The organism is Chelatococcus reniformis (genome assembly GCF_014640075.1).
GTDB classification, from domain to species: Bacteria; Pseudomonadota; Alphaproteobacteria; order Rhizobiales; family Beijerinckiaceae; genus Camelimonas; species Camelimonas reniformis.
Window position 1 is genome coordinate 283,922 of sequence record NZ_BMGG01000009.1, and the last position, 57,039, is coordinate 340,960.

51 protein-coding genes (2 of these 51 only partly in view) are annotated in these 57,039 nt (G+C 68.7%); 37 read left to right on the forward strand and 14 right to left on the reverse strand.

Annotated features, from left to right (window positions below):
- The 9 genes from IEW34_RS24015 to IEW34_RS24055 all read left to right on the forward strand — a co-directional run.
- Positions 1-872: the 3' portion of an ABC transporter substrate-binding protein gene (locus IEW34_RS24015; protein WP_188611760.1), read on the forward strand. 475 nt of this gene lie to the left of the window's left edge; only the last 872 of its 1,347 coding nucleotides appear in the window; the start codon falls outside the window, past its left edge; its stop codon occupies positions 870-872.
- Between the two features lie 153 nt (positions 873-1,025).
- Positions 1,026-1,901: an ABC transporter permease gene (locus IEW34_RS24020; RefSeq protein ID WP_188611761.1), complete on the forward strand. Its 876-nt coding sequence runs from the start codon at positions 1,026-1,028 to the stop codon at positions 1,899-1,901.
- Positions 1,898-2,785 carry an ABC transporter permease gene (locus IEW34_RS24025; RefSeq protein WP_188611762.1) on the forward strand — a complete coding sequence of 296 codons (888 nt, stop codon included), beginning with the start codon at positions 1,898-1,900 and terminating at the stop codon, positions 2,783-2,785. The genes IEW34_RS24020 and IEW34_RS24025 overlap by 4 nt, the downstream gene beginning before the upstream one ends.
- Positions 2,785-3,885 (forward strand): ABC transporter ATP-binding protein, encoded by a 1,101-nt coding sequence (locus IEW34_RS24030; RefSeq protein WP_188611763.1) that lies wholly within the window; start codon positions 2,785-2,787, stop codon positions 3,883-3,885. The genes IEW34_RS24025 and IEW34_RS24030 overlap by 1 nt, the downstream gene beginning before the upstream one ends.
- 119 nt (positions 3,886-4,004) lie before the next feature.
- Positions 4,005-4,487 carry a (2Fe-2S)-binding protein gene (locus IEW34_RS24035; protein WP_188611764.1) on the forward strand — a complete coding sequence of 161 codons (483 nt, stop codon included), beginning with the start codon at positions 4,005-4,007 and terminating at the stop codon, positions 4,485-4,487.
- Between the two features lie 19 nt (positions 4,488-4,506).
- Positions 4,507-6,894, forward strand: a complete 2,388-nt coding sequence (locus IEW34_RS24040) for a xanthine dehydrogenase family protein molybdopterin-binding subunit (protein WP_188611765.1) — start codon at positions 4,507-4,509, stop codon at positions 6,892-6,894.
- A gap of 8 nt (positions 6,895-6,902) precedes the next feature.
- Positions 6,903-7,715, forward strand: coding sequence for an FAD binding domain-containing protein (locus IEW34_RS24045; RefSeq protein WP_188611766.1), 813 nt, complete (start codon positions 6,903-6,905; stop codon positions 7,713-7,715).
- Between the two features lie 259 nt (positions 7,716-7,974).
- Entirely contained in the window at positions 7,975-9,429 is a 1,455-nt protein-coding gene (locus IEW34_RS24050; protein ID WP_244642168.1) for an amidase, read from the forward strand.
- Between the two features lie 34 nt (positions 9,430-9,463).
- Positions 9,464-10,369, forward strand: a complete 906-nt coding sequence (locus IEW34_RS24055) for a LysR substrate-binding domain-containing protein (protein ID WP_188611767.1) — start codon at positions 9,464-9,466, stop codon at positions 10,367-10,369.
- A 140-nt stretch (positions 10,370-10,509) separates the two neighbouring features.
- Here the strand turns inward: IEW34_RS24055 and IEW34_RS24060 are convergent, their stop codons facing one another.
- Together IEW34_RS24060 and IEW34_RS24065 are read right to left on the reverse strand one after the other, a co-directional pair.
- Complete coding sequence (locus IEW34_RS24060; protein WP_188611768.1) at positions 10,510-12,417, reverse strand: acyl-CoA synthetase; 1,908 nt, start codon at positions 12,415-12,417, stop codon at positions 10,510-10,512.
- A 225-nt stretch (positions 12,418-12,642) separates the two neighbouring features.
- A complete protein-coding gene (locus IEW34_RS24065; RefSeq protein WP_188611769.1) occupies positions 12,643-13,443 on the reverse strand; it encodes an HAD-IIA family hydrolase in 801 nt (266 codons plus the stop codon).
- Positions 13,444-13,780: 337 nt separating this feature from the next.
- On the opposite strand from IEW34_RS24065, the gene IEW34_RS24070 reads away from it, so the two are divergent.
- From IEW34_RS24070 to IEW34_RS24110, 9 genes are all read left to right on the forward strand, one after another.
- Positions 13,781-15,364, forward strand: a complete 1,584-nt coding sequence (locus IEW34_RS24070) for an ABC transporter substrate-binding protein (RefSeq protein WP_188611770.1) — start codon at positions 13,781-13,783, stop codon at positions 15,362-15,364.
- Positions 15,365-15,506: 142 nt separating this feature from the next.
- On the forward strand, positions 15,507-16,487 hold the full coding sequence (locus tag IEW34_RS24075; protein WP_188611771.1) for an ABC transporter permease: 981 nt from the start codon (positions 15,507-15,509) through the stop codon (positions 16,485-16,487).
- Entirely contained in the window at positions 16,487-17,413 is a 927-nt protein-coding gene (locus IEW34_RS24080) for an ABC transporter permease (protein WP_188611772.1), read from the forward strand. Before IEW34_RS24075 ends, IEW34_RS24080 begins: the two co-directional genes overlap by 1 nt.
- The gene (locus IEW34_RS24085) at positions 17,413-19,236 is read left to right on the forward strand and encodes a dipeptide ABC transporter ATP-binding protein (protein ID WP_188611773.1); all 1,824 of its coding nucleotides are present in this window, start codon (positions 17,413-17,415) and stop codon (positions 19,234-19,236) included. Before IEW34_RS24080 ends, IEW34_RS24085 begins: the two co-directional genes overlap by 1 nt.
- A gap of 136 nt (positions 19,237-19,372) precedes the next feature.
- Entirely contained in the window at positions 19,373-20,653 is a 1,281-nt protein-coding gene (locus IEW34_RS24090; protein ID WP_188611774.1) for a Zn-dependent hydrolase, read from the forward strand.
- A gap of 60 nt (positions 20,654-20,713) precedes the next feature.
- Positions 20,714-22,084, forward strand: a complete 1,371-nt coding sequence (locus IEW34_RS24095) for an amidase (protein ID WP_188611775.1) — start codon at positions 20,714-20,716, stop codon at positions 22,082-22,084.
- 137 nt (positions 22,085-22,221) lie between these two features.
- The gene (locus IEW34_RS24100; RefSeq protein ID WP_188611776.1) at positions 22,222-23,205 is read left to right on the forward strand and encodes a phosphotransferase family protein; all 984 of its coding nucleotides are present in this window, start codon (positions 22,222-22,224) and stop codon (positions 23,203-23,205) included.
- A 29-nt stretch (positions 23,206-23,234) separates the two neighbouring features.
- Positions 23,235-24,146 carry a choline kinase family protein gene (locus tag IEW34_RS24105; RefSeq protein WP_188611777.1) on the forward strand — a complete coding sequence of 304 codons (912 nt, stop codon included), beginning with the start codon at positions 23,235-23,237 and terminating at the stop codon, positions 24,144-24,146.
- A 507-nt stretch (positions 24,147-24,653) separates the two neighbouring features.
- The gene (locus tag IEW34_RS24110) at positions 24,654-26,471 is read left to right on the forward strand and encodes an ABC transporter ATP-binding protein (protein WP_188611778.1); all 1,818 of its coding nucleotides are present in this window, start codon (positions 24,654-24,656) and stop codon (positions 26,469-26,471) included.
- Between the two features lie 153 nt (positions 26,472-26,624).
- Here IEW34_RS24110 and IEW34_RS24115 read toward each other — a convergent pair whose 3' ends face one another.
- The gene (locus IEW34_RS24115) at positions 26,625-28,025 is read right to left on the reverse strand and encodes an amidase (RefSeq protein WP_188611779.1); all 1,401 of its coding nucleotides are present in this window, start codon (positions 28,023-28,025) and stop codon (positions 26,625-26,627) included.
- Between the two features lie 198 nt (positions 28,026-28,223).
- On the opposite strand from IEW34_RS24115, the gene IEW34_RS24120 reads away from it, so the two are divergent.
- Positions 28,224-29,180 carry a phosphotransferase gene (locus IEW34_RS24120; RefSeq protein ID WP_188611780.1) on the forward strand — a complete coding sequence of 319 codons (957 nt, stop codon included), beginning with the start codon at positions 28,224-28,226 and terminating at the stop codon, positions 29,178-29,180.
- Positions 29,177-30,130, forward strand: coding sequence for a choline/ethanolamine kinase family protein (locus IEW34_RS24125; protein ID WP_188611781.1), 954 nt, complete (start codon positions 29,177-29,179; stop codon positions 30,128-30,130). The genes IEW34_RS24120 and IEW34_RS24125 overlap by 4 nt, the downstream gene beginning before the upstream one ends.
- A gap of 270 nt (positions 30,131-30,400) precedes the next feature.
- On the opposite strand, the gene IEW34_RS24130 is transcribed toward IEW34_RS24125, so the two are convergent.
- The 3 genes from IEW34_RS24130 to IEW34_RS24140 all read right to left on the reverse strand — a co-directional run bounded on the left by IEW34_RS24130 (position 30,401) and on the right by IEW34_RS24140 (position 33,164).
- The gene (locus tag IEW34_RS24130; RefSeq protein WP_244642169.1) at positions 30,401-31,189 is read right to left on the reverse strand and encodes an inositol monophosphatase family protein; all 789 of its coding nucleotides are present in this window, start codon (positions 31,187-31,189) and stop codon (positions 30,401-30,403) included.
- Between the two features lie 116 nt (positions 31,190-31,305).
- Positions 31,306-32,310, reverse strand: coding sequence for a helix-turn-helix domain-containing protein (locus IEW34_RS24135; protein WP_188611783.1), 1,005 nt, complete (start codon positions 32,308-32,310; stop codon positions 31,306-31,308).
- A 14-nt stretch (positions 32,311-32,324) separates the two neighbouring features.
- Positions 32,325-33,164 carry a DeoR/GlpR family DNA-binding transcription regulator gene (locus tag IEW34_RS24140; RefSeq protein ID WP_188611784.1) on the reverse strand — a complete coding sequence of 280 codons (840 nt, stop codon included), beginning with the start codon at positions 33,162-33,164 and terminating at the stop codon, positions 32,325-32,327.
- Positions 33,165-33,501: 337 nt separating this feature from the next.
- Here IEW34_RS24140 and IEW34_RS24145 point away from each other — a divergent pair, with 337 nt between their 5' ends.
- The 4 genes from IEW34_RS24145 to IEW34_RS24160 all read left to right on the forward strand — a co-directional run bounded on the left by IEW34_RS24145 (position 33,502) and on the right by IEW34_RS24160 (position 36,999).
- Positions 33,502-34,845, forward strand: coding sequence for an aspartate aminotransferase family protein (locus tag IEW34_RS24145; protein ID WP_188611785.1), 1,344 nt, complete (start codon positions 33,502-33,504; stop codon positions 34,843-34,845).
- A 104-nt stretch (positions 34,846-34,949) separates the two neighbouring features.
- A complete protein-coding gene (locus tag IEW34_RS24150) occupies positions 34,950-35,792 on the forward strand; it encodes a type 1 glutamine amidotransferase (protein WP_188611786.1) in 843 nt (280 codons plus the stop codon).
- Positions 35,793-35,918: 126 nt separating this feature from the next.
- Positions 35,919-36,128: a hypothetical protein gene (locus tag IEW34_RS24155; RefSeq protein ID WP_188611787.1), complete on the forward strand. Its 210-nt coding sequence runs from the start codon at positions 35,919-35,921 to the stop codon at positions 36,126-36,128.
- A gap of 88 nt (positions 36,129-36,216) precedes the next feature.
- On the forward strand, positions 36,217-36,999 hold the full coding sequence (locus tag IEW34_RS24160) for a M15 family metallopeptidase (protein ID WP_244642170.1): 783 nt from the start codon (positions 36,217-36,219) through the stop codon (positions 36,997-36,999).
- Positions 37,000-37,018: 19 nt separating this feature from the next.
- On the opposite strand, the gene IEW34_RS24165 is transcribed toward IEW34_RS24160, so the two are convergent.
- Together IEW34_RS24165 and IEW34_RS24170 are read right to left on the reverse strand one after the other, a co-directional pair.
- Positions 37,019-37,351, reverse strand: a complete 333-nt coding sequence (locus IEW34_RS24165; protein ID WP_188611788.1) for a four-helix bundle copper-binding protein — start codon at positions 37,349-37,351, stop codon at positions 37,019-37,021.
- A gap of 96 nt (positions 37,352-37,447) precedes the next feature.
- The gene (locus IEW34_RS24170) at positions 37,448-38,413 is read right to left on the reverse strand and encodes a hypothetical protein (protein WP_188611789.1); all 966 of its coding nucleotides are present in this window, start codon (positions 38,411-38,413) and stop codon (positions 37,448-37,450) included.
- 148 nt (positions 38,414-38,561) lie between these two features.
- On the opposite strand from IEW34_RS24170, the gene IEW34_RS24175 reads away from it, so the two are divergent.
- Genes IEW34_RS24175 through IEW34_RS24185 form a run of 3 tightly spaced genes read left to right on the forward strand, consistent with a single transcriptional unit; the run spans position 38,562 to position 42,469 of the window.
- Entirely contained in the window at positions 38,562-39,653 is a 1,092-nt protein-coding gene (locus IEW34_RS24175; RefSeq protein WP_188611790.1) for an ABC transporter ATP-binding protein, read from the forward strand.
- A 42-nt stretch (positions 39,654-39,695) separates the two neighbouring features.
- Positions 39,696-40,721, forward strand: a complete 1,026-nt coding sequence (locus IEW34_RS24180; protein ID WP_188611791.1) for a Fe(3+) ABC transporter substrate-binding protein — start codon at positions 39,696-39,698, stop codon at positions 40,719-40,721.
- Between the two features lie 47 nt (positions 40,722-40,768).
- A complete protein-coding gene (locus IEW34_RS24185; RefSeq protein ID WP_188611792.1) occupies positions 40,769-42,469 on the forward strand; it encodes an ABC transporter permease in 1,701 nt (566 codons plus the stop codon).
- 49 nt (positions 42,470-42,518) lie between these two features.
- On the opposite strand, the gene IEW34_RS24190 is transcribed toward IEW34_RS24185, so the two are convergent.
- The gene (locus tag IEW34_RS24190; protein WP_188611878.1) at positions 42,519-43,118 is read right to left on the reverse strand and encodes a YceI family protein; all 600 of its coding nucleotides are present in this window, start codon (positions 43,116-43,118) and stop codon (positions 42,519-42,521) included.
- A gap of 505 nt (positions 43,119-43,623) precedes the next feature.
- The gene (locus tag IEW34_RS24200) at positions 43,624-44,322 is read right to left on the reverse strand and encodes a TetR/AcrR family transcriptional regulator (RefSeq protein WP_244642172.1); all 699 of its coding nucleotides are present in this window, start codon (positions 44,320-44,322) and stop codon (positions 43,624-43,626) included.
- Between the two features lie 184 nt (positions 44,323-44,506).
- Between IEW34_RS24200 and IEW34_RS24205 the strand changes: the two genes are divergently transcribed.
- The 5 genes from IEW34_RS24205 (at position 44,507) to IEW34_RS24225 (ending at position 50,850) form a co-directional block, all read left to right on the forward strand.
- Positions 44,507-45,334 carry an SDR family NAD(P)-dependent oxidoreductase gene (locus IEW34_RS24205; RefSeq protein ID WP_188611795.1) on the forward strand — a complete coding sequence of 276 codons (828 nt, stop codon included), beginning with the start codon at positions 44,507-44,509 and terminating at the stop codon, positions 45,332-45,334.
- A complete protein-coding gene (locus IEW34_RS24210) occupies positions 45,331-47,487 on the forward strand; it encodes an acetate--CoA ligase family protein (protein WP_188611796.1) in 2,157 nt (718 codons plus the stop codon). Before IEW34_RS24205 ends, IEW34_RS24210 begins: the two co-directional genes overlap by 4 nt.
- Entirely contained in the window at positions 47,484-48,626 is a 1,143-nt protein-coding gene (locus IEW34_RS24215; RefSeq protein WP_188611797.1) for an acyl-CoA dehydrogenase family protein, read from the forward strand. The genes IEW34_RS24210 and IEW34_RS24215 overlap by 4 nt, the downstream gene beginning before the upstream one ends.
- A 9-nt stretch (positions 48,627-48,635) precedes the next feature.
- Positions 48,636-49,547, forward strand: a complete 912-nt coding sequence (locus IEW34_RS24220; RefSeq protein WP_188611798.1) for an acyl-CoA dehydrogenase family protein — start codon at positions 48,636-48,638, stop codon at positions 49,545-49,547.
- A 97-nt stretch (positions 49,548-49,644) separates the two neighbouring features.
- The gene (locus tag IEW34_RS24225) at positions 49,645-50,850 is read left to right on the forward strand and encodes an ABC transporter substrate-binding protein (protein ID WP_188611799.1); all 1,206 of its coding nucleotides are present in this window, start codon (positions 49,645-49,647) and stop codon (positions 50,848-50,850) included.
- Positions 50,851-51,004: 154 nt separating this feature from the next.
- On the opposite strand, the gene IEW34_RS24230 is transcribed toward IEW34_RS24225, so the two are convergent.
- The 4 genes from IEW34_RS24230 to arsH all read right to left on the reverse strand — a co-directional run bounded on the left by IEW34_RS24230 (position 51,005) and on the right by arsH (position 53,858).
- Positions 51,005-51,619, reverse strand: coding sequence for a BRCT domain-containing protein (locus IEW34_RS24230; RefSeq protein ID WP_188611800.1), 615 nt, complete (start codon positions 51,617-51,619; stop codon positions 51,005-51,007).
- 263 nt (positions 51,620-51,882) lie between these two features.
- The gene (locus tag IEW34_RS24235) at positions 51,883-52,491 is read right to left on the reverse strand and encodes a DUF2147 domain-containing protein (protein ID WP_188611801.1); all 609 of its coding nucleotides are present in this window, start codon (positions 52,489-52,491) and stop codon (positions 51,883-51,885) included.
- A 180-nt stretch (positions 52,492-52,671) separates the two neighbouring features.
- Complete coding sequence (locus IEW34_RS24240) at positions 52,672-53,007, reverse strand: hypothetical protein (protein ID WP_188611802.1); 336 nt, start codon at positions 53,005-53,007, stop codon at positions 52,672-52,674.
- Positions 53,008-53,048: 41 nt separating this feature from the next.
- The gene (arsH, locus tag IEW34_RS24245) at positions 53,049-53,858 is read right to left on the reverse strand and encodes an arsenical resistance protein ArsH (RefSeq protein ID WP_188611879.1); all 810 of its coding nucleotides are present in this window, start codon (positions 53,856-53,858) and stop codon (positions 53,049-53,051) included.
- A 51-nt stretch (positions 53,859-53,909) separates the two neighbouring features.
- Here arsH and IEW34_RS24250 point away from each other — a divergent pair, with 51 nt between their 5' ends.
- The 5 genes in view from IEW34_RS24250 to IEW34_RS24270 are tightly spaced (at most 8 nt apart) and all read left to right on the forward strand, a layout consistent with a single transcriptional unit that may run on beyond the window.
- Entirely contained in the window at positions 53,910-54,272 is a 363-nt protein-coding gene (locus IEW34_RS24250; RefSeq protein WP_188611803.1) for an ArsR/SmtB family transcription factor, read from the forward strand.
- Positions 54,265-54,792: an arsenate reductase ArsC gene (locus tag IEW34_RS24255; RefSeq protein ID WP_188611804.1), complete on the forward strand. Its 528-nt coding sequence runs from the start codon at positions 54,265-54,267 to the stop codon at positions 54,790-54,792. The genes IEW34_RS24250 and IEW34_RS24255 overlap by 8 nt, the downstream gene beginning before the upstream one ends.
- An 8-nt stretch (positions 54,793-54,800) precedes the next feature.
- Positions 54,801-55,226, forward strand: a complete 426-nt coding sequence (arsC, locus tag IEW34_RS24260) for an arsenate reductase (glutaredoxin) (protein WP_188611805.1) — start codon at positions 54,801-54,803, stop codon at positions 55,224-55,226.
- Between the two features lie 6 nt (positions 55,227-55,232).
- Positions 55,233-56,297: an ACR3 family arsenite efflux transporter gene (gene arsB, locus IEW34_RS24265; protein ID WP_188611806.1), complete on the forward strand. Its 1,065-nt coding sequence runs from the start codon at positions 55,233-55,235 to the stop codon at positions 56,295-56,297.
- Positions 56,287-57,039, forward strand: the 5' portion of a protein-coding gene (locus IEW34_RS24270; protein ID WP_188611807.1) for an MFS transporter. The gene runs 444 nt beyond the window's last position; the window shows 753 of its 1,197 coding nt (coding positions 1-753); its start codon is at positions 56,287-56,289; the stop codon falls past the right edge of the window. The genes arsB and IEW34_RS24270 overlap by 11 nt, the downstream gene beginning before the upstream one ends.

Genomic DNA, 57,039 nt, shown 5'->3' on the forward strand with positions numbered 1-57,039 from the left:
TCTCGCCCTACGAAGCCATGTATATCGCCAAGTCGGACGCCACCGAGCTCAATGACGGTGTCAGCGACTGGATGACCTTCCTGCCTCAGGTCTACAACGCCGATTCCATCGGCTACCGTCCCGATCTCGTCGGCCACGAGGTGACCGAATGGAAGGAGCTCATCGACCCCAAGTTCAAGGGCAAGGCGGCCATCCTCGACGTGCCCGCGATCGGCATCATGGATGCGGCGCTGTGCTTCGAGAGTGCCGGGCTGATCAAGTACGGCAACAAGGGCAACATGACCAAGGCCGAGATCGACTTCACCATCGACAAGCTGATCGAGCTGAAGAAGTCCGGCCACTTCCGCGCCACCTGGACCACCTTCGACCAGTCGGTGCAACTCATGGCCGCTGGTGAGGTCATCATCCAATCGATGTGGTCGCCCGCCGTCGCCGCCGTCCGCGTCAAGGGCATTCCCTGCGTCTATGCGCCGGTGAACATCAAGGACGGCAAGGAGGGCTATCGCGGCTGGTGCAACGGCATGGCGCTGATGAAGCATCTCTCCGGCAAGAAGCTGGAGGCGGCCTACGAATACCTCAACTGGTACCTGTCGGGCTGGCAGGGCGGCTTCGTCGCCCGCTACGGCTACTACAGCCCGGTGCCGTCGACGGCCAAGACATTTCTGACGCCGGCGGAATGGGACTTCTGGTACGAGGGCAAGCCGGCGCCCGCCGTCATCAACGACCCCTATGGCGTGCCCATGGAGCAGCCCGGCGCCAAGCGTGACGGCGGCTCGTTCCTCGAGCGCGTGACCAACATCTCGTGCTGGAACACCCTGATGGACGAAAGCGCCTACATGAACAAGCGCTGGAACGACTTCAAGGTTGCTTGATAGTTGCCTGTTCAGAGTGATTTTCACTCATTGAGCGCGGTGGATGCCGGCTCAAGCCCGGCCATGACGAGGCTTGGGCGGAGAGCGCTCATCCTCGGCGTCCTGCGCGGGCTTGGCCCGGGTGTCCATCGGCTCAGGAACAATGGAACCGCGATGACCTCGTCGTCTCCCTCCCGCGGCAAGTGGTCCGGCTGGCTGCTGGTCTCGCCGCTGGTGCTGGTGCTGGTGCCGTTCTTCGTGCTGCCGATCGTCATCGTGCTGGTGGCGAGCTTCCTGGAGAGCGACGGCTTCGGCGGCCTGATACGCACCTTCACGCTGGCCAACTACGGTGGGCTGCTGTCGTCGAAGCTCACCCTCGCGCTCTACCTGGAGACCGTGAAGTTCGCGGCGCTGACCTGGTTCTTCTCGCTGATCATCGGCTTCTTCGTGGCCTATTTCCTGGCCTTCCACGTCAGGAACCAGCTGCTCGCCATCGGGCTCTTCCTGCTCTGCACGGTGCCGTTCTGGACCTCCAACATCATCCGCATGATCTCGTGGATCCCGCTGCTCGGGAAGGAGGGGCTGATCAACACGGCGCTGATCAAGACGGGCCTGATCGGCCAGCCGCTGGAGTTCCTGCTCTTCTCCGGCTTCGCCGTCGTAGTGGCCTATGTGCACCAGCTCACCATCTTCATGATCGTGCCGATCTTCAATTCCATGGCGCGCATCGACAGGCGGCTCCTGGAGGCGGCCGTCGATGCCGGCACCAGCCGCTTCGACGTGCTGCGTCTCGTCGTCGTGCCGCTGACCAAAAGCGGCATCGCGCTCGGCTCGATCTTCGTCATTTCCATCGTCATGGGTGACTTTTTCGTGGTGAAGGTGATGTCGGGCGGCGGCACGGCGTCGGTGGTCGGTGCCTTCTACGAGGACATCGGCGTGCTGCAATATCCGGCGGCGGCCGCGAGCGCGGTGCTGCTCACCCTGGTGCTGAGCGCGCTGGTGCTGCTGATCCTGCGCTCGGTCGACATCCGCCGGGAGATCGCCCAATGACCGTGCTCGCGACGCCCGTGGCGCTGGCGCGCGCCCGTGCGGCTGCCCGCCGCGAGGGTCGGCCCTGGACATTCTATGCGCTGGCGGGGCTGTTCATCTTCTACGTCGTCGCGCTCTATGGGCCGATGATCTGCATCTACGTCCTGTCGTTCCAGGATGTGCGCGGCGGCCTCGTCTTTCCGATGAAGGGAATGTCCCTGCACTGGTTCGTCGACCTGTTCACCCAGGTCCGCACCGGAGACGTGAAGGGCTCCTTCGATCGCTCGATCAAGCTCGCGGTCCTGGTGACGGCGATCACCGTCGTGGTGTCGTTCATGGCGGGACTGGCGTTCCGGCGCCGCTTCCCCGGCGATACGGCCGTCTTCTACCTGATGATCGGCAGCCTGGTGGCGCCCGGCCTGGTGCTCGGCATCGGCACCGGGCTCCTGTTCAACGCCCTCGGCATCGAGACGAGCTGGTACACCTCCGCGCTCGGCGCGCAGCTCTCCTGGATCCTGCCGTTCGGCGTGCTGGTGATGTTCGCCGTCATGTCGCGCTTCAACCGGGTCTGGGAGGAGGCCGCCTGGGACCTCGGCGCCTCCCGCTGGCAGACCATCTGGCTCGTCATCGTGCCGATCATCGCGCCGGGCCTGATCGCCGTCGGCTTGTTCGGCTTCACCCTCTCCTACGACGAGTTCGCGCGCACCTTGCAGACGGCGGGTTCGCTCAACACCCTGCCGCTGGAGATCTGGAGCATGACACTCAACGTGACCTCGCCGTCGCTCTACGCCCTCGGCACGGTCACCACGATCATCTCCTTCGCCATCATCGGCGCGAGTCTTGCGACGATCGCGCTCATTCAGCGGCGGCGCGCCGAAGGTGGCCGCCCGGGAGGACATGCGTGATGAGCCTCGGCCCAGGCCACATCGAGCTCGCCGGCGTCTCGAAGAGCTATGACGGCCAGACGACGGCGGTCGACGCCATCAACCTGAAGATCACGGACGGCGCCTATTGCTGCCTGCTCGGGCCCTCCGGCTGCGGCAAGACCACCATCCTGCGCATGATCGCCGGCCACGAGGAGCCGACCACCGGCGAGATCCTGATCGGCGGCGAGGACGTCGTCGGCCTGCCGCCGGTGGCGAGGCGCACGGCGATGATGTTCCAGTCCTATGCGCTGTTTCCGCACCTCTCCGTGCGCGACAATATTGCCTTTCCCCTGCGCGTGCGCGGCCGCTCGAAAATGGACCGCCATGCCGCTGCCGATGCGATGATCGAGAAGGTGCGGCTCGGAGAGCTCGCCGACCGTCTGCCGGCGCAGCTCTCCGGCGGCCAGCAGCAGCGGGTGGCGCTGGCCCGCGCCGCCATCACCGAGCCACGCGTTCTGCTGCTCGACGAACCGCTCTCGGCGCTCGACGAGCAGTTACGCGTCCAGATGCGCCAGGAGCTCCGCCGCATGCAGCGCGAGCTCGGCATCACCTTCGTGCATGTGACGCACACGCAGCTGGAGGCCATCGCGCTCGCCGACCTGGTGGTGGTGATGGACAAGGGCGTCATCCGCCAGGCCGGCGCGGCGCGGGACATCTACGCCGCCCCCAGGGACCGCTACGTCGCCGAATTCCTCGGAGGCCAGAATGTCTTCTCCGGCAAGGTGCAGCGGGTCAACGGCGTCAGCGTGACGCTCGCGGCGCCCGAGTTGCGCGCCATCGCCGTGCCGCTGGGCTCGGCCCGTCCCGACGCGGGCGACACCATCGACGTGGCGGTGCGCCGCGACGACATCGTGCTGCTGCGCCCGGGCGTGCCCCTCGCCGACGGCCTGTCGTCGCTCTCCGCGCGCGTGCTCGGCGTCGAGTACCAGGGTAATTTCGTCAAGGTGATGCTCGACGCGCTGGGGCCGTCCGAGTTCGTCGCCTACGTGCCCGAGCGCGACTTCTTCCGCGATCCGCACCAGATCGGCGACGTCGTCGTCGCCGCCTGGCAGGCCGACCGGGCCCGCCTGCTCGCTTAGCGCGTGATTCCGAAAAGCGGGTGTCGGTTTTTGGACAAGTTCACGCTCAAGCAAAGACTTAGAACGCGATGCCGATCCGAAGAAAAATCATCTCGTTCTAAGCAACACGAGGGACATCCATGGCCTTAAGCTTCACGCTCAACGGCAAGCCCCGCCAGGTCGAGGCGGCGCCGTCGACCCTGGTCAGCGAGCTGCTGCGCGATCACCTGGGGCTCACCGGCACCCATGTGGGCTGCGACACCAGCCAGTGCGGCGCCTGTGTGGTGTTGCTGGACGGCCGGGCGGTGAAGAGCTGTACTCTCCTGGCGCCGGCCCTCGACGGCGCCTCGGTGACGACCATCGAGGGGCTCGCCAAGGGCGAGGTGCTGCACCCCATGCAGCAGGCCTTCCACCTCAACCACGGCCTGCAGTGCGGCTTCTGCACGGCGGGCATGGTGATGACCGCGGTCGCGCTCGTCGCCGACAATCCGTCGCCGACCGAGGCGGAGGTCCGTGCCGGCCTGGAGGGCAACATCTGCCGCTGCACGGGCTACCAGAACATCGTCGCCTCGATCTTGGCCGGCGCCGCTGCCATGCGCAGCGCGTCGGACGTGGCGGCCTAATCCGGGAGGAACTCGAGCCATGGGCAAGGCGATCGGCATCGGCGCAGCCCCCCTGCGCAAGGAGGATTTCCGCTTTCTCACGGGACGCGGCAATTATGTGTCCGACCTCAAGCGGCCGGACATGAGCTACGGCGTGTTCGTCCGCTCACCCCACGCCCACGCGCTTCTCACCGGCATCGACGCCAGCGCCGCGCTGGCAGCGCCCGGCGTGCTCGCGGTGCTCACCGGCGCCGATGTGGCGGCCGACGATCTCGGCGGCCTGCCGTGCGGCTGGGGCATCACGGACAAGTCGGGCGAGCCGATGAAGGAGCCGGCGTTCCCGCTGCTGGCCCAGGGCAAGGTGCGCTTCGTCGGCGACATGGTGGCGTTCGTCGTGGCCGAGACGCTGGAGCAGGCACACGATGCCGCCGAGCTGGTTGCCGTCGGCTACGACGCGCTCCCGGCCGTGGTCGGCGTGCTCGACGCGGTGCGGGACGGCGCCCCGCTGCTGTTCGACGACGTGCCCGGCAACCTCTGTGCCGACTGGGAGCTGGGCGACCGGGCCGCAACGGACCTCGCCTTCACCCGGGCGGCCCACGTCGCCCGCCTCAGCCTCGTCAACAACCGGCTGATCGGCAACCCGATGGAGCCGCGCGCCGCCGTCGCCGAGTACAATGCCGGCACCGGCCATTACACGCTCTACTCCACCAGCCAGTTTCCGCACGTGGTGCGCTTCCTCATGAGCGCGCTGGTGCTCAAGGTGCCCGAGCAGAAGGTGCGGGTGGTGGCGCCCGACGTGGGCGGCGGCTTCGGCGTCAAGCAGTTCCACTACGGCGAGGAGGCCGTGGTCACCTGGGCCGCCCGCAAGGTGGGCCAGCCGATCAAGTGGGTCGCCGACCGTTCGGAAGGCTTCGTCTCCGACCGGCACGGCCGCGACCATGTCACGGAGGCCGAGCTCGCCCTGGACGAGACCGGCAGGTTCCTGGGCTTCCGGGTGGCGACGCTGGCCAACATGGGCGGCTACCTCTCGACCTTCGGCCCCAATATTCCGACCAATCTCTACGCGCCGTTGCTGAGCGGCGTCTACGTGATGCCGCAGATCTACTGCAACGTGAAGGTCGTGTTCACCAACACCGTGCCGGTCGACGCCTACCGCGGCGCCGGGCGGCCGGAGGCGACCTTCCTGGTCGAGCGGATGGTCGACGTGGCCGCGGCCGAGATGGGTATCGACCGGGTCGAGATCCGCCGCCGCAACATGATCCCCAGGGAGGCTTTCCCCTACCAGACGCCGGTGCTGCTCCAGTACGACTCGGGCGACCCCGGCGGCTGCCTGGACCGGGCGCTGGTCGCCGCGGATGTGGCCGGCTTCGGTGCCCGCAAGGCGGCATCGGCCCGCAGCGGCAAGTTCAGGGGCCTCGGCTTCTCCACCTATATCGAGGCGTGCGGGCTGGCGCCATCGCGCTTCGCCGGGCGCCTGGGCGCGCGCGGCGGCCTCTACGAGAGCGCCACCGTCCGCGTCCACCCGACGGGGCAGGTGACGGTGCTGATCGGCACCCACAACCACGGCCAGGGCCACGAGACCACCTTCGCCCAGATCGTCTCGGAGAAGCTCGGCGTCGCCTTCGAGGACGTCGACATCGTCTTCGGCGACACCGACAAGGTGCAGTTCGGCATGGGCACCTACGGCTCGCGTTCGCTGGTCGTCGGCGGCGCGGCGCTCTCCAAGGCGAGCGACAAGGTGGTGGCCAAGGGCAGGAAGATCGCCGCCCACCTGCTGGAGGCGGGCGAGGCGGACATCGCCTTCGAGGCCGGCGTCTTCAAGGTGGCGGGCACCGACCGCGGCAGGACCTTCGCCGAGATCGCCGGCGCCGCCTATGTGCCGCATAACTACCCGTTGGAGATCCTCGAGCCGGGGCTGGAGGAGCAGGCCTACTACGATCCCGTCAACTTCACCTATCCGGGCGGAGCCCACATCTGCGAGGTCGAGGTCGACCCGGAGACCGGAACCGTCACGATCGTCGGCTACACCGGCGTCGACGACGTCGGCACGGTGATCAACCCGATGATCGTCGAGGGGCAGCTGCACGGCGGCATCGTGCAGGGCATCGGCCAGGCGCTCTGCGAGAGCGCCGTCTACGACGAGAGCTCCGGCCAGCTGCTCAGCGGCTCGTTCATGGACTATTGCATGCCACGGGCGGACACGAGCCCGCACATGAGCGTCGCCACCCATTCGACCCTGTGCACCCATACGCCGATGGGCGTAAAGGGCTGCGGCGAGGTGGGCACCATCGGCTCGCCCGCCGCGGTCATCAATGCCGTGGTCGACGCCCTGTCCCACCTCGGGGTCACCCACGTCGACATGCCGGCGACGTCCAACCGGATCTGGCGCGTGATCCAGAACGCCGCCTTGCCGCGGGCGGCCGAGTAGGGGGAGCCATGAAAGCGTTCGATTATCACCGGCCCGCCGCGGTCGGGGAAGCCGCGGCCCTCCTGGCCACGCTCGCCGACAGCCGGCCGCTCGCCGGCGGCATGACCCTGCTGCCGACACTGAAGCTCCGGCTTGCCGAAGCGCCTGCACTGATCGACCTGTCGCGGCTCTCCGAGGCCCGCGGCATCAAGCAGGACGGCGATGCGCTGGCCGTCGGCGCCATGACCTGCCACGCGGACGTGGCAGCCTCGCCGCTGGCCAAGGCGCTGATTCCGGGGCTGGCGCAGCTGGCCGGGTCGATCGGCGACCCGGCGGTGCGCAACCGCGGCACCATCGGCGGCTCGCTCGCCAACAACGACCCGTCGGCCGACTACCCCGCCGCGGTGCTGGCGCTCGGCGCCGTCATCGTCACCAGCCGGCGCGAGATCCCGGCGGACGACTACTTCGTCGGCCTGTTCGAGACGGCGCTCGAGCCGGATGAGATCATCCTGGCGGTGCGCCTCCCCGTACCGAGAGCGGCGGGTTACGCCAAGCTGCGCAACCCGGCGTCGCGCTTTCCCACCGTCGGGGTGTTCGTGGCGGACACGAGCGCCGGCGTGCGCGTCGCGGCCAACGGCTTCGCGCTCGGCGTGGCGCGCCTGCCCGAGTTCGAGAGCGCGCTGGCGAACCACTTCGCACCCGATGCGGTGGCCGGCATCCACGTGGATGCGGAAGCCTTCAGCTCCGACATCCACGCGGAGGCCGCCTACAAGGCGCACTTGGTGGGTGTGATGGCGCGCCGCGCCGTGTCCACGGCCCTTGAGCTGCGCGGACCGCCTTAGAGCGTTTTCGAGCGAAGTGGACGCCGGTTCGCGTGAAGAAAAAGCGGCAAATCAAACAGATAGAGCATTTCGGCGATTCGAAGAAACGCGGAAATGCTCTAGAGCGCTGCGCGACCGGGCGGACCCGGCCGGTCTTCCCACGGCGCGCAGCGGCGCTCCGCGGGAAGACGCTCCACTCGACGGAACGGGTGAACGATGAGGCGGCGCGCCTGCGCGCCGCCCACGGGCTAGCCTTTTTCATGATCATACGAGGCGCACGATGTCCCTGACGAGCCAAGCCGACGACAGCCGGCCGTCGCCCAACGACCTTGCCCGTCTGTCCGCGGCGGAGCTGATGGCCGGCTACCGGAGCGGGGTGTTCACGCCGCGCGACGTCATCGACGAGGTGATCGCGGCGCTCGAGCGCACCGACCGCGCCTGCAAGGTGATGGTCGAGCCATTGTTCGAGGCGGCGCGGCGCGAGGCGGACGCGGTGACGGCCACCTGGCGTGCCGGCGAGCCCACAGGCCCGCTCGCCGGCGTTCCCGTCACCATCAAGGATCTGGTGTTCGTCGCCGGCGCGCCGGCCCGCGGCGGCGCGCCGGCCAACGAGGGCTTCGTGCCGCAGCAGGACGCCGCCGTGGTGGCGCGCCTGAAGGTCGCGGGCGCCATCGTCACCTGCAAGACCACGACCTGCGAGGCCGGCTACAAGCTCACCGCCGACAGCCCAATCTCCGGCATCACCCGCAACCCCTGGAATTTGTCGCGGACCAGCGGCGGCTCCAGCGGTGGGGCGGCGGCGGCCGTGGCCGCGGGTTGCGGACCCGTCGCCGTCGGCACCGACGGCGTCGGCTCGATCCGTGTCCCATCATCGTTCTGCGGCGTGTTTGGCATCAAGCCCACCTTCGGGCTGGTGCCGCGCTCCCCCGGCTTCTCGCCGCCGTCCTGGGGCTCGCTCGCGCATACTGGGCCGATCGCCCGCACCGTCGGCGACGCCGCCCTGATGCTGGGTGTGATAGCCGGCTATGACGGTCGCGACGGCGCGAGCCTCCCGGTCCAGGCACAAACCTACACAGCGACGGCCGGCCGGCTCGACGGCGTGCGTGTCGCCGCCAGCGTGGACCTGGGCCACGCGGCGGTCGAGCCGGACGTCCGGTCTGCGTTCGCGGCAGCGGTCGATCTTCTGGCCGACCTGGGCGCCGCGGTGGCGCCGGATCATCCGGGCATCGATCCGGAGGCGCTCGAGCGAACCTTGAAGCCGATCGCGCTCACCGAGCAGGCGGCTGCCGTCAACCACCGTGCCGCTGGGGATCTCGGCCGCTCCGACGCGGACTACGTCGCCGCCGTGGCACGTGGCCGGAGCTATTCCGGCATCGACTATGTGGAGGCGGGCTACCGCCGGGGCGAACTGCGAAGCGCCTTCCTCGAGCAGTTCAGGCGCGCCGACGTGCTCGTCACACCGACGGTCGCCGTCACGGCTTTCGCCGCCGGCACGCTCGGCGCGCCCGTGGTCGATGGCCGGCCCGTCGATCCGCATCTGGGCTGGTCGCCCTTCTCCTGGCCGATCAACCTGGCGGGCCTGCCCGCTGCCACGGTGCCGATCGGCTTCGACCGCGACGGTCTGCCGATCGGCCTGCAGATCGTGGCGCCGTGGCTAGGCGAAGCCCTCCTCCTCCGCATCGCCGCCGCGCTCGAGCGGGGCCGGCCGTGGCAGGCGCGCTGGCCGGTGCTCTGAGCCTCTCGCACGAGTCTTGCATGGCAGCGGGGCGATGAACCTCGTCAGCCTCGACATCCGCATGCTGCGGTCGCTGATCTCGGTCGTCGAGACCGGGAGCATCACCGAGACCGCGCGGCGCTTGGGCCGGACCCAGCCGGCGATCACCCTGCAATTGCAGCGCCTGGAGGAGCTGGCGGGCCGCGCCCTGTTCGATCCGGAAAATCGTCGCATCGTGCTGACGCCGGACGGCGAGACCGTGCTCGCCTATGCCCGCTCGATTCTGCGCCTGCACGACGAATTGCTGTCGCAACTCGCGGCACCGACCATCGAGGGCCACGTCGTCCTCGGCACGCCGGACCTCTACGCGGCGTTCATGCTGCCGTCGATCCTGGCGATCTTCCGGCGCGCCTTTCCACGCATCCAGGTCGAGCTCAACTGCGCGCTGTCGACGCCGCTGGTCGGCCTGGTGAGGCGTGGCGAAGTCGACGTGGCGCTGGTGACGCGCATGAACGATTTCACCGGCGGCCAGGTGGTGCGCCAGGAGCAGCTGATCTGGATGGCCGGCGAGCGGTCGACCGCGCATCTGGAGGACCAGGTGCCCCTGGCGCTGCTGCCGCCGGGCAACATCTACCGCGACCACGCCATCGAGCGGCTCGAGGCGGTGCACCGCCGCTGGCGCGTCGCGTGCGTCAGCGCCAGTGTCGCCGGCCTACAGGCCGCCGCCTTCGCCGGCATGGCCGTGACCGTGCTCGGGCGCAGCGCATTGGTGCCGTCCATGCGCGAGATCGGCGCGCCGGAAGGCTTTCCGCCGCTGCCCAAGGTCGACCTGCTGCTCTACAAGTCGAACACAGCGACGTCGAAGGCGGCGCGGGCGCTGCACGACTATTTGGCCCACTATCTGAGTCTCGGCGAAGGGATCGGCACCGCCGGCGAGTACCCCGCCGTTGCGTCTCAGTAGGGCCGGCGCGGGACAAGTGCCGCATAGTGAATTTGGCGTTTCGCGTGGATGGACGGCCGGGCTGATGCGGCCATCCATCGATTTGAGAAACACAAGCCAACGCCATGGCGCGAACCGGCAAACATTGCCGCGCGCCGCGACTAGGCAAATTCAACTTCATGCCGGATGACGAAGGGCGAGAGCAATGTATCGACCTCTTCTGCGATCGCCTTGCGCTCGTCTTCGGCGACGCCGGCGAGCGTGACGGTGGCGACGCTGCCGTGGCTCCCATGCGGGCGGACGTCGACCTTGCAGTCGATCCCTTTCTCCCGCAGCGGAGCGAGAACGCCGTTGAACACGCGTGTCGCGGCATCCCACCGGAGCTTGGGCTTGAACACCTTGCCGACGCCGGTGAGCGGCATCGGGTCAATCGGAATGATCTGCACGGGCACGGCGGCCCGCTCGGGCGTCCGCTCCCGCACCCAGGCCTCCAGTTCACCGGGAACAACCTGTGCCCCGGGCTTCAGCTGAACGTAGCCTACCGGCAATTCGCCGGCATAGGCGTCGGGTTGGCCGACCACGGCGGCGAAGCCGACGGCGGGGTGCTGGAACATGATGTCTTCGACGGGGCCGGGGTCGATATTGTGGCCGCCCCGGATCACCAGGTCCTTGGCCCGACCCGTGATCCAGAGAAAGCCGTCGTCGTCGAGGCGGCCGAGGTCGCCGGAGTTGACCCAGTCGCCGTCGACGAATGCACCTTGATTGTGCGCGTCGTTGAGATAGCCGCCGAAGACGCCCGGCCCGGCCATGACGACGACGCCGATCTCGCCCACGGCGCAGTCACGGGCGCCCTTGCCATCGGGATCCGGCTCGACGATGCGCACGCGGCTGTAGGGCAGGGGAAGGCCGACGGAGCCGAGACGGATGGGACGCTCGCCATGGGCCAAGGTGTGGACGCCACAGGTCTCGGTCATCCCGTAGACCTCGACCACCGGCAGATCGAACTTCTCCTGAAGCGCCTTGCCGACCGCGACCGGGATCGCGGATCCGCCGCCGGCCGCATAGCGAAGGCTCGACAGGTCGGCGTTGCCGGGAGGAATGCCGAGCGTTGCGGCGAGAACGGTCGGAACGCTCGCCAGGACTTCGGGTTTGAAGCGTTCGACCAGTCGCCAGATGTTGGCGACGCTGGCGGGGTTGCGCCATCCGGCGGGAGACAGCACGACGAGGCAGTTGCCGCCCGCCAGCGCTGCAAGCGCCTGCGTCAGCGAGCCGCCCACATGGAACAACGGCATGCCGAACAGCAAATTCCGTCCGGCGGACGATTTGAGCATGAGGTTGCAGGCCCAGGCCTGGTAAACTTGGTTGCCATGCGTATGCCTAACAAGCTTTGGCGTACCGGTCGTGCCGCCCGTATGGAAGTAGGCGGCGATCTGGTCACTTGAGATCGTCCTGCCGCTGACGAGACGATCTGTCGGTTGCTGCTTGATCAGCTCGGCGAAGGAATGGATCCCGTTCCCCGGATCGCCCGGGCCGTAGACCTGTACGATGGCCTTGAGATGCTTCAACTGGGGCCGCAGCGCCTCGACCTTTTGCCAGATGTCCGTTCCCGGCATCGGTCCGAGCGCCACGAGGACGCGGGTCTGTGCGGCTTCCAGGATCTCAGCGATCTGATGGGGCTCGAGCAGCGGGTTGACGGGATTGGCGATGCCGGCGGCTTCGGCACCGAACAGCGTGATGAAGGCCTCGGGGACCAGCGGAAGCAGGAAGCTGACGACGTCATCGCTGCCGACGCCCAGCGCGTGGAACATGTTGGCCGCCTGCGTGACGCCATCAATGAAGGCGCGGTGGCTGATGACAGCGGGCGCCTCGGCAGGATCGGCATTGGGCAAAAACTGAATGGCCGGCGCCTCCGGATCGTGCGCCGCACCCAACTGGATCGCTTCGTATGTGCTCTGCGCGGCGATCCGCTCCCCATACGGCGTTTGCTCGAAGGCGCGAACGTCGGCCTCCGTAGCAAAGCCTGGATATGCGTCGCAAATGCAACGATCGAGCAAGTGAATGCCCGCCATGACCTGCCTCCCGATGTTGTTGTTCGTATCTTGAGCCGTCCAGTTGAGCGATCTTTGGGCCGCTGCGCAAGGAGGCGGCAGTTGACACACGCGGCTGTTGCGGAGGCCCGACCGGGGCGTCCGTGTCCATGCGTCGGCAGCAGGTTCGGCGTCGCGCGGCCGGCGCCGCAGACGAAGCCCAGGTGGACGCCGCGAGCCTTCGGGCGGCGGCGGCCGCTGAAGCCGTTACGCGGGGGCGGCCGGGCCGTCGATCAGCTCCAGCAGGCTGGCGACGATGCCGTCCGGCACGGCGACGGCGCCCGGATCGCGCGGGATGTCGCTGGCGATCAGGATCGAGCGCAGGCCGGCCCGCTGGCCGGCGACGATGTCGGTGCCGATCTGGTCGCCGATCATCACCGTGTCGGCCGGGGCGGTGCCGAGATAGGCGAGCGCCTGCTCGATCAGCAGCGGCTCCGGCTTGCCCACCACGATCGACGCAGCGCCCGGCACCGCGGCGCTGACGGCCGCCGCGAGCACGCCGACGCAGGGTTCGTAGCCATCCTCGGTGGGTGCCAGGACGTCGGGATTGGTGACGATGATGGCCGCGCCGCCAAGGGCCGCGCGCACCGCGGTGCGCAGCTTCGCATAGGTGAGTTCCGCGTCGAAGCCGAGCACGACCACCTCGGCGTCGTCCGCGCCGAGGTGGTAGCCCGCCTGCCGCAGGGCATCGAGGAGCGGCTCCTCGCCGATGGCGAACACGCGCGTGCCCGCCGGCCAGCGCCCCCTCATGACGGCGGCGGTGCCGGAAACCGTGTTGAACACCTGCGCCGGCGTTGCCGGGATGCCCATGCGATCGAGCTTGGCCGCGAACTGCTCGGCCGACTTGGTGGCGTTGTTGGTGACGAAGGCATACGGGATCCCGCGCCTGTGCCAGGTGCGGAAGGCCGCCACCGAGTCGGTGATCGGCAGCTCGCCGCGATAGGCGACGCCGTCGAGATCGGAGACGACCGCGCGGATGTCCGCGATCTGGGTGAGGAATTGGGACAATGAACGCCTTCCCTGCCTGGCGGTGCGTCAGGAGGGCAACGGATGCCCCATGACCGGGCCATGATCTAGCGGCTCGCGCGCTCCGCGTTGTTGCCGCCCGTCCACTTTTCCTGTGCTGCGGCCAAACGTGATGGCGCGCTCGCGCATGGAATTCGGCCGCGCTCAGCAAGGCTTCGAAAGAACAGCGAGGCGCCGCCAGCGCGGTCGTGGCGGGAGCGAGAACGTCAGCAACGGAATCGTGGAGCATCAGATCTCAGCCGGCGCGGCGATTGGTTTACCGTTTGCAGGACAAGGCGCGCAAACGCCACATCGCCGGTTCGCGAATATGGGGAACCTCATGAACGACGCTACGCGACGCGGTTTCTTGAAGGGTGCGGCTGCCTTGGGCGCGGGCGCCGGTCTTCTGAGGATCAACCCGGACTTTTTCATTTCGCCTGCGGCCGCCCAGGCCGGCAAGACCCTGGTCTTCCTGTCGGCGGAGAACATCACCGGCAACTGGGACCCGACCGCGCACACCACGCTGTCGCAGGGCAACATCCAGGGCTTCACCATGGGTTACCTCACGCGCACGCCCATGCGCGTCGAGAAGCCGGACGAGGTGATCTACGAACTGGCGACCAGTCTGAAACTGCTCGAGCCGACGAAGCTCGAAATCAAGCTTCGCCCGGGCGTCAAGTTCCACGACGGCAAGGACTTCAAGGCCGAGGACGTCAAGGCCACCTTCGAGTACGGCTCGCGGCCGGACCGCCCGGCACAATGGTATCCGGGCCCGACCGAGACGCTCACCATCACGACGCCGGACGACTACACGGTGATCGTCGATACGGCGAAGGGCGGCTATCCGGCCCATCTCTTCATGTTCCTGGCGGCCTACCTGCCGATCATGTCGGCGACCGACATCGCCGGAGGCCCGAAGGGACCGCTGTCGCAGCGCCTCAACGGCACCGGCCCGTTCAAGTTCGTCGAGCAGCGCGGCAACGACACCGTCATGGCCGCCAACCCGAACTATTTCCTGGGCGCGCCGAAGATCGCCAGCATCAGCTTCAACTTCGTCGGCGACTCCACCACCCGCATGCTGTCGCTGATGAACGGCCAGGCCTCCATCGTCGAGCGTCTGGAGCCGGAGCAGGTCGCGACGCTGGCGGGCAACAGCAAGATCGCGATCAACAAGGTGGTCTCGGTCGAGAACAAGTATCTCTGGTTCCGCTGCTCCAAGCCGCCCTTCGACAATCCGCTGGTGCGCCAGGCCGCGTGCCATGCCATCGACCGCGAGCAGATTTTGGAGGTGCTGGGGGATGCGGGCTATCCCTCGTCCAACTTCGTGTCGCCGGTGAAGTTCGCCTACCTCGATCTGCCGAACTATCCGGCCTACGACCCCAAGAAATGCCAGGAGCTCCTGGCCAAGGCGGGCTTCCCCGGCGGCAAGGGGCTGCCGCCGCTCGAATACCTCACCTCGACGGGCTTCTACCCCAAGACCAAGGAGTATGGCGAGGTCATCACCGCCATGCTGCAAGAACAGGGTTTTCCGGTCACGTTGTCGGTGCTGGAGATCGCCGCCTGGAACGAGCGGCTCTACGACCGCCCCGGCGGCGGCCCCGGCCATATGGTGGACTGCGGCTGGTCGACGGGATCGCCCGAACCGGACCTCGTGCTGCGCACGCACTTCCATTCCTCGTCGAAGCGCATCACGGGCCTCGTCGATCCCGACGTCGACGCCACCCTCGACAAGGAGCGCAGCGCAGCCTCGCTCGATGAGCGCAAGAAGATCCTGCAATCCGAGACGATGCCGCTGCTCGCCGACAAGGTGCCGGCGCTGTCGCTGTTCACCTCGGTGATGATCCACGCCATGGATAAGTCGCTCACGGGCATGTTCATCTACCCGGACGGCTCCATGGACGGCTCGAAGGGCGTCTTTGCCTGATGCGCGGCCACGGCCGAGCCCCTGCTGTTGGCGTGGCCGCCTCTCGAAACGCCGGCGCGCCGTGTCGCCGTGCGACCTGGCAGGCGAATGAGCGCGGGCGGCACAGGCCGCCTCGCTGCCTGCTCGGCAGGAGTTAGATGACGTGTTCATTCTCAGCTTTCTCGTGCGCCGCCTTTTGCAGGGTGCGCTGATCATCTTTCTCGTCACCCTGCTCATCTTCACGTTGCTGCGCGTCGTGCCGGGCGATCCCGTGCGGCTGATGGCCGGCGGCATGGCGCCCGAGGCGCTGATCGAGCAGATCGCCAAGCAGATGGGCCTGCGGGACCCCATTCTCGTGCAGTTCGGGCGCTACATGGCCGGCGTGGTGCAGGGTGATCTCGGCCAGTCCTTCGTGCGTCCGGCCAGCGGCGCGGCCACCGGCGGCTCGGGCTTTTCCGACGCCTCGCGCAGTGACCGGGCGGAGGTGCTGACGCTGATCGCCGATGCCCTGCCGATGACCTTGCAGCTCGCCGCCCTCGCCATCGCCTTCGCCTTGGCCTTCTCCTTCCTCGTGGGCGTGCCGGGCGGGCTGGCGCCGAACCGATGGCCGGACAGGCTCGCGTTTTATGTTTCCTCGATCTTCGTCTCCCTGCCGAACTTCTGGCTGGGCATCGTGCTGGCGTTGCTGTTCTCGGTGAAGCTGGGCTGGCTGCCCGCGATCGGCTACAAAGGCTTCGCCTATACGATCCTGCCCGCGATCGTGCTGGCCATCGAGCTGGCGCCGGTGCTGATCCGCAATCTGACCGGCTCTCTGGCATCGGTGATGCAAAGCCCGTTCATCGCGGTGGCGCGGGTTCGCGGCCTCGGGCGCCAGCGCATCGTCTACGGCCATGCGCTGCGCAACGCCTCGGTGCCGCTGCTCAACCTGCTCGGCATCCAGATCAGCGGCCTGCTCGGCGGCGTGCTGATCGTGGAGTTCATCTTCGACTATCCGGGGCTCGGACTGCTCACCGTCAACGCCGTCATGCAGCGGGATTTCCCGCTGATCCAGGGCATCGCCATCGTCAGCAGCGCGATCTTCGTCCTGATCAACATCGGCGTCGATCTGATCGCCACGCTTATCGACCCGAGGCTGGAATACTGATGAGTTTGGCAGAGACAGACGTTCCGCTCGTCGTGACCGAGACCCCGTCGAACCGCAAAGGCGTATCGGTCTCGCGCCGCATCTGGCGCGCCGCCTTCGCCTCCTACGAGTTCCGCGTCGGCCTCGTGGTGTTCGCGGTCCTGGTGGCGGCCGCGCTCCTCTACCCCTCCCTGAGCGGCATCGATCCCACCAAGATGAATGTCGCCGGGCGCCTGCAGGCACCCTGGTTCCTCGGCGACAAGTGGAGCTGGTCCGCGCCGCTGGGAACGGACCAGATCGGCCGCGACATGCTGGTGCGCAGCCTCGTCGGCCTGCGGTATTCCCTGCTCATCGGCTTCTCGACGGTGGTGCTGATGCTCGCCGTCGGCTGCACCATCGGCATGCTGGCAGGCTATTACGGCGGCAAGGTCGACCTCGTGCTGATGCGCATCACCGATGCGCAGCTGTCGATCCCCATGATCATCCTGGCCATCACCGTGCTGGGCGTCTCGCGGCCGACGATCCCCGCCATCATCCTGGTGCTCGGGCTCTCGAGCTGGCCGGTCTATGCCCGGGTGACCCGGAGCGTGGTGATGACCGAGCGCAAGCAGGAATATGTGCGCGCGGCGCTGGTCAGCGGCGCGTCGGACCTGCGCATCATGGCGCTGCTGCTGGCGCCGCTGATCCTGCCGCCGATCGTCTTCATCTCGGTGCTCGACGTCGCCCGCATGATGATCTTCGAATCGATCCTGGGCTTCATGGGACTGGGCGTTCAGCCGCCGACGCCGACCTTCGGCAGCATCATCGCCGACGGCCGCAAATACCTGCTGAATGCGTGGTGGATCGCGACGATGCCGGGGATCTTCCTGTGTCTGACGCTCACCAGCGTCAACTTGATGGGGGCATCGCTGGAGCGCGCCCGCAACCGCATCTACGGAGGCGCGTGATGGCCAACCCTCCGGTTCTGTCCGTCCGCGACCTTGCCGTCGAGCTGCGCACCGAGAGCGGCACGCGGAGCATCCTGTCGGATATCAGCTTCGACCTGGAGCCGCGCCAGATCATGGGCATCATCGGCGCCAGCGGCTCCGGCAAGACGGTGCTGTCGCGGGCGCTGGTGAACTGGATCGATCCGCCGCTGGCGATCGCCTCGGGCTCGGTGATCTACAAGTCGCAGAACATCCTCGAATTGCCGCCAGGCCAGCTCAGGCCGCTGCGCAAGGAGATCGCCTATGTCGGCGCCAACCCCATGGGGGCGCTCGACCCGACCTTGCCGGTCGGCGCACAGATCGTCGAGAAGATCCGGGCCGTGGTCCCGGGCATGGACAAGGCCGAGGCGCAGCGGCGCGTCATCGAGCTGCTCGGCGCCGTGCGCATCCCGTCGCCGGCCCAGCGCTTCCACGAATATCCGTCGCAGTTCAGCGGCGGCATGATGCAGCGCGCGCTGATCGTCGATGCCTTGGCGACCAATCCGGCGTTCCTGGTGGCGGACAACGTGACCCAGCCGCTCGACGTCACGGTGGCGGCGCAGGTGATGCGCCTGATGCGCGAGCTGACGGAGCGCTTCGACACCGCCGTCGTTTTCGTTTCGTCCTCCTTGCCGACCGTAAGCGAGGCCGCCGACCAGGTGCTGGTGCTCGCCGATGGCCGGATCGTCGAACGACAGACGCCGGCGAAGCTCATTCGGGAGCCGCAGCATCCCTACACCGTGCAGCTGATCTCGGAGATCCCGCAAATCTGGACGGCGGCGGCTCCGGTGGTCGAGAGCCCCGAACGGAGCGGCACGCCGCTCATCAGCATCGAGGATGCGACGCGCACCTACCGGGTGCGCAAGCGCAGCTCCTTCGCCGGCTACAACAACGTGCGCGCCGTGCGCAACGTGACCTTCGACGTCTATCCCGGCGAGAACTTCGGCATCGTCGGCGAATCCGGTTGCGGCAAGTCGTCCCTGATGCGGCTGCTGAGCCGGCTGGAGTCGCCGGACACCGGCCGCGTGGTCTGCGACGGCCAGGATATCGCCAAGCTGTCGGGTGCGGAGCTGCTGAAGTTCCGGCGCGACTTCCAACTCGTCTTACAGGACCCCTTCAATTCGCTGCCGCCGCGCACGTCGATCGGCGCCATCATCGAGGGGCCGCTCAAGGTGCATGGCGTCAACAGCGCCGCCAAGCGGCGCGAGCGCGCGCTCGCGGTGATGCACGAGGTCGGCCTGTCGGCGGCGCTCTACGATGAACTGCCGCTCGGCCTGAGCGCCGGGCAGCGCCAGCGCGTCAACGTGGCCCGGGCGATGGTGCTGGAGCCCAAGGTGCTGATCATGGACGAGACGCTGTCGTCGCTCGACCAGACCGAGCAGTTCAAGCTCTTGAAGCTGTTCTCGCAGCTCCAGGCCAAGCACGGCCTGACCTACATCTTCATCTCGCACGACATGGCCATGGTGCGGCGCGTCTGCAATCGCATCGCCGTCATGTATCTCGGCGAGGTGGTGGAGATCGCCGACAACGGCAAGCTCTTCTTCGACCCCGGCCACCCCTACACCAAGGCCCTGCTCAGCGCGATTCCGACGCTGGAGAAGCGCCGCTACCGCCCGGAAGACTGCCTCTTGGAAGGCGAGCCGCCGAGCCCCATCGACCTTCCGCCGGGCTGCAGTTTTGCCAGCCGCTGCCCGAAGGCGTTCGGCCGCTGCCATGCCGAAAGCCCGGTGCTTACCGTCGACGGCAAGGAGGGGATGGCGGCGTGCTTCCTGCTGGAGAGCGCCGGCGGCCGCATCGCGGCGTGAGGCAGGCAGGGGAGCGCTCGCTACGACGGCGCGATCTGCGCAGTGAATTCTGGGGCGGCGGACGGGCGAGCGCCGTCGACCGGCCCCCGAGGTGCTCCGCAGCGGGCACGCGAACAGGATCAAGCAAAGGTAAGTCATGCCAGAGGTCACAAGCGAAGCGTCGTCATTCCCCCCCGTCGACGGCGAGGCGCATCACCGGTTGATGGACGAGCTCTCCGCCCTGGGCGGCGGTTCCGACGGCTCGATGAACCGGCAGGCGCTGTCCGCAGCGGACGGCGCCGCGCGCGACTGGCTGGCCGCCTGGATGAAGACGAGGGGCCTGCGCCTCCAGGTCGACCCGATCGGCAACATGTTCGGCTTCCTCGAATGGGCCGGCCCGGATGCGCCGTGGATCATGACGGGCTCGCACATCGACAGCCAGCCGAACGGCGGCCGCTTCGACGGCGCCTACGGCGTCGTCGCGGCCTGCAGCGCCATCGAGGCGATCCAGCGCGAGGTGGCGCAGAGCGGCATCGCGCCGAGGGCCAACTTCATCGTCGTCAACTGGACCAACGAGGAAGGCGCGCGCTTCCAGCCGAGCCTGCTCGGCAGCGGCGTCAACTCGGGCGAGCACACGCTCCAGTTCGCGCTGGCTCGCAAGGACGGCGACGGCGTCTCGGTCGGCGACGCCTTGCAGGCGATCGGCTATGCCGGCACCGCCGAGCGCGTCGTCCCCGACGCCTTGATCGAGCTGCACATCGAAGGCGCCGATCACCTGGAGAAGGCGGGTAAGCGTTTTGCCGCCTTCGACCGCTTCTGGGGGGCCACCAAGTATCGGCTCGCCTTCCTCGGCCGGCAGGCCCACACCGCGCCGACGCCGATGGCCGAGCGCAAGGACGCGCTGCTGGCGGCCGCCTACCTGATCGCCGAGCTGCGCGCCATTGCCGACGAGGGCGGCATCGGCCTGCACACCTCGGTCGGACGCCTCGAGGTGTCCCCCAATTCTCCCAACATCGTGCCTGCCGAGGCGGTGCTGTTCATCGAGCTCCGCACGGCCGATCCGGTCGTTCTGGCGGCCGCGGAGGAGAAGCTGAAGGCCCGCATAGCGACCTCGGCCGAGCGCGCCGGCGTCGGCTACGAGGTGCGCTCCATCGACCGCCGCCGAGCCGGCGCCTTCGACAGCCGGCTCTACGCGCTGGCGGAGGAGACCGCCGCCGCGCTCGGCCACGAGACGGTGCGGCTGACGTCCGTCGGCGGGCACGACTCGATCAGCATGGCGGCGGTGACGCCCGCGCTCGTGATCGGCGTGCCCAGCGTCAACGGCGTCATCCATCACCCCGACGAATTCACGACGCCGGAAGACCGCCTGCTGGGCGTCGAGATCCTGGCCGGGATGCTCTGGCGCTTCTGCCGCGACGGCAACCTGCTCGAGGCCTGACCCGGGGCCCCGCACCGCCATGGCGCAACCGACCCCCAGCGATCCGCATGCGAGAGTGAGATGAACGCCTGGACACTGTCTGCAACCGAGCTGCTTGCTGGCTATGCGAACGGCTCCCTGTCGCCCGTCGAGGCGATGCGCTCGACGCTGGAACGGGCGGCGGCCATCAATCCCAAGCTCAACGCCTTCTTCGAGATCCGGGGCGACGAGGCCATGGCCCAGGCGCGGGCGGCGGAGGAGCGCTGGGCGAAGCACGCGCCGGCCGGCCCGCTCGACGGCGTGCCGGTGTCCATCAAGGACAGCGTCGCCGCGACCGGCTGGCCCTACTGGCGGGGCACGAAGGCGCGCGTCGGAACGGTGTCGAGCTACGACGCGCCACCGACCGCGCGGCTCAAGGAGGCCGGCGCCATCATCTTTGCCAAGACGACGATGCCGGACTACGGGCTCCTGGCCTCCGGTATCAGCTCCGCCCACGGCGTGACGCGCAATCCGTGGGATCTGCGGATGAACACCGGCGGCTCGTCGAGCGGCGCGGCCGCCTCCGTGGCGGCGGGCGCGGGCGCACTGTCGATCGGGTCGGACCTCGGCGGCTCGGTCCGCCTGCCGGCGGCGCAGTGCGGCCTGTTCGGTCACAAGCCGACGGTCGGTTTGGTGCCGCATCTGCCGGTGAGCACGGCGCGCGTCGCCGGCCCCCTGACGCGGACGGTCGCCGACGGGGCGCTGCTGCTGTCGGTCATCAGCCGGCCCGATGCGCGGACCGGCGAGCCGGCGGGCCCCACCCCGGCGCGCGTCGAGCCGCTCGCTGCGGGCGGGCTGAAGCTCGGGCTGCTGCTCGACATGGGCTACGGCCCGGACGTGGAGGCGGAGGTCGCGCAACTGATCGAGCATGCGGCTAGGCTGCTGGAGGCCCAAGGCGCAACCCTGGCCACCTTGCCGGCGCCAGTCGACGTCGATCTGAACCCGGTCTTCGATCAGATCTTCTCGGTGCGCGCGGCGATGGAGCGGGACGAACTGCCGCCCGAGCGCAGCCGCGAGGCGCTCGACGCCATCAACCGCACCTGCGAGGCCGGCGACCGCCTGAGTGCCAAGGCGTATCTCAGGGCCGGCGAGACCCTGGACAAGGCGAAGGCCTCGTTCGTCGAAGCGCTGTCGCCCTTCGATTTCGTGCTCGCGCCGGTGCTGCCGGTGACGGGGTTCGCGGCGGATGCGGCTGGCGCCGATCCCGAACATCCCACGTGGCACGTCAACTTCACCAGCCTGATCAATCAGATCGGCTGGCCGGCCGCGTCCATCTGCTGCGGCTTCACAGCGGCGGGCTTGCCGATCGGCCTGCAGATCATCGCGGCGAAACACCGGGACGCGGTGATCCTCGCGCTGGCCGCGACCTACGAGCGCCTGCGCGGGTTCACCCCCGGCATTCCCGAGATCTGAGCGGGCGCGGGGAGCGGGCGGGATGGTCGGTCTGGCCTGGGATTTGCTGGAGGCTTGCGGCGGCGTCGGCACGCCACGTCGGCGAGCCGGCGGCGTCGGCAGGGGAGTTTCATCGGTTGCTGACTGAGGATCGCTTCGTGACGCCACATCCCGCCCCTGCGCCGCAGCGCCTGTCCCGGGCGCTCACGGCTGCCCGACATTTTGCGGGCCTGGACCCCGCTGTCGGCCCGGCCGTGCCGGCCATTTCCATGCCCATGCACATGGGCCTCGATGCGCTCTCCTGCGTGGTCACAGCGCCCGGCGCGGCGAGCGCCGTCTTCGCCAAGGCGTTCCATGCCGGGGCGCTCGACCCCTTCACCTTCGCCGGCGCCGCCGAGGCGGCCGGGCGGGCGGGCGCCGCCGCCGTCGCGCCCCGCCTGCTCGAGGCCGATGCGCAGCAGCAGGTCCTGCTGTTCGAGCCGGCCCCCGACGGCGTCCGGATGGCGCTTGCCCGCGATGCGCAGAAGCCGGCCGTGAAGGCGGCGATCGTCGCGGCCAAGAAGCGCTGGCATCGCCAGCCGCTTCTCACCTGTGACCTCTCGCCGTTCGAGCTGGCGCGGGACTATGCCGCGCGGCTCGAGCCCCATCTCGCGCCGGGGAGCGCAACAGCCCTTCCCTACAAGGGCACCGTGCCGTTTGCGGGACTGACGGAGTGGATCGGGCGCATCGGCGCGGCGCTGTCCGCCGCCGGCGTCGACAGGACGCCCCTCCATGGCGAGAACACCGTCTCCAACGTCCTGCTCGACCCGGGCGGCGCGATCCTGCTCGTCGATTTCGACAGGGCGGTGAATGCCGATCCGCTCTACGACCTCGGCGCTCTCAGCCTCGACCTCTGCCGGACCGAGGAAGAGCGCATGGAGCTGGTCGAGATGTACGACGGGCGCCCGGACGCGGCGCTGCTGGCCCGCCTGAAGCTCTACGCTATCGTCGACGACTTCCTGTGGGGCTGCTGGGCGCTGCTGGCCGAGCTCAATCCGGCGATGAACGGGCCCGAGTTCTTCAAATACGCAAGCAACCGGTTCCTGCGTGCCTCCCACAACCTCGGCGCCTTCGACGTGGCGCTGCTCGTCGGCAAGATCTAGTTTGCATCCGTCAGGCAAGGGCGCCCATCATGTCAACGATTGCCATCGAAGACGCCATCGCCAAGGTCGGCATGTGGGCCGGGCGCCCACTGCGCTTCGAGCGTATCGCCGCCGGCATCACCAACCTCAACTGGCGAATTACGCTCTCCGATCCCCAGGAGATCTACTTTCTCAAGATCCACGGCCCCGGCACGGAGAGCTTCATCGACCGCGACGTGGCGCACGAGGCGGCGATCAAGGCCGGCGATGCCGGAATCGCACCGCGGCTGCTCTTCTACGACGCCGCCGACGGGATCGAGGTCTATGAGTATCTGCACGGTTTCCGCAGCTGCGGGGTGCTGGAGACGCAGCATCCCACGATCCGCGAGAACATCGTGCGCGCCTACAAGACCGTACATGCCACGCAGACCCTGTCGGTCGTCAAGGACGGCTTCGCGCAGCTGGATCAGCACCTGAACCGGCTCAGGCGGATGGGCGCCGAACTGCCGCGCGACTTCGAGGAGATGCTGTGGCAGCGGCGGCGGGCCGAAGCGGCCATCCGCGCTGCGGGCATGGACCTGGTGGCCTGTTTCAACGACGGCTACGTCTCCAACTACATGTACAACGACGATCTGGAAGTGAAGATCATCGACTGGGAGTATGCGGCGAACAACGATCCCTACTGGGACCTGACCATGTTCTCATGGGAGAATTTCTACACGGATTCCCAAAGCCGCCGCGAGCTGATCGAGATCTACGACGGTGCCTACCGCGAGGACATCGCCGCTCGCGTCCATCTCTACGTCGGCGTCGCCAGCATCGTCTGGGGCCTGTGGGCCACCTATCAGAGCTTGACGTCGTCGATTCCCTTCGACTTCGGAAAATACGCGGACCTGATCTTCGCACGCGGCCGCATGGCCATGGCTGTGCCCGAGTGGGAGAGGGCGCTCGTGACTGTATAGTTGCGCTGCGCACAGTCTCGCCCTGTAGCAACCGCATTGGTCTCGAGGGGATGGATGGCCGGGTCAAGCCCGGCCATGACGCTGGCAGGAAGCGCCTTTTCAAATAGCGTCATGGCCGGGCTTGACCCGGCCATCCATCCCTACTCAACAAAGCGGAAGCGCGTCTGCCACCCCGCGGTTCTCATGATATCAGCCATCAACTTAAGATTAATTAGTATAATAGTGGTATGTATCACTATATTTCTGACTTGTTGATCTCAAGACTGTCCGTAGCGCGAATGTGCCCCTCGGGGTTGTCCATGCAACCGGCCCGTGCTACAAACCCGCCGTCTTGAAGCTGCGAACCGGGAGGGGCGCGATGACCGTTATGTTCCGCTTGCCCGACCCGGCCGGGTTCCCCCGCCGCTAGTTCGGCCCGCCTCGAAATCGAGGCCCGCCCGACCTCATCTCCGCGCTGAGCCATTTCCCCCTCGCAGGAGAGGCGTGCCAAATCGCGCCTTGAGCTTCATGTCGACCGTTTCCCCGCGCGGCGCCAATGCGCTGCGTTCCGTTCTCGTCTTCACCTTCCGCCACTGGGCGCGCCGCTGGCCGCTGGCCGCCACGGTTGCCGTCACGATCACTGCTGCGACGGCTACGGAGATCTTCGTCCCTCTGTTCGCCGGCCGGCTCGTGGACGCGCTGACCGCCGGCCGTCACGAGGCGAACGCCGCGGTGTCGGCCTTCCTGGCGATGACCGGGCTCGGCCTGTCCATGGTCGTCCTGCGCCATCTCGCCTGGTGGGGCGTGGTGCCGCTGACGCTCGACATCATGGCCGACGTGGTGCGCGAAGCCTTCCACCGGGTGCAGCGCTTCTCGTCGGACTGGCACGCCAACAGCTTCGCCGGTTCCACCGTGCGCAAGATCACCCGCGGCATGTGGGCGCTCGACGTCATCAACGACGTGATGCTGCTGGCGCTGCTGCCCTCGGTGGTGGTGCTGGTCGGCACGGTCGTGCTGCTGATGCTGCACTGGCCGGTCATGGGCCTCGTCATGGCGGTCGGTGCGCTCGTCTACGGGGCGCTGACCGTCGCGCTCGCCACCCGGGTGGTGGCACCGGCGGCGCGGCTCTCCAACACCTGGGACACCCGCATCGGCGGGCTGCTGTCCGACACGCTGGGCGCCAACCAGGTGGTGAAGGCGTTCGGCGCCGAGGCTCGGGAGGATGCGCGGCTGGGGCATGTGGTGGCGCGATGGCGCCGGCGCGTGCGGCGAACCTGGATGCTGGCGACGTGGAGCACCAGCGGTGAGTTCGCGCTGCTATGGCTGGTGCGCAGCACCGTCACCGGCGCGGCGCTGTGGCTGTGGTGGCAGGGGCGCGCGACACCGGGCGACGTCACCTACGTGCTGACGACCTACTTCGTCGTGCACGGTTATCTGCGCGAGGTCGGGCAGCACGTGCACAACTTGCAGCGCGCCGTGAACGACATGGAGGAACTGGTCGAACTGCACGCGCTCACCACCAGCGTCGCCGATGGGGCCGAGGCGCGCGCGCTTGCGGTCGCGGGCGGCGAGATCCGCTTCGCGCACGTCGTGTTCCACTATGGCGGGCATGCCACGCCCCTGTTCCACGATCTCGACGTGCGCATCCCGGCAGGCCAGCGCGTCGGCCTCGTCGGGCCGTCCGGCTCGGGCAAGACCACCTTCGTGAAGCTGGTGCAGCGGCTCTACGACGTCAGCGGCGGCCAAGTGCTGATCGACGGGCACGACGTGCGGGAGGTCGCGCAGGCCTCGCTGCGCCAGCAGATCGCCATCGTGCAGCAGGAGCCGATCCTGTTCCACCGCACGCTGGCGGACAACATCGCCTATGCCCGTCCGGGCGCCCGCATGGAGGAGATCGAACGGGCGGCCCACCTTGCCAATGCGCACGACTTCATCATGCGCCTGCCCAAGGGCTACGGCACGCTGGTCGGAGAGCGCGGGGTGAAGCTGTCCGGCGGCGAGCGCCAGCGCGTCGCCATCGCGCGCGCATTTCTGGCGGACGCGCCGATCCTCATCCTCGACGAGGCCACATCCAGCCTCGATTCGGAGTCCGAGGCTGCGATTCAGGACGCGATGGAGCGGTTGATGGAGGGGCGCACGGCGATCGTCGTCGCGCACCGTCTCTCCACGGTGCGGGCCATGGATCGCATCTTGGTCTTCGAGCAGGGGCGCATCGTCGAGGACGGTCGGCACGAAGCGTTGCTGGCCCGCCCCGGCGGCCGCTATCGCCGGCTGTTCGAGCGCCAGTCCGACGGCGTGGCCCAGATCGGCGGCGCCGTGATCGGCGAGGCGCAGTCGGTCGCTTAGAGCATTTCCGCGTTTCTTCGAATCGCGGAAATGCTCTATCTATTTATTTTACCGCGTTTCTTCACGCGAACCGGCGTCCACTTCGCTCGAAAACGCTCCTAGAGCATGTCCCGACCAGATGGGATCATCTGGTCGGTTAGAAATGCTCCAGAGCTAGGCGCGCGGCGTGAGCGGCCAGTCCATGGTGACGGGGCGCAGGTCCTCCAGCGCCTGAGCGATCTGGAGCACCCCCAGATCGTCGAAGCGGTGGCCGACGATCTGGACACCGATCGGCAGGTTGCGCGCGTCGAAGGCCGTGCACACCGTCGCCGCCGGTTGCCCCGTCTGGTTGAACAGGGCGGTGAAGACCGTGTGGGCGAGGGGGGTGTCGTAAGACATCCCCGGCGCCTCGGCCGGGAAGTTGACCACCGGCAAGGTCGGCGCGATCACGTAGTCCCAGCCCTTGAAGGCGGCGAGCAGGGCCGCCTTGGCGCGGCCGATCTCAGCGAGGGCGCGATAGACGTCGGCGCCCGAGTGGTCGGCGCCGCCGAGGCACCATTGCTTCACGTAAGGGTCGATGTCGCCGTCCTCGTGCGTCGGCAGGCCGCTGTATTCGACGAAGCCGCGCACCTGCAGGACGAGGTCGATGGGCGCGTAGGCATCGAAGTCGAGTGGCGCGGGGAACGGCTCGACGCTGGCGCCGGCGCCGGCCAGGAGCCGGCCGGCCGTCTCGACGGCCTCGCGCACCGCCGCCTCCGGCTTCGGCCCGAAGCCCATGTCGGTCAGCACGCCGATGCGCAGGCCCTTGAAGTCGCGCCCCAGATGCTGGTGATAGACCATGCCGTCGGCGGGCAGGCTCCAGGTGTCGTGCTCGTCCTGGCGGCTGAGGACGGTCAGCAGGCACGCGATGTCGGCGACGCGGCGGCCCATGGGACCGGCCATGCGCATGGTGTCGGCCGGCAGGTGCGGCACGCGCCCGTGGGTCGGCTTCAGCGAGGCCAGGCCGCAATGGGCGGCCGGCAGCCGCACGGAGCCGGCGATGTCGGTCCCGACCGAGACGAAGCCGACGCCGGCGGCAAGCGATGCGCCGGCGCCGGCCGACGAACCGCCCGTGTTCCAGGCGAGGCCCCACGGATTGCGCGTCACGCCGTGCAGCGAGCTGAGGCCCGAGGCCATCAGCCCGCAGTCGGGCATCGTGGTCTTGGCGAAAATCGGCGCGCCGGCCTCGCGCAGGGCGATGGCCGGCGGTGAATCGTAGGTGGATGGCGGCAGCGAGCGGTTGGCACGGATGCCATGCAGGTAGGGCCAGCCGACCATGGCGACGCTGTCCTTGACCGTCATGGGTACGCCGTCGAGCGGCCCCACTGAGCTCTTCGTCCGCCACCGAGCCTCGGAGCGCCGGGCCGCCTCCATCGCCTCCTCCGGGCGGACGGAAAACAGCGCGTTGATGGCCCCATTGACCGCATCCGCGTGCGCGAGCGTCGCGTCGAGGACCTCCACCGGCGAGAGCCGCCGGGCCGCATAGGCGGCGCCGAGCTCCACCAGCGACATGTTCAACAGCTCCTGCGCCGACATCGCCACTCCCGCCTTGCTGTCCGCCCCCGCTCCGGGCGTTCGACCGCAATAGCGGGGGTGAGCGGGCTGCGGGTAGCCGGCTGGTGGCATGGGCACGATTTGGTGGAGAACGAGGCATCCCTTTTGCATCCCGATTGCCCAAACTTGCGGCGGAGGGCATCGGCATCGCCGTCCGTCCGCCGGCAATCGGGAAACGGCATGAGTTCACTGGAAGCGGAGCAGAGCAGGGTCCGGCGCAGCATCGCCCGCCTGCCGGGATGGGACGGCGAGACGGCGGTGATCGAGCCGGCGCTTCCTGTGCTGGCGTCGCCGAGCTGGCGCGGCGTCGACGGAACGCCCTGGCGCGTCAGGAACGCGGCGAACGGCGAGAGCGCGTTCGTCAAGGCGATGGACCAGGACGCAGCTCTCTATATCGACGTGCCCTGTGCGTTCGAGGCGGCAAGCCGCGCCTGCGCGCTCGGCATCGGCCCGCGCGTGCTTTGCGCCGACCTCGACGAGGGCGTGCTGGTCATGGAGGACCTGGACCGCGGCTGGAGGGTGGGAACGCTCGAGCGGGTGCTCGATCCCGCCATCGTCGATGCGGTCCTGGCGGCGCGCCGGCGGTTCCGCGAGGGGCCGCCGCTGCCCAAGCGCCGCGGCGTCTTCGAGGAGGTCGAGCACTTCCATGCGGCCGCGCAGGAGGCGCGGGCGCAGTTGCCGAGCGAGACCGCGTGGCTGGTCGGCGAGCTGCGCCTCGCGGCGGACGCCATCCGCGGCCTCGCCATCGCGCCCGTGCCCATCCATGGCGACGGCAACGTGTCGAACATCCTGATCAGCGACGCGGGCGAGATCCGCCTGATCGATTGGGACCGGGCCACCACCGCCGATCCGTTGGAGGACATCGGCAGCTTCCTCGTCGAGGCCTTCGCCCACGAGCCGGAAGCCCGTGACGCCTTCACGCGCCACACCGGCGCCTTCGACGAAGCGGCCTTCAGCCGCGCCCGACTCTACGGCATCGCCGATGATCTTCGGTGGGGGCTGATCGGCGCGCTGCTCGCCGCCAAATCGCGGCGCAACACGCTCGAGTTCTACAAATTCGCCAGTTGGCGCTTCGCCCGTTGCGGCATGGCGGTGCGCGAGCCGCGTTTCGGCGAGACCCTGCGGAGGCTGGCATGACCGTCGTCAAACGCCTGGGCGATGCGGCCGACATGCACGAGCGCAATCTGGAGGCGGCCGTGACGCGCGTGCCCCAGTGGAACGGCAAGGCCATCTCCTATGGCGCCCTGGTCGGCGGGCTGACGAACCAGAACTGGCTCGTCGATGTGGAGGGCGATCCGCGCCGCTACTTCGTCAAGGTGCCGGGCGAAGGCTCGGAGATGTTCGTCGACCGCGTCGCGGCGAACGAGGCGGCGCGCAACGCCCATGCGGCGGGCATCGGCCCCGCGGTCGTCTTCTTCGACCCCAAGGACGGGGTCGAGGTGAGCGAGTTCCTCGAGGGCTATCGTGCCTGCACCAACGCGGACTTCGGAGACGCGGCGATCCAGGCCGACGTATTGGGGCTGTATCGCCAACTGCACGCCGGCCCCCGGCTCACCCTCACCAAGACGATCTTCGACATGATCGAGGAGCACGTGGAGCAGGGCCGCGAGCTCGGCGCACACTTTCCGCCGGACATGACGTGGCTCCTGCACCGGTACGGGCAGGCCAAGGCGGCATTCCTGGCGTCGGGTCTCGATCTGGTGCCCTGCTTCAACGACCCCATGCCCGGCAACTTCCTGGTCGGCGCCGACGGCGCGGCCAAGCCCATGCGGCTGATCGACTACGAGTTCGCCTCCAACAACGAGCGCAGCTACGAGTTCGGCGTGCTGTTCGCCGAGATGTTCTTCGACGACGAGGTGTCGAACGGCCTCATCGAGCAGTACATGGGCAGCGTGAGCCGCCAGACCATCGCACGCGTCAAGGTCAACCGCGCGCTCGCCGACATCAAATGGGCGTCCTGGGCCGTGGTGAGCCGCAAGCTGAAGGACTGGGACTTCGACTACCAGAAATACGGCGTCTGGAAATACATGCGGGCGCGCGATGTGATGTTCGACCCGCGGTGGGAGACCTGGCTGCGGCTGGTGTGAGGTGGGGGAGGGCGGGCAATTGGACGGTGGACCGAGGACTCTGCGGTCGCCCCCTCCACCATGCTGCGCATGGTCCCCCACCCCCGCTGTGCGGGGGTGGATCGATCCGTAGCCGCTGCGCCTGTCCGCCCCCGCAACGCGGGGGCGGGGGACCGCCGAAGGCGGTGGTGGGGGCGTCGTTCCCCGGCGCCCCTTCCCAAAACCGTTGTGCGCTGTCCGACCTCGTGTCTGGAGCGCCGATTTTGGATCCATGCGACCGGCCGCAAGTCGTCAGCCGAGAAACGCCAGCGCCTGCTCGAGCAGCGCTTCGTTGGCGGCGGCGACGACGCGCCCGTCGGAGTGGCGCGTCAGCGCCTTGCCGTCCCAATCGCGGATCACGCCGCCGGCGCCTTCGATGACCGGTACCAGGGCCATGAAATCGAAGCTCTTGAGCGAGGCCTCGACGACCAGGTCGCAGTGGCCCGACGCCAGCAGGCCGTAGAGATAGCAATCTCCGCCGAAGCGCCGGAACATGGCCTTGCGGCTCAGGGCGTCGTAGCGCGCCCAGTCATCGGGTGAGAAGAAATCCGGCGACGAGGTATAGATCTGCGCCTGTTCGAGCCTGGTCGCGCGGCTCACCCTCGCGGGCCGTTCATTCAGGGTCGTGCCCTCCGCCGTACCGTACCAGCGCTCGCCCAGGGCCGGCATGTCGATCATGCCGGCGGCCACCCGATCCTCCTCCTCGTCGACCAGGGCGATCAGCGTGCCGAACAGCGGCATGCCCGAGATGAAGCTCTTGGTCCCGTCGATGGGGTCGAGGTACCAGGTGAAGCGCTCACCGGGCGTCAGCCCGGTCTCCTCGCCGCAGATGCCATGGCGCGGGAAGCGCATGCCGATCATCCGCCGCAGCTCCTGCTCGATGGTCTGGTCGGCGATGGTGACCGGTGTCAGATCCTGCTTGCGCTCGAAGTCGACACCCGAGCGAAAGTGGGTCAGCGCTACGGTCCGCGCCGCATCGGCCAGATCGTTGAAGAAGGTCGCCAGCCCGCTGGCGGATGGACTGCTCTGCGCGTCGGACAAGAATGGCTCCGGAGCTCGGTCGCTGGGCAGCGGTTTGGTGAGCGTCGCTCGACGAAATGGGGCCATCTGCGATCAGTCTGGCCTGGACGGGTCCGCCCGTGGGGCCGGGCAGCGCCTTAGACGCGCTCGTGCAGCGCGCGCCGGCTGTTCTGCGCCCAGTAGGGCTGGGCGAAGCTGCTGCGCGAGGGCGGCGTCGCTGCCGGGCGGCCCTTCGCGGGTGCCATCGCGCCCGGCTCCGGGCTCAGCTGACGCACGTCGCGCGGCGTGATGCCGAAGTGCCGGCTGAAGCTGCGCGAGAAGTGCGAGACGTTCTTGAAGCCGACGTCGTAAGCCACCTCGGACACGGTGCGGTGCCCTCGCGGATCGGCCACCAGCATCTCGTAGGCCCGCTGCAGACGTTTGACCTGGACGAACTGGCCGACCGTGGTCTCGTCGTCGTTGAACAGGCTGTAGAGGTAGCTCAGCGAAATACGGCTGCTGGCGGCGATGCGCTTGGGCGACAGATCCTGGTCGCCCAGGTGCGTCTCGATGAAGTCGGCGATGCGGCGGCGCAGGTGATAGCGCGTGTTGCGCACGTCCGTGGCCGCGCCGCGATCCTCGGCGCCGATGGCCAACGCAACGAAGCTGATGATCTCGGTCGCCAAGGCCTGCGGGTTGGGGGGCGGGCGGTCGACAAACAGCTCCGCTACGCTTTTGACCAGGCCGACCAGCAGCCTGGTCATGTGCTCGTTCATCTTGAAGCGGCGGGCCACGTGATCTTCGACGGCCACCATCCGGCTGCGCAACTCGCTGACCGGGATGCGCATGATCAGCGCATGGGCCCGTTCGGCCGACGACAGCTCATAGAAGGCAAGCTCGCTCAGCAGCACGTATTCGTTGGGGAGCGCGGTCCCGCTGCGGCCATCCTGCCTGAACAGCAGGCTGCCGCTCAACGGAAATGCGAGGACATAAAATGCTTCGCTGATGCTTTCGGCCCGCTCCCAGTTGCGGACCAATGTCTCGCGGCCGGCAACGACGTGGAGCTCGATGCGGCCGATGTGCATGGCCTGCGACGGCGTCAGGACGCGGCTGTCGCAGGGCAGGACGGCTTCCAACGGTGCAAGGTGAGACAGGATGGCCATCGCTTCGATCTTTCTCAAGGCTGCGCAACGACGACCTCTGTCCCCGCCTGGCGGAGAGCCATCGCCAAAGCGCCCTCCGGCGGTCGATCGGTGACGAGCCGGTCGATCTCGGTCCATTGGGCGAACACGGTCAGGGCACGCTGGTCGAACTTGGTATGGTCGGCGACAACGATGGCTTCGGCGGCACGCCGCACCATGGCGCCGTAGATGGCGCCGGCCTCGTCGTCCGCATCATTGATGCCGCGCCCGCCGATCCCGGTGGCGCCGACGATGGCGCGATTGGCCTCGTAGCCGTCGATGCTGGCGATCGTCTGCGTGCCGAACACGTAGCCCTCGGTCGGGTGGTAGCGCCCGGGGCAGCACAGCACGCGGATCGACGGATTGACCGCCAGCGCCGCCGCAATGGCGTAGTCGTGGGTGACGACCGTCAGATCCCGGGCCCGCGCCGCAAGCCGTCGGGCCACGTGGAAGGTCGTCGCGCCCGCCGCGAGCATCAGCACCTCGTTGGGCAGCACGAGGTCGGCCACCGCGGCGGCGATCGCCTCGCGCTCGGCGATCATGATCGCCTTGCGGTCGGTGAGCGCCGGCTCCAATGCAAATGGCCGCGAGGCGCCGCCATAGGTGCGGTTGATCAGCCTCTGCTCTTGCAGCTCCATCAGGTCGCGCCGGATCGTCTCGCCCGAGACCCCAAGGGCGGCGGCCAGCTCCGACGCCCGCAGGGTGGGGGCCGCGGTGAGCTGGGAGATGATGTGCTTGTGGCGCGCCAGCTTGGAAAAGCGGTCGCCGTCCGGCCGTCGCGACAGCCGCCTCTCCGTCGAGGCCGTATCGGCTGTCGGTGAGCGGTCGCTGTCCATGGAGCCTTCCTGGAGCAGGCCTGGGCACTACGCCGCAGGACATCTGCACCTGATCTTTCTTCGGCTAATGTTGGATGTCTACACTAATTTTGTGGCACTTTCCCCATTTTGTGGGCGGTCACCTGCCTTCAATGCGCTCATGAACGGCCGGACCTGAGCTAACCCTTTGTGTTTGCAGAGATCGGTTTCGATGCGCCTGACGCGAATGTGAGCTGGTCCCGTCATTCCGACAAGTTGTTGCTCAGGCTGCACGTACATTGTGGAGATGCACACACTGCCACAGACTGGCTTGCGCAATCGACCGGCTTCCCGAGGGCCGGGACAGTGAGGAGGGCAGATGGGGCGGGACAAGGACATTCTGGCGCTGAACGCCTTCGACCGGTCGACGGTATCCGCCATGGCCGGCGACGTGCGCGAGGCCGTGCAGCGGCGCCTGCGCATGTTCGGCCCGGACACCGTGCTGTTCTACGACGAGCCGCTACGTATCGAGCGGGCCGAAGGCGTCTGGATCCACGACGCATCGGGCCGCGCCTATCTGGATCTCTACAACAACGTGCCGTCGGTCGGGCACGCCCATCCCCGCGTCGTCGAGGCGATCCGCCAGCAGGTCGGCCGGCTCAACATCCACACGCGCTATCTGGTCGACGTGGTGGACGCCTATGCCGAGCGGCTGCTGGCCACCTATCCGGACGAGATCGACCGCCTGGTCCTCACCTGCACGGGCAGCGAGGCGAACGACCTCGCCCTGCGCATTGCGCAGGCGGCGACCGGCGGCACGGGCATCGTGGTCACCCGGACGGCCTATCACGGCAACACCGCGGCGGTGACGGAGGTGTCACCGTCGTCCCGGCGCGGCCACGCGCTGGCGCCGCACGTGCGCGCCGTGCCACCGCCGGACAGCTTCCGAGCCCCGGACGGCGACGTCGGCGAGCGCTTCGCCGCCATTGTTGCGGCGGCTGCCTCCGACCTGGAGCAAAACGGCATCCGCTTCGCAGCGCTGCTCGTCGACACCGTCTTCTCGAGCGATGGCGTCTACGCCGATCCGCCCGGGTTTCTGCGAGCGGCCATCGATCAGGTACGCGCCCGCGGCGGCGTCTTCATCGCCGATGAGGTGCAGCCGGGCTTCGGCCGCCTCGGCGAGGGCCTGTGGGGCTTTGCCCGCCACGGTGTCGCCCCCGACATCGTCACCATGGGCAAGCCGATGGGCAACGGCTTCCCCATGGGCGGTGTCGCCGTGCGCGCACCCCTGCTCGAACGGTTCACGGCGCAGATGCGTTATTTCAACACCTTCGGCGGCAATCCGGTGGCCGCGGCGGCGGGCCTTGCGGTGCTCGACACGATCCGCGAGGAGGGGCTCATCGCCAACGCCGGTGCCGTGGGCGCCTATCTCATGGACGGCTTGCGCGAGATCGGCAACCGGCACATGGCCATCGGCGACGTGCGCGGCGCCGGGCTCTTCATCGGCCTGGAGCTGGTCGCCGACAGGGAGACGAAGGAGCCGGCGCCCGACCTCGCCGGCCGGCTGATCAACCGGCTGCGCGAGCGCGGCGTCCTCGTCGGCGCGGCAGGACCCTATGGCAGCACGCTCAAGATCCGGCCTCCGCTGTGCTTCAGCCGCGCCAACGCGGACCTCTTCATCGGCGCCTGCGACGAGGCGCTGCGCGAACTGGCCGCGACCTGAACGGGACCGATGCAGGGTCGCCGCCGCAGGCGGGCGGATATTGCGCGCAGGCCGCGGCATGCCTACACCGGGGGCGACAATGCGCGGCGAGCGGGAGGCAGGGAATGTTACGGCTGCTCGTGGCCGACGGCGGCTCCGCCGAAGGGCGCCGCCGTATGGTTGAGATGGTCGGGGCCACGGCGTCGGAAAGCTATGCCGACGTGCTGCGCGCCATCGCGCCTGACGCGGTCGTCGACATCTGCACGCCGGCCGACGAGGCGGCGGCGCTTCCGGCGGCCCTCGACAGCTATGACGGCCTCGCCCTCACCGGCTCGGCGCTGAACATCTACAGGCGCGAGCCCGAGGCGCTGCGGCAGGTCGACTTCGTGCAGGCCGCCTTTGCCCGGGGGCTGCCTATATTCGGCTCCTGCTGGGGTTTGCAGCTGGCCGCGGTTGCCGCGGGTGGCGACGTTGCGCTCAATCCGCGCGGACGCGAGGTGGCCTTCGCGCGGCGCATCTCGCTGACCGAGCCGGGCGGCGGCCATGCCATGCATGCCGGCCGCGCGGCCGTCTTCGATGCGCCGGCGATCCATAGCGATGTGGTGACGCGGCTTCCGCCGGGCGCCGTCGTCACCGCCCGCAACGCCTCGAGCGACGTCCAGGCCGCCGAGATCCGCGTCGGCGCCAGCGTCTTCTGGGGCGTCCAGTATCATCCCGAGTTTCGTCTCCTCGACGTCGCCGCCATCGTGCGCCGCTATGGCGCGACCCTCGTCGACGAAGGCTTCTTCGCCGATCTGCCCGACCTCGAGCGTTACGCTGCCGAACTCGATACGCTGGAGGCGAGCCCCGACCGCCGCGACATCGCCTGGCGGCTGAACCTTGCCGACGACATCACCGACGAACGGTTGCGCTGGTGCGAGCTGGCGAACTGGATCGCACGCGTCCGCACCGGGCGCGAAGTGGGCTGAGGACACCGCGCGAGCGGCGGCGCAAATGCGGCCGTCCGCTTGCGTCGGCCACGGGCGCGTCCGGAACTCCTGCCGCGGCGGCGCGTTTGCCGCGATGCCAGGGTTCATGCATCCGGGAGATCTCTCGTGGCTCAAGTCGATCCTGCCGCCCGCACCTTGGGCTATGACGTGCAAGCAATTGGCGCTGACCGACAATCGCCGCGGCGATCGGCAGCGACGGCGGATCCCCGGCGCGGCGAAGGCCACCTCGCCTCCCTCATCGTCGAGAGCCCGATCCGTTCGGTCGTGATCGCCTACGGCACCGGCTTCCTGCTCGGCCGGTGGTTGCGCCTCTGAGCGCCGGCCAGACGTGCCAGCGGGGCACGCCGGGATCGTGTGATATAGGCCGACCTCCGTCCCGTCGGGCGGGAGTGGGGACAGTGAGATGGTCGCGGTCGGCGGTCGGCTTGTGCGGTCTGTCGCACTCACAGTCTGCCTTGGGGTACTGCTCGCGCCGGCGGGCGCGGCAACGCGCGCACCGCACCAGCGGCTTCCGTCCGGATTCGTCCATCTGCGCGAGGTGGATGCGTCCATCGTGCAGGATATCCGCTACGCCACGCCCAGCAATTTCACCGGCTCGGTCGTTCCGGGCTACGCTGTCGGCGAATGCATCCTGCTGGAGGCGGCGGCTCGCGCGTTGGCGCAGGTGCAGGCCGATCTGCGTCCCCGTGACCTCGGCCTCAAGGTCTACGACTGCTACCGGCCGGCGAGGGCGGTCAAGGCGTTCGTGGATTGGGTCGGGCGTGGGGCCGGGGCGGAACTCGGACCATATTGGCCAAGGACGACGAGAGGCGGCCTGGTCGCTGCCGGCTACATCTCGTCCGACTCCAACCATTCCCGCGGCGTCGCTGTGGACCTGACGCTCGTCCGGCTGGACGCGGCTGCCCCGGCCGGAACAGGCTCTACGACAGCGCCGTGCAATGGCCCCGCCGAGGTGCGTCGCCACGATGGCAGCCTCGATATGGGAACGAGTTTCGACTGTTTCGATGTCATGAGCGCGACCGGCAGCCGGGAGATCACTGCGGAGCAGCGGCGCAACCGACAGCTTCTCGTCTCGGCCATGGCCGGGCGTGGCTTCAGGAACTATCGGCGCGAGTGGTGGCATTTCACCTATGGCGGTGCGCGGGGCGCCACGAAGCCCGAAGACGTTCCGGTGCAGGGAAGATGAGGCCGCTCCGCGGGAGCCGTCACGCCGCCATCTTGCGGCAGCTCTCGGCGCAGGCCCGGCAGGCGCGCACGCAGTCCTCCATACCGCCGATGCGGGCACAGTCATCGGCGCATTCAGCGCAGATCTCCGCACATTCGCGGCAGGTGTGCGCGTGGTGCGGCGTGTTGATCAGCATGAAGTGCGCACTCGTGCGGCAGATCTCGGCGCAGGCCATCATCAGCCGGAAGTGGGGCGGGGCGACGTGCTCGCCGCCCGCTTCCAGGCAATGGTTCATGGCGGTGCCGAGGCAGGTGGCATAGCAGGCCAGGCAGTCATCGATGCAGGCCTTCATCGCCGGACTGAGATGGTGCATGGCACGGGCTCCCTCGAGGTGTGTCCTCAGGGCCGAACACGGGAGCGGCCGTTCCGTTCCGAGCGCTATGCGCCTGCGCCGGATCGAAATGCAGGGTCAGCGCTGGCTCTGGCCTTCCGTCGCCGATCGCAGTTGCTCGAGCTCGTCCCAGTTGGCCCAGCCCGTTCGTCCCACGCCGCCGTTGATCAGATGCACGGCATGAGGAGCGGCGGTGGCTGAAAGTGCATAATCCCGGTTTGCTGCCAGCGCCGTCGCCGCGACCTCCGCGCGTGCGTGGCGCGGACGGCCGTGCATGCAGTCGACGATGAAGTTGAAGGCCGAGTCCATCGCGGGCCGGCCCTCCAACCCCGAGAGCCAGAGGGCCGCCGCCAGCGCGCCCTGATCGCGCGGCACAAAATAGGGATCGGCGAGGGTCCGCGCGGTCATCGACCCCCACAGATCGAGAAAGTCGACTGACGCCGCGTCGAAGAGGAAGACTCCGGAATTCATGAGCTGCCAGTCCGCACTCGGAATCGATACCCCGAACTTCGTCGCCAGCGTCTGGCGCAGGTGACCGCACGCCGGCGCGTCGCAGCCGCATCGCAGCGCCCACGGACTGAAGACATCGATCGACGAGATGTCCGCGGCGAAATTGATCACCCCCGATCGGCACCGGAATACCTCGTCGATGCCGCTGTTGACCGCGATGACGTCGCTGTCGAGGTAGCAATAGACGGCCTCCTCAAGGGGCACGAACGTGTGGATGTTGGTCTTGAGGAATGCGGCCGCCGCGCGGTCGTCGAGGTGGGAGGGGATGGCCGCCTCCACTGTCCGCTCGTGCACGGGTGGCCGTGAGCTGCGGCTATGGACGACGATGATGTTCCGCCGCGTCACGCGCTTCAGGAAAGAGAGTGCGATCTGGGCCTGCTGCACGTGTCCATCGCCGACGACGGCGAAGACAAAGACCTCGTCATGACCGTCGCGTTCCTCAGATGGCATTACATCCTCTTGCGCAGCATGCATTTGCCGCGGTGTGTCGATGTTGTTTGTCATCAGACCCGGTGTAAAGCGCGTGTGATCCATCGGTCGGCACCCGGCCGCGCTCTTGCAGTTGTCCCGCGCGTCGGCAGCGCGGACGACCGACGGGCTCGCGCGCCGGCCGCGGCGGAGGGATGAGACCGGTTGGCAGTGCAGGCCGCACCATGTCAACCTTGTTCAACCGGGAGGCCCGATGGCATCGCTCTCCGTTCGCGGACTCGCCAAGGACATCGCCGGCCGGTCGATCCTCGCCGGCATCGATCTCGACGTGGCGCCTGGCGAGATCATGTGCCTGGTGGGCGAGTCCGGCTGCGGCAAGTCCACGTTGCTGCGCCTCATCGCCGGCATCGAGCGGCCGGCGGCCGGCGAGATCCGCCTCGACGGATCGCTGCTGGCCGGGCCGCACGTCTTCGTCGAGCCGGAGCAGCGCGGCATCGGCCTGATGTTCCAGGACTATGCCCTGTTTCCGCACCTGACGGTGGGCGAGAACCTGGCCTTCGGCCTCGCCCGGCTGGCGAGGAGCGAGGCGAGGGCGCGGGTCGGGGAAACGCTGGAGCAACTGGGGATCGCTCATTTTGCGCCGCGCTACCCGCACATGCTGTCCGGCGGCGAGCAGCAGCGCGTCGCACTCGCCCGCGCCCTGGCGCCGCGCCCGCGCGTGCTGTTGATGGACGAGCCCTTCTCGAATCTGGACGGCCGCTTGCGCGACGCGGTGCGGTTCGAGACGCTGTCGATCCTGCGTCGATTCGACATCACCACCATCCTGGTGACGCACGATCCGGAGGAGGCGGTCATGGCGGCCGACCGCGTCACGCTGATGCGCGCGGGGCGGATCATGCTGACGGGCCGCGGCCGTGACCTCTACGCCCGGCCAGGCTCTCCTTATGCGGCGCGCTTCTTCGGCGACTGCAACGAGTTCGCCGGCGTCTGCCGGGCCGGACGGGTGGCAACGCCGCTCGGCCTGGTGCCGGCGGGCGCCGGCGTCACGGAGGGCGAGGAGGTCCGGGTCTTCGTCCGTCCGGGCAGCATCGGCCTGTCAGGGGCGGGTGCAGGGATCGCCGGCCGCGTTGTCGAGCACTGGTTTCGCGGTGAGGTCGAGCAGTTCGGCATCGAAGTGGACGGCAGCGCTAAACTCGTCGTCGTCAGAGCTCCCGGACCGGTCGACTTGGCGCCGGGCGACCACTGCCGGCTGGCCGTCGACGTTGCCCGTGTGATTGTCTTCAAAGCCTGCGATAACATCTGCGACAGTCGCACAGAGCCGTGGTTGACAGCGGCGGGAGCGTGACGTCTCTGCTGCCGTGGCACAAGAAAATACCGGAGGTGGGCCATGCTATTCTTTAGAACGGCTCGAAAATTGGCTTGGGTCGCGGTCGTGCTCGTCAGCTCGGCCGCGGGGGGCGCCGCCGCCGAGCTCAATCTGTATACGACCCGCGAGCCCGGCCTGGTGCAGCCCCTCATCGATGCTTTCCAGGCCTCGACGGGCACCAAGGTGAACACGATCTTCCTGAAGGACGGGCTGGCCGAGCGCGTCGCCTCGGAGGGCATCAACTCGCCGGCAGACATGTTGATGACCGTGGACGTCGGGCGGCTGGTGGAACTGGTCGACAAGGGCCTGACTCAGCCGGTGAGGTCGCCGGCGCTGGACGGTGCCGTGCCGCCGCAGCTGCGCGACCCGGAGGGCCACTGGTTCGCCCTGTCGCTGCGGGCCCGGGTGCTCTATGCGGCGAAGGGCCTCGGCCTCACGCGCTTCGCCTATGAGGAACTCGCGTCCCCGAAGTGGAAGGGGAAGGTGTGCATCCGGTCGGCCCAGCATCCCTACAACACCGCCCTCATCGCCTCCTTCATCGCCCATCACGGCGCGGACGAGACGAAGACCTGGCTGGAAGGCCTCAAGGCCAATCTGGCGCGCAAGGCGGCGGGAGGCGACCGTGAGGTGGCGCGGGACATCATGGGAGGCATCTGCGATATCGGCATCGCCAATTCCTACTATGTCGGCCTGATGGCGAGCGGCAAGGGCGGCCCCGAGCAGCAGGCGTGGGCTAAGGCGATCAAGGTGGTGCTGCCGACGTTCGAGAATGGCGGCACCCAGGTGAACGTCTCCGGTGCGGCGATTGCCAAGAACGCGCCGAACCGAGCTCAGGCCATCGCATTCCTCGAATATCTCGTGTCGAAGGATGCTCAGAAGACCTACGCCGAGGCCAATTTCGAATATCCCGTGCGGGCCGATGTCGCCCCCGATCCGATCATCGCCGCCTTCGGCGAGCTCAAGGTCGATCCCACGCCGCTGACCAAGATCGCCCGCTTCCGCATGGAGGCAAGCCGACTGGCGGAGCAGGTCGGCTTCGACAATTGAGCCCGGAGCAGCCGCGTCGCTGGCGAGCCCCGCAGCGCGGCCGGGGCATGCGGCTCGACGGGCCGGTCGCCGTCGGCCTCGGCGACCTTGACGAGGTGGGCGACCCCACCCGGTCCGGCATCCGGCCTGCGCTCGGCTGGCGGGTCGCTGCCGCCGCGGTGGCGCTGCTGGCGGCGGCTCCCATCCTCACGCTGGTCGTCCTCGCCCTGGACGGCTCCGTCGGCCTGTGGCCGCACCTCGTCGCTCATGTCTTACCGCGGGCGGCGGCGAACACCGCGCTGCTGCTCGCCGGCGTCGGCAGCCTCGCCGCCGGCATCGGCTGCGGCACCGCCTGGCTGGTCACAGCCTACCGTTTCCCCGGCCGCGGCGTCCTCGCGTGGGCGCTGATCCTGCCGCTGGCGATCCCCACCTACATTGCCGCCTATGCCTACCTCGACGTGCTGCACCCGGTCGGTCCGGTGCAGAGCTGGCTCCGCTGGCTGCTGGGCTATCAGAGCGCGCGCGAGTTCCGGCTTCCGGACATTCGTTCGATGACCGGCTGCATCCTGCTGCTCTCCTTCGTGCTCTACCCCTACGTCTACCTCACCACGCGGGCCATGTTCCTGACCCAGGCCGCGACCTTGATCGATGCCTCGCGCACGCTCGGGGCGAGCTATGGCGCCGCGTTTACGCGCGTGGCGCTGCCGCTGGCGCGGCCGGCGATCGCCGTTGGCGTGAGCCTGGTGCTGATGGAGACCCTCAACGATATCGGTGCTTCGGAATTTCTCGGGATCCAGACGCTCACGGTCTCGATCTACGCGACCTGGGTCAACCGATCGGACCTCGCCGGAGCGGCGCAGATCGCGCTGGTGCTGCTCGTGCCGGTGGCGGGCCTCGTCGCCGCCGAGCGCTTCGGCCGCCGCCAGCGCAGCTTTGCGGCCTCGGCCCAGCGCCCGCGGCGCCTGGAGCCCCGGCCGCTCGGCCGCACGGCAGGCATGCTCGCGCTCGCGCTCGCCAGCCTTCCGGTGCTCGTCGGCTTCGTCGTGCCCGCGGCATACCTGGCGTGGTCGGCCTGGGCGCGGATCGCGTTCGCCGGCTTGTCGCAGGGGCTGCTCGCCACGACCTGGAACACGGTGAGCGTCTCCGCGGCGGGGACGCTCGGGGCGCTGGCGCTCGGGCTGATCGTCGCCTACGCCGGCCGCGCCGCGCCGGGCCGCATCGCGAGCCTTGCTGCGCGCCTGTCGCTCGCGGGCTACGCGGTGCCGGGCACCGTGCTGGCCATCGGCGTGCTGTACGGCGTCGGCGCATTGGATCGTGCGGTCGCCTGGGCGGCGTCCACGCTCGCCGGCGCCTCGGTCGGCCTCGTGCTGATCGGCTCGGGCGCGGCCATGGTGCTCGCCTATACCCTGCGCTTCCTCGCCATCGCCACTGGTTCGGTCGAGGGCGGGCTCAGCCGCATCCCGCCGTCCCTCGACGGCGCAGCGCGCACGATGGGGGCGGGCACGCTGCGCACGCTCTATGCGGTGCACCTGCCACTGGCGAAGCCGGCGCTCGCTTCCGGCGCCATCCTGATCTTCGTCGACTGCATGAAGGAGCTGCCGGCGACGCTGCTGCTGCGCCCCCTGAATTTCGAGACCCTGGCGACGCGCCTCTATGGCGAAGCCGCCCGCGGCACCTACGAGGACGCGTCGATCGCGGCGTTGCTGATCGTGCTGGTGAGCCTGCTGCCCGTCGCCGTCCTGGCGCGGCTCGGTCAGGACGGGCGGTAGAGGGCGGCGGTAGAAGAGGGGCGGCGACGGCCGCCGCCCGAAGCGTCCTTCAGCGGTCGAAGGCGCCGGCGATGGTGAGGTCGACTTCGTCGCCGATCATGGGCACGTAGGTCTTCACGCCGAAATCCGAGCGCTTGATCCTGCCCTTGGCCTCGAAGCCCACCGAGAACTTCTTGGTGATCGCATTGGGCACCGCACCGACCAGCGTGACCTGGAGCGACACGGGCTTGGTCACGCCGTGCAGGGTGAAATCGCCGGTGACGGTAGCCTTGTCCGGCCCGTCCATCGTCACCTTGGTCGAGACGAAGCTCATCGTCGGGTGCTTGGCGGCATCGAGCCACTCGGCGCCCTTGAGCTCGTCCGTCAGCTTGGGGCTGGTGGTCGCCACCGAACTCACCGGGATCGACACCTTGAGGGTGCTCGCCGCCGGGTTCTTGGGGTCGAGCTCCAGCGTGCCCGTCACGTCGGAGAAGCTGCCCCGGTAGATCGAATAACCCAGGTGGTCCACCGCGAAGACCACCTGCGTATGGTCGGGGTCGAGAGCGTAGGTGCCCGCCTGGATCTTGGCCGGATCGCGGGTCGGCGCCGTCTGGGCGCCGGCAGGCACGGCAAGGCAGAGGGCGGTGCAGAGAGGCAGAATCGAAGCCAGCTTCACGATTGTCTCCCGCTATGGATGGAGCGCAGCTCGTAAGGCTGCAGCAGGGCCGTTTTGTGGTGGCGCATGTGGGGGTAATCCGTTGCGCCGCCGGTCCACCGAAATGCGTAAGGGGTGTGCGGAGGGCTAGGGTCCGCGTCTCCGATGTGCGCTGGATCACAGCGCGCATCGGGGTGATGCTCGAAGGATCGTACGTGTAGCCGCTATCTGGAGAGGCCGGTGCGATGCCTGAACCATCCGAAGCCGAACTGACGGTATCCGTCAGCACAGCCGAGTACGCGACGACGATCGTGCTCATCGCGTTGTCGGTGGGATTCACTCTTGCGTCCCTGTATTTGACCTACCTGGCTCGCGCCCTCTGAGCGTCGCGCCGGCGCCTGCTGCCCGGGCTCTTACCTCCGGCGTCCGCTCTTCCTCGATCGAATCCTCGGCGCGCGGATCCGCACCTGGCCCCCTCCAGTAACCATGCATCGAACGCCGCCCCGCGGGCTGAGCGTCGTCACGCCGATTCCGTGGCGGCCGCGGCCGACGGCGATGGCATGTCCGCGGCGGCGCCGGGGCGCTTGGCGACACGCCCGACGAACAGCTCGGCGATGAACTCGGCATCGTCTCCCAGCCGCGTCGTGTCGCCATTGACCAGCGCCTGGATGCAGATGCCGCTGATGGCCCCCGACACGGCCCGCACGCTCTGCTCGATGTCGACGTCGCTCCGCAATTCGCCGATCTCCCGTGCCTCCACCAGGTAGCTGCGCAGATTGTCCCAGTAGGCGGCGTGCAGCTCGGCGATGCGGGGCCTGAGCTCGGGAACGGCGCCCGTGGAATCGACGATCAGGTGGTAGAGGGCGATGGCCGATTCGGGCATGTCGCGGACCGCCTCCATCTGAGCGCGGATGCGCTCGACGAGGGCGGCGCAGCCCCGCTTGCCGGCGGTGCGCCGCTCCACCTGGCGCTCGAACCGCGCCTGCATGGCGTCGATCACCGTCTCCAGCAGGCTCTGCTTGGTCCCGAATCGCTGCACGGGGAGTGATCGGCTGTAGCCGGCGTCGATGCCGATCTGCGCCAGGCTTGCGCCCACGGTGCCGTGCCGGCCGATCAGGGAAATCGCCGCCTCGAGCATGCGCCGGTCCGATTTTTTACGGCGCCGCAGCTTGGAACCGAGAATCGCCGGTCCCGCGTCCGCCACCTTCGTTGCGCTCACCAGTTCACGATCCTCCCACGTCGCCGCCGCACGCCGCCGCGCTGCCGGGCCCGCCGGACGGCCATCCGACGAGCTGCCATTCGATGCCATCGCCTGCAGCGGATCAAGCGCTTGTCCACCCCGATCGTTTTTGGTAGTTGGTCAGTTAGCCACCCAAATCGGGTGGCTGTGTGGGGGAGGAAGCATGTTCTCGTTGGCGGGAAAGGTCGCGGTGGTGACCGGCGGGGGGCGCGGCATCGGCAAGGGCATCAGCCACGCTCTGGCCGAGGCCGGAGCCGCCGTGATCTGCACCGGGCGGACCTCCGCGCCGCTGGAGGCCACGGCAGCCGCCATTCGCGCCCAGGGCGGGCGGGCGCTCGCCCTTCCCGCGGACATCACCGAGCCGGGTGCCGCGCAGGCCATTGCCACGCGCGCGGTGGCCGAGTTCGGCCGGCTGGATTCGTGGGTCAACAACGCCGGCAGCGCGTCGTCGAACGACGTGGGTCCGCTGCTCGAGCTGACGGAGCCTCAGTGGGACAACGTCGTCGATCTCAATCTGAAGTGGGCTTTCTTCGCCGCTCAGGCCGCGGCGCGCGCCATGACCGAGGGCGGCTCGATCATCAACATCTCGTCGCGGTCCGGCTCGCACCCCAACCCGATGACGGGCCAGTACGGAGCGGCCAAGGCCGGCGTCGAGAACCTGACCACGACCATGGCGGTCGAGTGGGGCCACATGGGCATCCGCGTCAACGCCATCGCCCCCGGCGTGGTGCTGACCGAGGAGTTCGCCGACCTCATGTCCGGCGAGCGGGCGCAGAAGCAGATCGACACGGTGCCCCTCGGCCGGCTGGGCACGCCGGCGGACATCGGGCCGCTCTGCGTCTATCTGGCCGCGGACGAGTCAGCCTGGATTTCCGGGACCGTGATCCAGGCGCACGGCGGCAGCCGCATCCCGATCGGCTACATGGCCTACCTGCACAAGATCGCCAAGGGCCGCCGCGAGGCCGCGGCCGGCACGGCGCTGCCGCGATGAGCGCCACCGAGCGCCTGCGCCCCTATACCCGGGCGGACCTGCAAGCCCTCTACGATCCGGCCAGCATCGCCATCGTCGGAGCCTCGCCGCGACCGGATTCGTTCGGGGCGCGAACGGCCGCCAACCTCGCCGGCTACGGCGGCCGGGTGTTCCTGGTGAACGACAAATACGACCACATCGGCGATGCGCCTTGCTACGCCGGGCTGAGCGCCTTGCCGCAGGTGCCGGACCTGGCTGTCGTCACCACTCCCGCCGCGAGCGTCGAGCCGATCATCGAAGCCTGCATCGCGGCCGGGGTGCCGAGCGTCATCCTCTACGCCTCGGGCTTCGCCGAGCTCGGCACCGCCGATGCCGTGGCGCGGCAGCGCCGTCTCGCGCAGCGCGCCGTCGATGCCGGCATCCGGCTGCTCGGGCCCAATTGCGTCGGCCTGCTGAACTATACGAGCGGGGCCCGCATCACCTTCGCGGCGGTGCCGCAGGGCCGCTCGCCGGGGCCGCGCGCCATCGGGCTGGTCAGCCAGTCCGGCGCCCTCGGCTTTGCGCTGGTGCAGGCACTCGAACGAGGCGTGGCGGTGAGCCACGTGCTCACCGCCGGCAATTCCGGCGACGTGGACGTGGCCGATTGGGTCGCGGCCCTGGCGGAGGACCCCGCCTGCGCCGTCATCGCCTGCGTCTTCGAAGGGGGGGCGGCGCCGCTGCGGATGCTGGCGGCCGCACGGCTGGCTTGGGAGCACGGCAAGCCGCTCGTCGTCTTCAAGCTGGCGACCGGCGAGACGGGAGCCGCCGCCGCCATGTCGCACACGGGCTCGCTCGCCGGCTCGAACGCGTCGTGGCGCGCTCTGTTCGAGCGGGGCGGCGCCATCGTCGTGGACCGCTTCGAGGACCTCGTCGAGACCGCCGCCTTCTTCGCCAAGGCGGGCCCACCGCAGGCGCCGGGCGCCGCCGTCCTCGCCGGCTCGGGCGGCGCGGCGATCATGGGCGCCGATTGCGCCGAGCAGCATGGCGTGCCGCTGCCGCAGCCGGCGGCCGGGGTTACAGCGGTGCTCGAAGCCCGCATCCCGGCGTTCGGGGCGCCGCGCAATCCCTGCGACGTCACCGCCCAGGTCATCTCCGACTCGGCCTCGCTCATGGATTGCGCCGATGCCCTGCTATCCGATCCGGGCTACGGCGCGCTCGTCTACGGCTGCACCTATGCCTATGCGCCGGCAACCGAGCGCCTGCCGCACCTGAGCGATATCGCGCGGCGGCACGGCAAGCCGATCTGCGCCGTCTGGCTGACGCAGCATCTGGAAGGCCATGGCTCCGAGGTGGTCGAGGCCGATCCGCACATCGCGATGTTCCGCTCGATGGACCGCTGCTTTGCGACGCTGGCCGCATGGAACGCGCGCGCCGCGCGCGCGCAGCTCCCGATCGGCCCCGGCGAGGCGGCCAGCGGCGGCGCGGCGGCGCCCCTCCCGCCCCATGCCGGTCCCGTCGGCGAGGCGCAGACCAAGGCGCTGCTGGCGGCCTATGGGATCGCCACCTCGCGCGACATCCGGGTGGCCGACCCGGAGGCGGCGGCACGGGCGGCCGAGACGATCGGCGGACCGGTGGCCGTGAAGATCGACAGCCCCGACATCCCCCATAAGACGGAGGCCGGCGGGGTGGTGCTCGGCGTCGAGGGCCCGGCCGCGGCGCGCGAGGCCTACCGGTCGGTCATGGCGGCCTGCGCCCGGGCGATGCCGGACGCCGCGCTGCACGGCGCCATCGTGCAGGAGATGGTTCCGGCCGGCGTGGAGATCATCGTCGGGGTCAAGAACGACGCCGCCTTCGGGCCCATCGTGGTCGTCGGACTGGGCGGCATCTTCGCCGAGCTGCTGCGCGACACGGTGACTGCGATGGCGCCCGTCGACGAAAGCGAGGCGCTCGGGCTTCTGCGGCGCCTGCGCGGCGGCGCCGTCCTCGATGGTTTCCGCGGCGCGCCGCCGGTGGATCGCCCGGCGCTCGCCAGGGCCGTGAGCCTGATATCGCGCCTGGCCTTCGACCACCGCCACCGCCTGCTGGAGCTCGACGTCAACCCGCTGATCTGCCGTGGCGACACCGTCACGGCGGTCGACGGCCTCGCCGTGCTCGGGCCCGAGCTTCCACACGCATCGCCGGATGACCGAGCATGAACTTTGAATGGACGGAACGCGACAAGGCCTTTCGCGCGGAGGTCGTCGATTTCCTCGCGCGCGAGCTGCCTCCCGACTGGGCGGCGATCGCCCGCCACGGGCCCGGCTCCAAGGAGCAGACGGAATTCTCGCTCGGCTTCTGCGCCAAGCTGGCCGCCGCCGGGCTCCTCGTGCCCCATTGGCCGCAGGAGCACGGGGGGCGCGGTGGCTCCGTGTGGGAGCATTTCATCCTCGGCGAGGAGATGTGGGCCGCCGGCGAGCCGCGCGGCCCGCAGTACATGAACGTCAACTGGATCGGCCCAACCATTCTGCGCTTCGGCACGCCGGAGCAGCGGGAGCGCTACGTCCCCGACATCACCGCGGGCTGCGCCATCTGGTGTCAGGGCTTCTCGGAGCCCTCCGCCGGCTCGGATCTCGCCTCCCTGCGCACGCGCGCCGAGCGCGACGGTGACGGCTTCATCATCAACGGCTCGAAGGTCTGGACCTCCTATGCGGGGCTGGCGGACCATTGCTTCCTGCTGGCGCGGACCAGCGGGCAGCGCAAGGACGGGATCTGCATCTTCCTGCTGTCCATGGCGACGCCCGGCATCACCGTGCGGCCCATCCCGAGTCTCGTCGGCAACGGCGACCTGCACGAGGTGTTCTTCCAGGATGTCCGCATCCCCGCCTCCGCCATGCTGGGCGAGGAGGGCAAGGCCTGGTCTCTGATCACCTATGCCCTGGCCAACGAGCGGGTCGGCATCGCCCGCTATGCGCTGTCGGCGCGCGCGCTGGCGGCCATGGTCGAGCGGCTCAAGGCCGACGGCTCATGGCGGGACGACATCGTCCGCCATCGGGCAGGCCAGGCGCTGGCGGCCTGCGAGGCGGCCCGCGTGCTCGTCTACCGCGTCGTCGATCAGCGCGCCCGCGGCTTGCCGCCCAATGCCGAGTCGAGCCTGACGCGCGTCGCCGTCGCTGCGGCCGACCACGCGGTCGCCAATTTCGCGCTGGATTTCCTGCCCGATGCCTTCGCCGACGACAGCATTCACCTGCTGAAGCCTCATCACGAGCGGGCGATCGCCGCCGGGATCGCGTCCGGAGCGACCGAGATCCAGCTGGGCATCGTCGCGACCGACCATCTCGATCTGCCGAGGAGCTGAGCCGCCACCATGTTGCTTGACCAGACCGAAGATCAGGCTGCGCTTCTGTCGACCGTGTCCGCCATCCTTGCCCGGGCGTCCGGCCCGTGGGCGCCGGACGGCGAGAGGTCGTCGTTCGCTGCGGAGCTCGATGCCGCGCTGGAGGCGAGCGGCGTCCTCGACGCGGCCGGCTTCGATGCCTTCGGCCCGGCGACGGGCGTGCTGGTCGTGCAGGATGTCTGCCGCACGCCCGCGGTCGTCGAGGTGGCGGCATCGGCGCTGATCCGTCCGCTCGCCTGTCCCGACGCCCCGCGGCCGCTCGCCGTGCTGCACGGCGATGCGACCCGGGCCTGCCGTTTCCTGCCGGTGGCGCGCGCCGTGCTGTTCCTGTCCGAGGCGGGCGCCTCATGGTGCCCGCTGGAGCCCGGCGACGTGATCCCGGTCGAGGGCTACTTCGCCTATCCCGCCTGCCGGCTGCGCGCGCCGCAGGCCTGCCTGGCCCGCGCGACCCCCTGCGCCGATCCGGCGCTCGCCTGGCGCCTGGCCCTGCTGGCCGTGGCGGCGGAAACTAGCGGTGTGCTGCAAGGCGGCCTGGAGAGCGTCGTCGCGCACGTGAGCGACCGCCGCCAGTTCGGCCGGCCGCTCGGCACGTTTCAGGCGCTGCAGCACCGCCTCGCCGCCTGCTCCACCAAGATAGCGGCCGCCCGGTGGCTGGCGCTGAAGGCCGCCGCCGGCACGGTCAGCGAGGCGCGCATGGCGGCAGGCTATGCCCAGGATGCGGTGGAGGCCGTCGCCTACGACCTGCACCAGTTCATGGGCGCGATGGGGCTGACCCTGGAGCACCCGCTCCATCGCTGGACCTACCGCGCCAAGCTCCTGCGATCCGATCTGGGCGGCGCGGCGCGCCATTATCGCGATCTGGCGGCCGCGGAGTGGCCGTGAGGGCGGGCCCCCCGCGTCGCTCATACGCCGAATGAATTGTGAAACGAACCAGACGTGGGCCGCGGTGCAAGCGCCCCGATACCGGAGGGATGCAGAGATGACCGTTCGTACAGCTGCCATGGCGGCGTTGACCTTCGGCCTGTCGACGGCCGGGGGCTGGGCCGCCGAGAAGGCCTACGGCCCGGGCGTCAGTGACACGGAGATCAAGCTCGGTCAGACGATGCCCTACAGCGGACCCGCGTCCGCCTACAGCCTCCAGGGCATCACCGAGCTCGCCTATTTCAAGCGGCTGAACGAACGGGGCGGCATCAACGGGCGCAAGGTCAACCTGATCTCGCTCGACGACGGCTACAGCCCGCCCAAGACCGTCGAGCAAACCCGCAAGCTCGTCGAAGACGATGAGGTTCTCGCCATCTTCTCATCGAACGGCACGGCGACGAATACGGCGATTCACAAATATCTGAACAGCAAGAAGGTGCCGCAGATCCTGCTCAACACCGGTGCGGCCAAGTGGAACGACATCAAGAGCTATCCCTGGACGATGGCGTTCTACCCCCCTTATGCGATGGAGGGGCGCGCCCTGGCGAAGCACGCGCTGGCCACCAAGCCGGACGCGAAGATCGCCATCCTCTCGCAGAACGACGACTACGGGCGTGACTACGTCAAAGGCTTCAAGGAGGGTCTCGGCAGCAAGGCGCAGACTCAACTCGTGGCCGAGGCGACGTATGAGACGGCCGACGCCACCGTCGACTCGCAGATGCTCAAGCTGAAGGGCGCGGGGGCCGATACGTTCTTCCTGGCCGCGACGCCCAAGTTCGCCGCCCAGGCCATCCGCAGAGCCCACGAGCTCGGCTGGAAGCCGCTGCTGCTGGTCGGCAGCGGCGCCAGCTCAATTGGCGCCGTGCTGGAGCCGGCGGGGCTCGACGCGTCCCAGGGGCTGGTCACCGCGGTGGTGATGAAGACGCCGGCCGATCCGCTCTGGAAAGATGATCCAGCAATGAAGGATTTCATCCGGTTCATGGAGGAGACGGGCCTCGAGAGCAAGATCTCGCAGTACGGCGCGGTCGTCGGCTACACGACAGCCATGCTGATGCATAAGATTTTGGAGCGCGCCGGGGACAATCTCACGCGGGCCAATCTCATGAAGATGGTCACCAGTATCGACGAGAAGACCTTTCCCATGATGCTGCCCGGCATCAGTCTCAAGACGACCCCGGAGGACGCGAACGCCTATCACGCGCTGCGGCTGCAGCGCTTCGAGGGCAAGAGCTGGGTGGTGTTCGGCGACGTCATCACCGAATAGGCGCGGCCGTGTGCTGATCGGCCCCGGTCATGCGCGCGATCCGGTCGTCAGCCCAGAGCATTTCCGCGTTTCTTCGAATCGCCGAAGTGCTCTATCTGATTGTTTTGTCGCGTTTTCTTCACGCGAACCGGCGCCCACTTCGCTCGAAAACGCTTTATGACGAAGCACGCACATGGGCGGCCCAGCGCGGCTCGTGCACGATGGCGATGGGGACACCCGCACGACGCATGGCGACGGCCTTGTCGATCTTGCGGCGGTGGAACGAGTGGGCCGAGCTCTTCGTGGCGAATGTGCCGATCACGAGATAGTTGGTCTCGCGGGTGAGGCCGCCGCAGAAGCCGCCCGCTCTGGCCACCGCCTCCTCGCATTCGCGGCGGCTGCCGAAGGCGAAGGTGCCGGTGAGGCAATAGGTCATGCCGGGGAAACGGATGGCGGGCGCCGGGTCGCAGACCGCCGGGGCCGTGTGGCCCTGGCCAAGCCCGAAATCCCCGGCGCAGACGCGGGTCAGGGTGTCGAGCAACTCCGCCGCCTCGTCCTCGTCGAGCTCGTCGTCCGCCAGGATCTGCTCGACGCGCTCGTACAGCGAGCGGACGACGGCGTTGTCGGTGGCGCCGGCATTGGCGGCAAGCCACTTCAGCAGGTATTCGGCCTCGACCTGGCTGACCGAGCCGTCGGCCGTGAGCCCGCGGGCCACCCCGATCAGCTCGTTGAGTTGTCGGTCGGCGAGCCGGGCTCGATTGTACAGGTCACGAATTGGTGTTTCCAGCATATCCAATTCCTCCCTGCGCAATACAAATCATGGCGAGCGGGGTGTGTCGAGCCGGCTTGGATCACCGGCAGGGACGACCGCCCCGGCCGTCAGGCGCTGGGGTTCGGGGCGGCGTGCGACCACGGGCAACGCCAACCGGTTCGTACCGGATGGCGCCGCCGCGGCCGATCGTCGACGGGCCAGAGCGCAAAAGAGCGGCCCAGATTCAAAGAATTAGGTCCATTTCCGCGCAATTGAACGATCCCGTCTTATGGCGCAACGCATTAGCGCGCGCGGGACGGCTCGCCGGCGAGCGCCGGCCTTCCGCTCGCGGCCGCGGCGGCCTTGCAGACCTCCTGCGCGTTCTCGAACGGCGTGGACTTCGGCCGCCCCCCGGCCTGGGGGCTCCCCCCGCCCGCCCGGTTCGATGCCGGCTTGCCGCCGGGCGCGTCCGGCTTGGGCATCACGGCGACCCGTGTCCACGTCTCGCCGCCGCACAACAGTCCGAGCACACATCCCTGCACGCGCAGGCGATCGGCGGCGGCCAGGCTGACGTTTGCCTCGTAGGTCTTGCCGTCCCTGGCGTTGTAGATGTTTCCGTCCCACCGGTTTGGCGCCGCCTGCTTGAGCCCGAGCAGGACCGGCATCCCGAGCGTCGGCCGTGTCCGACGGACGGGGTCCGGATTGTTCCCGTCGGTCGCGCCCGGTTCCTTCTCCCAGGAGACCAGTCCCCACATCTCATCCGCGCACCGCTCGATGCGTATTCTGGCGTCGCCGCTCTCGACCAGCCATTCGCCCGCCGGCTCGGCGGCATTCGCCGGGCCGGCGCGCGCCAGCAGCCCCACGCAGATGGTGACGACGACGATCCGGATCCCAGCTCGAATCAGGAACATAAGATCACCCCAAGGGGTCGATGGCCGCGGCTCCCCGCCGCGGTCCCTCAATACCTAGGCCGGCGCGGCAGGCGCCCTAACGCCATTTTCACCCTGCCGCGGCCGTCGGCAAGGGCCTGCCCGGGCCGGCAACGACGGCGGCAGCGGCGAGGATACATCACCGACGCTCGCGCGTCTGCGCTAACGGCACTTGGTGCGGCACACCCTCGCCACGGTGGCCGGTTGTTCGCCCACCGTCCGCACCTCTATGATCAACCGTCCCCGCCGCCACCGCGCCGAACAGGCGCCGCCGGCCGCCGCCGCGCATGACACGATTTCCGGCTGCCGGTCGTTGCACATGTCGCGGCGAAGCTCGGGGCAGCGGCGGGACGCCTGCGGCGCAGGCAGCCACCCCAGCGACCGAAGGCTCGTCCTGGCCTTGGCGTAGGTCGTGCCGCTTGCGAACGACGGCACTTCGGCGGCGGCGTGGCAGACGGTCGGCAGCATCAGTGCCAGAATGACGACGAGCGGTTTCATGGGCCAAGGATCGCTGCTGCGCAGCCCGGCCACAAGCGCCGTCATGCAATCAAGTCGGAGCCCGGTCGGCGGATGCCGCCATGGCCAGGGGGTTCTTGCTCGCCGGCGGGGGACGCGATCTCGATCGTCTGGCTGACGGCCTGCCAGTTCGCCGGCGTGCGCTCCTTGCGTTCGCTGTAGCGATCGACCAGGTAGTCGGCCCGCTCGCGCGTGAGCAGCGTGAACTTGAACAGCTCCTCGCAGACGTCCACGACCCTGTCGTAGAGCGGCCCCGGCTTCATGCGGCCGGCATCGTCGAACTCCTTGTAAGCCATCGGCACCGACGACTGGTTCGGGATGGTGATCATGCGCATCCAGCGCCCGAGCAGGCGCAGCGCGTTGACCGCATTGAACGATTGCGAGCCGCCCGACACCTGCATCACCGCAAGCGTACGGCCCTGGGTCGGCCGGATGGATCCTTCGCTGAGCGGCAGCCAGTCGATCTGGCTCTTCATCACGCCGGTCAAGTTGCCGTGGCGCTCGGGGCTGACCCACACGTGACCTTCCGACCAGATGGAGAGGTTGCGCAGCTCTTGTACCTTGGGATGGTCCACCGTCGCGTCGTCGGGCAAGGGAAGGCCGTGGGCGTCGAAGATGCGCACGTCTGCGCCCATCCGCTCGAGCAGCCGCGCGGCTTCGTGGGCCAGGAATCGGCTGAACGAACGCGATCGCAGCGAGCCGTAGAGAATCAGGAACCGCGGCTGATGCGCGAACGGCTCGGCTGCGTGCACCCGTCCATGGGTCGGCGCCTCGAAGCAATGTTCGGCCAAGCTGGGAAAACCGTCGGCGGCAGAGGGGCGGGGCTTGTTCACGGGCACGCTTTCGTCTAACGCTTCAATTAATATTGAAATATTGGACGCAAGATGGACGAACGGCAAGCCCTCAGCGCCTTCTCCGCGCTCTCCCAGGAGACGCGGCTGCGCATGGTCCGCCATCTGGTTATCGCAGGACCCGGGGGACTGGCAGCCGGTGTGCTCGCCACGAAGGTTGGCGTGTCCACATCCAACCTGACGTTTCACCTGAAGGAGCTCGAGCGCGGTGGGCTGATCCAGTCACGCCGGCAGTCGCGCTCGATCATCTACAGCGTGGTGTTCTCGGCGCTCTCCGGCCTCGTGGAGTTCCTGATGCGGGATTGCTGCCAGGGCCACCCGGAGGTGTGCGCGCCAGCCGTTGCCGCGCTTGCCGCTTGCGACTGCAATCCTCAACCGGAGCACATTGATGTCTGATCCCGTTTTCAACGTGCTGTTCCTCTGCACGGGCAATTCGGCCCGATCGATCATCGCCGAAGCCGTCCTCAACAAAGACGGGGGCGGCCGCTTCCGGGCCTATTCCGCCGGCAGCCGGCCGAAGGGCCAGGTGAATCCCTTTGCTCTGAAGGTGCTCGACCGCGCCGGCTATTCGCCGGCGGGCCTCAGCTCGAAGTCCTGGGATGTGTTTGCTGCGCCCGGCGCGCCGGTGATGGATTTCGTCTTCACGGTCTGTGACCACGCCGCCGGCGAGGCCTGCCCCTTTTGGCCGGGCCAGCCGGTGACGGCGCATTGGGGCATCGAGGATCCCGCAGCGGCCGAAGGGACGGACCTCGATAAGGAGGCGGCGTTCGTCACGGCGCTGCGCTATCTCAAGAATCGCATCAATGCCTTCGCCAACCTGCCGCTGCGGTCCATCGACGGGCTTGCCTTGAACGCCAGGCTCCGTGAGATCGGACAACTCCCGGGAGCATCGTCGCCCCGGCCGGACGTCGCGTGAGGCCGGCCGTGGACGTCATCATCTATCACAACCCGGGCTGCGGCACCTCGCGCAACACGCTGGCGATGATCCGCAACGCCGGCATCGAGCCGCACATCGTCCACTACCTCCAGAATCCACCGACGCGCCTGCTGCTGCGCCAGTTGATCCAGCGCGCCAATCTGAGCGTTCGGGATCTGCTGCGCGAAAAGGGCACGCCCTATGCGGAACTGGGATTGGGCGATGCCGCGCTCGGCGACGACGACCTGCTCGATGCGATGATGGCGCACCCCATCCTGATCAATCGGCCCGTGGTGGTGACGCCCAAAGGCGTGCGGCTCTGCCGCCCGTCCGAACATGTGCTCGATCTGCTGCCGCCGCAGCAGGGCGCGTTCGTCAAGGAAGACGGTGAGCGCGTGATCGACGGGCGCGGCCACCGTGCCGCGGAGGGGTGAGCCGGCATGTCCACGTTCGAGCGCTACCTGACCCTGTGGGTCGGGCTCTGCGTCGTCGCCGGCGTCGCGCTCGGCCACCTGATGCCGGGCGTCTTCCATGCCATCGGCGCGGCCGAGGTCGCCAAGGTCAACCTGCCGGTCGCGGTGCTGATCTGGCTGATGGTCATCCCGATGCTGCTCAAGATCGACTTCGCCGCGCTCAGTCAGGTCGGCCGCCATTGGCGCGGCATCGGCGTGACACTCCTGATCAACTGGGCGGTGAAACCGTTCTCCATGGCCCTGCTCGGCTGGCTGTTCATCGGCTGGCTGTTCCGGCCGTACCTGCCGGCCGACCAGGTGGGCAGCTACATCGCCGGCCTGATCATCCTGGCGGCGGCGCCCTGCACGGCGATGGTGTTCGTGTGGTCCAACCTGACGCGCGGCGAGCCGCATTTCACGCTGAGCCAGGTGGCGCTCAACGACGCCATCATGGTCGTGGCCTTCGCCCCGATCGTCGGCCTGCTGCTCGGCCTGTCGGCCATCACGGTTCCCTGGGGCACCCTGGTCCTCTCGGTCGTGCTCTATATCGTCATTCCGGTGATCGTGGCCCAGCTCATGCGGCGACAGCTGTTGGCATCGGGCGGTCAGGCGGCCCTCGATCGGCTGCTCCGGCTCCTCGGGCCGGTGTCACTCGTTGCGCTGCTGGCAACGCTCGTCCTGCTGTTCGGCTTCCAGGGCGAGCAGATCCTGGCCCAGCCCCTGGTCATCGCGCTGCTCGCCGTGCCGATCCTGATCCAGGTCTATTTCAATGCCGGGCTCGCCTACGTGTTGAACCGGATGGCGGGCGAGGCGCATTGTGTGGCCGGCCCGTCGGCGCTGATCGGGGCCTCGAACTTCTTCGAGCTGGCGGTGGCCGCCGCCATCAGCCTGTTCGGCTTCAATTCGGGCGCGGCGCTCGCCACCGTGGTCGGCGTCCTGATCGAGGTGCCGGTGATGCTGAGCGTGGTCTGGATCGTGAACCGCAGCCAAGGCTGGTACGAACGCGGCGCCGGCCAGAAGGCGGCCTTGAAGTCCGCCGCGCGTGAAGTCTGACGCTCCGCCCCGCCATCGCCTGACCGTCATCGCCGCCCTCGGCGTGGTGCAGATCCTCGCCTGGGGCTCGTCGTTCTACCTGCTGTCGGTTCTCGCCACGCCGATTGCGGCCGACACCGCATGGCCGATCGCCTGGATCGTCGGTGGCCTGTCGGTCGGGCTGATCGTCGCCGGCCTGGTATCGCCACGGGTCGGCACCTTCATCGGCCGGCACGGCGGCCGGCCGGTGCTGGCCGCATCGGCCGCCGTCATGGCGCTTGGCCTGGTGGTGCTCGGCCTGGCAACCTCCCTTGCGGGCTACGTCTTCGCCTGGGTGCTGCTGGGCCTGGGGATGGGCACGGGCCTGTACGATGCGGCCTTCGCCACGCTCGGTCGCCTCTATGGGGATGCGGCGCGGCCGTCGATCGGGGCGCTGACTCTGTGGGGCGGGTTCGCCAGCACGGTCAGCTGGCCAGTATCGGCGGTCTTGATCGAGCACGTGGGCTGGCGGGGGACGTGCTTCGCCTATGCCGGTCTCCAACTCGCTGTCGCGCTGCCCCTGGTGGTTCTGCTGATCCCGCCGCCGCCGCGCCTGCCGTCGACCGCCTCCACAGGCACCGGCGCCGCGCGCCGGCGCCTGTCGAGGCGCGAGCGGCGGACGTTCTGGTTGATGGCTTCCATCGTGACGCTGGGCAGCACGGTGACGACGCTGGTGTCCGTGCACCTGCTGGTGCTGCTCCAGGCGCGCGGCGTGGCGCTGGCG

Coding starts and splice junctions, on each gene's coding strand:
- IEW34_RS24020 (WP_188611761.1), top strand. CDS start 1,026: ATGACCTCGTCGTCTCCCTCCCGCGGCAAGTGGTCCGGCTGGCTGCTG.
- IEW34_RS24025 (WP_188611762.1), top strand. CDS start 1,898: ATGACCGTGCTCGCGACGCCCGTGGCGCTGGCGCGCGCCCGTGCGGCT.
- IEW34_RS24030 (WP_188611763.1), top strand. CDS start 2,785: ATGAGCCTCGGCCCAGGCCACATCGAGCTCGCCGGCGTCTCGAAGAGC.
- IEW34_RS24035 (WP_188611764.1), top strand. CDS start 4,005: ATGGCCTTAAGCTTCACGCTCAACGGCAAGCCCCGCCAGGTCGAGGCG.
- IEW34_RS24040 (WP_188611765.1), top strand. CDS start 4,507: ATGGGCAAGGCGATCGGCATCGGCGCAGCCCCCCTGCGCAAGGAGGAT.
- IEW34_RS24045 (WP_188611766.1), top strand. CDS start 6,903: ATGAAAGCGTTCGATTATCACCGGCCCGCCGCGGTCGGGGAAGCCGCG.
- IEW34_RS24050 (WP_244642168.1), top strand. CDS start 7,975: ATGTCCCTGACGAGCCAAGCCGACGACAGCCGGCCGTCGCCCAACGAC.
- IEW34_RS24055 (WP_188611767.1), top strand. CDS start 9,464: ATGAACCTCGTCAGCCTCGACATCCGCATGCTGCGGTCGCTGATCTCG.
- IEW34_RS24060 (WP_188611768.1), bottom strand. CDS start 12,417: ATGGCGGGCATTCACTTGCTCGATCGTTGCATTTGCGACGCATATCCA.
- IEW34_RS24070 (WP_188611770.1), top strand. CDS start 13,781: ATGAACGACGCTACGCGACGCGGTTTCTTGAAGGGTGCGGCTGCCTTG.
- IEW34_RS24080 (WP_188611772.1), top strand. CDS start 16,487: ATGAGTTTGGCAGAGACAGACGTTCCGCTCGTCGTGACCGAGACCCCG.
- IEW34_RS24085 (WP_188611773.1), top strand. CDS start 17,413: ATGGCCAACCCTCCGGTTCTGTCCGTCCGCGACCTTGCCGTCGAGCTG.
- IEW34_RS24090 (WP_188611774.1), top strand. CDS start 19,373: ATGCCAGAGGTCACAAGCGAAGCGTCGTCATTCCCCCCCGTCGACGGC.
- IEW34_RS24095 (WP_188611775.1), top strand. CDS start 20,714: ATGAACGCCTGGACACTGTCTGCAACCGAGCTGCTTGCTGGCTATGCG.
- IEW34_RS24105 (WP_188611777.1), top strand. CDS start 23,235: ATGTCAACGATTGCCATCGAAGACGCCATCGCCAAGGTCGGCATGTGG.
- IEW34_RS24110 (WP_188611778.1), top strand. CDS start 24,654: ATGTCGACCGTTTCCCCGCGCGGCGCCAATGCGCTGCGTTCCGTTCTC.
- IEW34_RS24115 (WP_188611779.1), bottom strand. CDS start 28,025: ATGTCGGCGCAGGAGCTGTTGAACATGTCGCTGGTGGAGCTCGGCGCC.
- IEW34_RS24120 (WP_188611780.1), top strand. CDS start 28,224: ATGAGTTCACTGGAAGCGGAGCAGAGCAGGGTCCGGCGCAGCATCGCC.
- IEW34_RS24125 (WP_188611781.1), top strand. CDS start 29,177: ATGACCGTCGTCAAACGCCTGGGCGATGCGGCCGACATGCACGAGCGC.
- IEW34_RS24135 (WP_188611783.1), bottom strand. CDS start 32,310: ATGGCCATCCTGTCTCACCTTGCACCGTTGGAAGCCGTCCTGCCCTGC.
- IEW34_RS24140 (WP_188611784.1), bottom strand. CDS start 33,164: ATGGACAGCGACCGCTCACCGACAGCCGATACGGCCTCGACGGAGAGG.
- IEW34_RS24145 (WP_188611785.1), top strand. CDS start 33,502: ATGGGGCGGGACAAGGACATTCTGGCGCTGAACGCCTTCGACCGGTCG.
- IEW34_RS24150 (WP_188611786.1), top strand. CDS start 34,950: ATGTTACGGCTGCTCGTGGCCGACGGCGGCTCCGCCGAAGGGCGCCGC.
- IEW34_RS24160 (WP_244642170.1), top strand. CDS start 36,217: ATGGTCGCGGTCGGCGGTCGGCTTGTGCGGTCTGTCGCACTCACAGTC.
- IEW34_RS24165 (WP_188611788.1), bottom strand. CDS start 37,351: ATGCACCATCTCAGTCCGGCGATGAAGGCCTGCATCGATGACTGCCTG.
- IEW34_RS24170 (WP_188611789.1), bottom strand. CDS start 38,413: ATGGATCACACGCGCTTTACACCGGGTCTGATGACAAACAACATCGAC.
- IEW34_RS24175 (WP_188611790.1), top strand. CDS start 38,562: ATGGCATCGCTCTCCGTTCGCGGACTCGCCAAGGACATCGCCGGCCGG.
- IEW34_RS24180 (WP_188611791.1), top strand. CDS start 39,696: ATGCTATTCTTTAGAACGGCTCGAAAATTGGCTTGGGTCGCGGTCGTG.
- IEW34_RS24185 (WP_188611792.1), top strand. CDS start 40,769: ATGCGGCTCGACGGGCCGGTCGCCGTCGGCCTCGGCGACCTTGACGAG.
- IEW34_RS24205 (WP_188611795.1), top strand. CDS start 44,507: ATGTTCTCGTTGGCGGGAAAGGTCGCGGTGGTGACCGGCGGGGGGCGC.
- IEW34_RS24210 (WP_188611796.1), top strand. CDS start 45,331: ATGAGCGCCACCGAGCGCCTGCGCCCCTATACCCGGGCGGACCTGCAA.
- IEW34_RS24215 (WP_188611797.1), top strand. CDS start 47,484: ATGAACTTTGAATGGACGGAACGCGACAAGGCCTTTCGCGCGGAGGTC.
- IEW34_RS24220 (WP_188611798.1), top strand. CDS start 48,636: ATGTTGCTTGACCAGACCGAAGATCAGGCTGCGCTTCTGTCGACCGTG.
- IEW34_RS24225 (WP_188611799.1), top strand. CDS start 49,645: ATGACCGTTCGTACAGCTGCCATGGCGGCGTTGACCTTCGGCCTGTCG.
- IEW34_RS24230 (WP_188611800.1), bottom strand. CDS start 51,619: ATGCTGGAAACACCAATTCGTGACCTGTACAATCGAGCCCGGCTCGCC.
- IEW34_RS24235 (WP_188611801.1), bottom strand. CDS start 52,491: ATGTTCCTGATTCGAGCTGGGATCCGGATCGTCGTCGTCACCATCTGC.
- IEW34_RS24240 (WP_188611802.1), bottom strand. CDS start 53,007: ATGAAACCGCTCGTCGTCATTCTGGCACTGATGCTGCCGACCGTCTGC.
- IEW34_RS24250 (WP_188611803.1), top strand. CDS start 53,910: ATGGACGAACGGCAAGCCCTCAGCGCCTTCTCCGCGCTCTCCCAGGAG.
- IEW34_RS24255 (WP_188611804.1), top strand. CDS start 54,265: ATGTCTGATCCCGTTTTCAACGTGCTGTTCCTCTGCACGGGCAATTCG.
- arsB (WP_188611806.1), top strand. CDS start 55,233: ATGTCCACGTTCGAGCGCTACCTGACCCTGTGGGTCGGGCTCTGCGTC.